Source organism: Rhodobacter sp. NSM (genome assembly GCF_052244495.1).
GTDB lineage: Bacteria > Pseudomonadota > Alphaproteobacteria > Rhodobacterales > Rhodobacteraceae > Cereibacter_A.
Genome location: NZ_JBQPXH010000001.1, coordinates 614,760 through 668,921, shown reverse-complemented (window position 1 = coordinate 668,921; position 54,162 = coordinate 614,760). Strand labels below are relative to the sequence as shown.

Genomic DNA, 54,162 nt, shown 5'->3' with positions numbered 1-54,162 from the left:
GGCGGCACAGAGTTCGACCGGATCCGCGAGGGCTACGAGGGCCCGCTCTATGCCGAGGTCTGCCCGAGAAGCTTCTCGGTCCTCGTCCGGCCGGGAATGCGCCTGAACCAGATCCGCTTCCGCGAAGGCGAGGCCACCTTGACGGATGCCGAGCTTGCCGCCCTTCATGACCGCGAGCCGCTGGTGAACGGCGAGCCGGTGATCTCGAATGGCCTGGGCTTTTCCGTCGATCTCCGTCCTGCGGACAGCGACCTCCTGGGCTATCGCGCGAAACCCCATACCGGCCTGATCGACCTCGACCGCATCGGGCATTATCCGGCCGCCGACTTCTGGGAGGAGATCCGCTCGCATGAAGGCCGGATCATCCTCGATCCGGGCGCCTTCTACATCCTCGTCAGTCGCGAGGCAGTCACCATCCCGCCGGACCACGCCGCCGAGATGGCCCCCTATCTCGCCATGGTGGGCGAGTTCCGTGTCCACTATGCGGGGTTCTTCGATCCGGGCTTCGGCCATGCACGCTCGGGCGGCGCGGGATCGCGCGGCGTGCTCGAGGTGCGGTGCCATGAGGCGCCCTTCGTGCTCGAACATGGTCAGGTCGTCGGCCGTCTGGTCTACGAGCGGATGGAGGAGCAGCCCGACATGCTCTACGGCGCGGGCATCGCCTCGAACTACCAGGGACAGGGCCTGAAGCTCGCCAAGCATTTCCGGGCAGGCTGAGTGCCAGCGGCGCCCACGGGCCGTCCAGCCGCCGCCGCGGGAGCCACGTCCGGGGCAGACGCCTGCCGCGACCTGCGGCAGGTGGCGGCCAGGGTCAGAGCCAGTTCTTCCACTTGAAGTAGGCCCAGGTTCCGGCCGCAGAAGCCAGCATGAGGCCCAGGGCGACAGGATAGCCGAACGGCCGCTCCAGTTCCGGCATATGCGCGAAGTTCATCCCGTAGATGCTGGCCACGAGCGTCGGCGGCAGGAAGAGGACCGCCACGACCGACACGATCTTCACCGTCGCGTTCTGCGACAGGTTGATCATCCCGAGCGTCGCATCCGTCGCCAGGGCGACCCGCTGCGAGATGAAGTCCGCATGGACCTCCATCGCCGTGATGTCGCGCTGCAGGCTCTTGATCGCGGGCTTCAAGCCCTCCTGCTCGATCCGGTCGGGCAAGGTCTGCGCAAAGAAGCCGATCGCGCGCTCGAGCGTGAGCAGCGCGAGCCGGATGTGGGCCAGACGCTCGCCCTCGCGGCCCACCTGTTCCAGAAGCTCCTGAAGGCGTTCGGGCGCCGGAGCGCCATGGGTGCGCGACTGCGCGGGCGGCTGGAAGATCGCGCGCGAGACGGTGTCGAGGCTGCGCCCGCTCGCCTCCATCAGGTCGGCGAGGCGGCCCACGATCTCCTCGATCAGACCGAGGAAGACCTGCTCGGATCGTGCGCAGCCGAGGCCCACCTTGTCTGCGCGCTCGGGATAGGTCTCGAAGGGGCGCGGCGCGTGGTGGCGCACGGTCACGAGGCGGCGCGGCGCAAGGATGAAGCAGACCGGAGACGAGATCTGCTCCTTCAACTCGTTCTGCCCCGGCAGGACCACGGTCATGTAGTCGAGCCCACCCTCGCGGTAGAGGCGGCTCGAGACCTCGATCTCCTCCATGTCCGCCAGCGTCGGCACATCGACCCCGAGCCGCCGGACGGCCTCGACCTGCCCCGGCAGCGGCTTGTAGAGGTCGATCCAGATCGCGGCCTCCAGCCTGTCGTCCGGCTCGCCGGGGGCGGGCGGCGGCAGGCGCTGCAGCTTCGCGCCGGATCTCTGATACGCGAAGAGCATGGTCCACCTCCTGCTGACAAAGGGTGAGTAGCGCAGCCGCAGTGTCGTGCAAGTGTCTTCCGCGCCTCAAGGCGGGAACCCGATGTTCCCGCCCCGCCTCTTCCGGACAGGGTTGCGCTTCGACGCATTGCACAACGGCACGGATCGTGAGACGTGGGTTCGGCCCCGCCGGGGCGCCGCTGAACGAGGCTCGCGGCGTCCGACCGGCCCAGAGGAGGACCCGGATGACCGAAGAGGCCGTCTTCGCCCCAGAGACCGACGCACGCGCCTTCCGCGATGCGCTCGGCCGCTTCGCGACCGGCGTCACCGTGGTGACGGTGCTTGACGGCGAGGGGCCGATGGGCATGACGGCCAACAGCTTCGCCTCGGTCTCGCTGGATCCCCCGCTGGTGCTCTGGTCGCCCGCGAGGTCGTCCAGCCGCTTCGACATCTTTGCGGGCGCAGATCATTTCGCGATCCATGTCCTCGACGACGAGCAGGGCGATCTCGCGCAGCGCTTCACGCGGGGCGGCGCGGGCTTCGACGGCCTCCAGTATCGGTCGAATTCCGATGGCGTGCCGCTTCTTCCCGCGCCGCTCGCGCGCTTCGACTGCCGGCGCATGGCCGTGCATGACGGCGGCGATCACGCGATCGTTGTGGGCGAAGTGCTGCGCGCCGCCATGCGGCCGGGCGCGCCGCTTCTCTTCTCGCAGGGGCGCTTCGGACGGTTCCTCCCGGCCTCCTGAGGGGCAACCTTGCGACATCTCGCCACGGACGGACCTTCGTGCTAGATGTGCTCCGATGAGGAGTTCCATGACCATGTCACTTGACTTGCCCGAAGCGCAACTCGACGCGGCCGCCGTGCCTCCCGACCGGATGGTGACCCAGGCCCAGGCCGCGGCCAGCTTCCTGAAGGCGCTTTCGCACGAGGGGCGGCTGATGATCCTCTGCCACCTCTCGAACGGCGAGCGGTCCGTGACCGAACTCGAGACCCTGCTCGCGACCCGGCAGGCGGCGGTGAGCCAGCAGCTCGCGCGGCTGCGGCAGGACGGGCTCGTCTCGGCCCGGCGGGAAGGCAAGACGATCTGGTACTCCATCGCCGACCCGAAGGTGAGCCGGGCGGTGGCCATGCTCTACGACATGTTCTGCCGGACCTGAGGCGCTCGCCATGTGCGGACGCATGGCCCACAAGGACCTCACCTGGGCGCAGCTTGCCGGCTGGATGCGGGGCCTCGCGCCCGCCGGGGACGAGATCGAGACGCGTTACAACGTGCCGCCCACCGCGAGGATCCCGATCGTGCGGGCCGCCCCGGGCGGGCTTGAGGGAGACCTCTCGCGCTGGGGGCTGATCCCGGCCTTCCACCGCTGTGGGCTGAAGGACTGGAAGGCCACCACGATCAACGCCCGCGCTGAAAGCGTGGCGTCGGCGCCAAGCTTCCGTGCCGCCTATCGCAACGGCCGCTGCCTCGTCCTTGCTTCGGGTTATTACGAGTGGCAGGTCAGGGGCGGCGTCAAGCACCCGCATTACATCGCGCCCGCCGGCAATGCGCCCGCCCTCCTGATGGCGGGTGTGGAGAGCCGCGTGCGCCTGCCCGACTACCAGGGATCCACCTGCGCCGTTCTGACCGAGCCGGTGCGCGGGGATCTGACCGGGGTGCACGACCGCATGCCGGTGATGATCGGGCTCGAGTCGGCGGACGACTGGCTGGGCGGCTGCCCGGTCGAGGAACTGCCCCGTCTTGCGGTCTCCGCGCTGCGTTGGCACGAGGTCGCGCGGACCGTCAGTTCGATCCGGAACGAGGGGCCCGAACTGATCGAGCCTGTCGAACCCGCCGAACGCGACCTCTTCTCGATCTGAGCCGGGCGATCGACGGCCAGCGATGACCGCCCGCGGCAGGCCGGACCGGCCCGCGCGACGACTGACCGGGGCGTCCGTTCTGCCATTCGGCCGAAGGCTGCGAGGCGTTAACGAAGGTTGCCCGCAGCCGACGAGGCGACCCGCCCCGGCGGCCGAAGCGCGGGCGCTGTTACACAACTGTCATGGAACTGCAATAAACCCGACTCGCAACGGGTCTAGGACGGCGCCGAGGCCGCCCGCAGCGGTCGTCCAACCGACAAGGAGAGTCCCATGTCCCTTCTCAAGCTCACGGTGTCGTCGCTGGCCGTGGTCGCCGCTTCCGCGGGCGTCGCCGCCGCGCGTGACAATATCCAGACCGCCGGCTCCTCGACCGTGCTGCCCTATGCCACCATCGTGGCCGAGGCCTTCGGCGAGAACTTCGACTTCCCGACGCCGGTCGTCGAATCGGGCGGGTCGGGTGCCGGTCGCAAGAAACTCTGCGAGGGCGTCGGCGAGAACACGATCGACATCGCCAACTCCTCCTCGCGCATCAAGCAGTCGGACATCGACCTCTGCGCGCAGAACGGCGTGGACGAGATCATGGAAGTCCGCATCGGCTATGACGGGATCGTCTTCGCTTCGGACATCGCGGGTCCGGACTATGCCTTCACGCCGGCCGACTGGTTCAAGGCGCTGGCCGCCCAGATCGTGGTCGATGGCGAGGTCGTGGCCAACCCGAACACCAGCTGGAACCAGGTCAATCCCGATCTGGCCGACCAGCCGATCCTCGCCTTCGTTCCCGGCACCAAGCACGGCACGCGTGAAGTGTTCGACGAGAAGGTGATCCTCGCCGGCTGCGAGGAGACCGGCGCCATGGAGGCCTTCGCGGCTGCCAACGGCGGCGACGAGGACAAGGCCGAGGAGATGTGCATGACGCTGCGCACCGACGGCGCCTCGGTCGACATCGACGGCGACTACACCGAGACCCTCTCGCGCATCGACGCGAACAAGAATGCCATCGGCGTCTTCGGCCTCTCGTTCTACCAGAACAACACCGACAAGCTGAAGGTTGCGACCATGTCTGGCGTGACCCCCTCGGTCGAGACCATCGCCGCCGGCGACTACCCGGTGTCGCGCCCGCTGTTCTTCTACGTCAAGATGGCGCACCTCGACGTGATCCCGGGCCTGCAGGAGTACATCGAGTTCTTCGTCTCCGACGACATGGCCGGCCCGGAGGGCCCGCTGGCCAACTACGGCCTCGTCTCGGACCCGGAACTGGCCAAGACGCAGGAAATGGTCGCGAACCGCGTGCCGATGGGCCCGCTCAGCAACTGACGATACCAGGCGGCGCGAGGATCCCTCGCGCCGCCCCTTCCCCTGATCCGGACATCCCATGAGCCTCGGCATCCTCGTTCTGGCCGTCCTGACACTCGCCGCCGCAGGCTTTCTGGCCGGCAGGCGGCGCGCGATTTCCACCGCCGGCGGCGATCCGCGGCGGCTGCATTCCCTGCCCGGTCACTATGGCCAGTATGTGGCGCTCCTGACCGCGGTCCCGGCTCTGGCCCTGCTGGCGCTCTGGCTCGTGCTGCAGCCTGCCTACGTCGATCACCGCGTTTCGGCCCTGCTGCCTGCCGATGCCACCGCGGATGCGAGCCTCGTCATGGCGGACGTGCGGCGCATCTCGATGGGTCTCGACCGGCTCGCGGTCGCCGAGAACCTCTCGGATCGGGACGTGGCGGCCCTGCCGGCCGACGGCCTCGCGGCCCGCCTCCGCTCGGTTGGCGCAGCGGTGACCAGCGTCACGCCCGAGACCTTCGCCGCCGCCCGCGCCCACCGCGACCTGCAGGCGACGCTCGGCCTGTGGATGTCCGTCCTCGTGATGGCGGCCGGCGCAGGAGGCTTCGGCCTCGCGCTGCTGCGGATCGGGCCGGACTACCGCGCCCGCAACGTGTCCGAGCGCTTCATCATGTGGATCCTGATTGCGGCCTCGCTGGTGGCGGTGGCGACGACGGTCGGGATCGTGCTGTCGCTCGTCTTCGAGACGATGCACTTCTTCCGCCTCTATCCGGCGCAGGACTTCTTCCTGAGCCTCACCTGGAACCCGCAGTTCCGCGGCGGCTCGGATCTCGGCATCTGGCCGCTGATCTGGGGCACGATGTACATCTCGTTCATCGCCCTGCTCGTCGCCGTGCCGATCGGGCTGCTGACGGCGGTCTACCTGTCGGAATATGCGGGTCCGAAAACCCGCGGCTGGGCCAAGCCCGCCATCGAGATCCTCGCGGGCATTCCCACCATCGTCTACGGCCTCTTCGCCCTCATCACCGTCGGCCCCGCGCTGCGCGACTGGTTCGCCCAGCCGCTCGGCCTCGGTTCCTCCTCTTCCTCGGTGATGACCGCGGGACTGGTGATGGGGATCATGCTCATCCCCTTCATCTCGTCCCTGTCCGACGACATCATGAATGCGGTGCCCCAGTCGCTGCGCGACGGCTCCTACGGGCTCGGCGCCACGCAGTCCGAAACCGTGAAGCAGGTGATCCTGCCCGCGGCCCTGCCGGGCATCGTCGGCGCGATCCTCCTCGGCGCAAGCCGCGCCATCGGCGAAACCATGATCGTGGTGCTCGGCGCGGGCGCCGCGGCGAAGCTCTCCATGAACCCCTTCGAGGCGATGACCACCGTCACCGTGAAGATCGTGAGCCAGTTGACCGGTGACACCGAATTCGCCTCGCCCGAAACCCTCGTGGCCTTCGCTCTCGGCCTGACGCTCTTCGTCATCACGCTGGTGCTGAACGTCATCGCCCTCTACATCGTGCGCAAATATCGGGAGCAATACGAATGACCGACGCCTCCGCACCCGCGGGCTCCGGCCGCGGCACGGGCACGCTCCTTGCGCCCGACGCCCGCACCCGCCGCCGCAACGCCGCCGAGCGCCGGTTCCGGGCCTACGGCATCGGTGCCGTGGCCATCTCGCTCCTCGCCCTCCTGATGCTGCTCACGTCGGTCCTCGGCAACGGCGCGGGCGCCTTCCGCCAGACCTTCGTCGAGATCCCGCTGACACTGGACGCCAAGATCGTGGACCCGAAGGGCAATCGCGACGTCGAGGAGATGAAGAAGGTCACGACCCTCGGCTACGGGCGTCAGCTCGAAGCCTCGATGGTGGCGGCTGTCGCGGCATCCGGCCTGAAGACCGAGGAGATCAGCGACAAGGACATCGCGGGCCTCCTGTCCAAGGAAGCCGCGGCGACGCTGCGGGACCGCGTGCTGGCCAACCCGGACCTCGTCGGCGAGACGATCACCTTCCGGGCGCTCGCCAACGGGCGGGTTGACGGCTTCTTCAAGGGCCGCGTGACGATGGGGAGCGCGGCTCTCGACAGCAACGTGACGCCGGAGCAGCTCGCCCTCGCCCAGCGGATGCGCGACGCGGGCCTCGTCACCGTCGCCTTCAACCCGCAGTTCCTGTTCGGAACCGACGCCTCCGAGGTCCGCCCCGAGGCCGCCGGGCTGGGCGTGGCCATCCTGGGGTCGGCCTACATGATGTTCATCGTGCTGGTTCTGGCGCTGCCCATCGGCGTCGCGGCCTCGATCTACCTCGAGGAATTCGCGCCGAAGAACCGGTTCACCGACCTGATCGAGGTCAACATCTCGAACCTCGCCGCCGTGCCCTCGATCGTCTTCGGTATCCTGGGCCTCGCCATCTTCATCAACTTCATGGGCCTGCCGCAGTCGGCGCCCATCGTCGGCGGCCTCGTGCTGACCCTGATGACCCTGCCCACGATCATCATCGCCACCCGCGCGAGCCTCAAGGCCGTGCCGCCCTCGATCCGCGACGCAGCACTCGGCATCGGCGCCTCGAAGATGCAGTCGATCTTCCACCACGTCCTGCCGCTGGCGATGCCCGGCATCCTCACCGGCACGATCATCGGCCTTGCGCAGGCGCTGGGCGAAACCGCCCCGCTGCTCCTGATCGGCATGGTGGCCTTCGTGCGCGAATACCCCTCAGCGCCGCCGGAGGGCTTCTTCGATCCCGCCTCGGCCCTGCCGGTGCAGGTCTACAACTTCACCCAGCGCGCCGACCCGGCCTTCGTCGAACGGGCCTCGGGCGCCATCATCGTGCTGCTCGTGTTCCTCGTGGTGATGAACACGGTTGCCATCATTCTTCGCCGCCGCTTCGAACGCCGCTGGTAAGGAGCCCCGACATGGACGACATCCGTTATGCAGAGCGCGTCGTGAGCGCCAGCGACGTCAAGATCGCCGCCCGCAAGGCGCAGGTGTTCTACGGCACCAACCACGCCCTGAAGGATGTGGACGTGGACATCCTGGGCCAGACCGTCACCGCCTTCATCGGCCCCTCGGGCTGCGGCAAGTCCACATTCCTGCGCTGCCTGAACCGCATGAACGACACGATCCCGGGCTGCCGGGTCGAAGGGCAGATCACGCTCGACGGCCAGAACATCTATGATGCGCGCGTCGATCCGGTGCAGCTGCGCGCCAAGGTCGGCATGGTGTTCCAGAAGCCGAACCCCTTCCCGAAGTCGATCTACGACAACGTGGCCTACGGTCCCCGCATCCACGGACTCGCCCGTTCCAAGGCCGAGATCGACGAGATCGTCGAGAGCTCGCTGCGCCGCGCGGCACTCTGGGACGAGGCAAAGGACCGCCTTGCCTCGCCCGGCACCGGCCTCTCGGGTGGCCAGCAGCAGCGGCTCTGCATCGCGCGGGCCATCGCCACCTCGCCCGAGGTTCTCCTGATGGACGAACCCTGCTCGGCGCTGGACCCCATCGCGACTGCCCAGATCGAGGAGCTGATCGACGAGCTTCGCACGCAGTTCTCCGTGGTGATTGTGACCCACTCGATGCAGCAGGCCGCGCGCGTCAGCCAGCGCACGGCCTTCTTCCACCTCGGCCGGCTTGTCGAATACGGCGAGACGGGCCAGATCTTCACCAACCCGCGTGACCCGCGGACGGAAAGCTACATCTCGGGCCGGATCGGCTGAGGAGGAGGACAGAATGATGACCGAACCCCATATCTTCCAGGCCTTCGACCGCGATCTCGAAGCCGTGCAGGCGCTCATCATGAAGATGGGCGGCATGGTCGAGGCGGCCATCCTCGACGCGGCCCAGGCGCTCGAGACCCGCGACGAGGAGCTGGCCGAGCAGGTCCGGCGCAACGACGCCGCCATCGATGCGCTCGAGGAGCGGATCCAGGCCGAGGCCGCGCGGCTCATTGCGCTGCGCTCGCCCACGGCGACGGATCTGCGGACCGTGCTGACGGTCATAAAGATCGCAGCCGCGCTCGAACGCTGCGGCGACTATGCCAAGAACCTCGCCAAGCGCTCGGTCGTCCTCGGCCAGCTCGCGCAGGTGGGGGATGCGGCGGGCTCGATCCGGCGCATGGCCAAGACGGTGGAGCTTCTTCTCAAGGACGCGCTCGACAGCTACATTCACCGCGATGCGGCGCTTGCCGCCGACGTGCGCCAGCGCGACCGCGAGGTGGACCAGATGTACAACGCCCTCTTCCGCGAGTTCCTCACCCACATGATGGAGGATCCGCGCAACATCACCGCCTGCATGCATCTCCACTTCATCGCCAAGAACATCGAACGGATGGGGGACCATGCCACCTCGATCGCCGAGCAGGTGATCTACCTCGTGACCGGTCAGCTTCCCGAGGAGCCGCGTCCGAAGGCCGATCTCACGGCCAGCAGCGCGGGCCTGCCCGCGGCGGAGGCCAATTGATGTCGCCTGCCGACCAGCCCGTCGTGCTCCTCGTCGAGGATGAGCCCGCACAGCGCGAAGTGCTCTCCTACAACCTTGAATCGGAAGGGTTCCGCGTCGTGCAGGCCGGCACCGGCGACGAGGCGCTGATGCTCGTCGAAGAGGCGGGACCGGACGTCATCGTCCTCGACTGGATGCTGCCCTCGGTCTCGGGGATCGAGGTCTGCCGCCAGCTGAAGACGCGCCCGTCCACCCGGTCCGTGCCGATCATCATGCTCTCGGCCCGCTCGGAGGAGGTCGACCGCGTGCGCGGCCTCGAGACCGGCGCCGATGACTACGTGGTCAAGCCCTACTCGGTGGTCGAACTCATGGCGCGCGTGCGCAGCCAGCTTCGCCGGGCGCGGCCCTCGAGCGTCGGCCTAGCCCTGGAATTCGAGGATATCCGCCTCGATCCCGAGACGCACAAGGTCCACCGCAGCGGCCAGCTCCTGAAGCTCGGGCCGACCGAGTTCCGGCTGCTCTCCACCTTCATGGAAAAGCCCGGACGGGTCTGGAGCCGCGAGCAGCTTCTCGACCGGGTCTGGGGCCGCGACATCTACGTGGACAGCCGCACCGTCGATGTTCACGTCGGACGCCTGCGCAAGGCGCTCTGCATCCACGGCGGCGAGGATCCGCTGCGCACCGTCCGCGGCGCCGGCTACGCCCTGGGCTGATGCGGCACCGCCGCGCGGGCAAGAGCGCGTCGCTCTTGCAGCGCTGGCACCCGCGCGCGAACCTGCGGGATGAGGACAGGCGCGTCGCGCCCGCCGACCCGTCGCATCGGCACGCGCCTTGCCCGTTCACGTGCAACGGAGATCAGCGGGTCGCCCCGGCCGCTTGGTCGCCCCGGCACCGGCACTGCCCTGAGGGTCAAAGCCGGGGGTTACCAGTCGCCTCCTCACCCTAAAGTGGGATTGCCGCCATTGGCCGATCCTGCAAGGCTCGCCGGACGGACGACCGGGGAGGGGTCGGATGTCGGGATGGAGAGAGACGAGCGGCCGGGGCCGGCGTCCGGCGGGTGCCGGAACGCTGATCCTCTTGCGGCTGGGCTTTCTCCTCTGCCTCATCCTGCTCTGGTGGATGGCCTCGGCCACCGTGCCGCGCGGGCTGATCCCCTCGCCCGCGGCCACTGCCGCATCCGCCCTGCGCCTCTGGTCCGAGGGCAGGCTGCAGGCCGCGGTGGGGCAGAGCCTCGTGACCTACGGCTCGGGTCTCGGCGCGGCCATCCTCGTGGGCATCCCGTTCGGGGCCCTCATGGGATCGGTCCGCCTCTTCGGCCGCACGGTGGACATCTTCGTCTTCGCCCTCGCGGCCACGCCCCGGGTGGCCTTCATCCCGCTCATCATCGTGCTGCTCGGCCTCGGCACGGAAGCCAAGGCCATGATCGTCTTCCTGGGCGCGGTGATGCCGATCATCCTGAACACCTATGCAGGCGTCCTCGCCCGCGACGAGGAACTGATCGAGATGGCGCGCTCCACCGGCGCGTCCGAGGCGCGGATCCAGCTTCACATCGTCCTGCCCGGCGCCCTGCCCTTCCTCGTCGTGGGCCTGCGCCTCGGCGCCACCATCGGCCTCATCAATACCGTGGTGGCCGAACTCTACACCGCCGTGACCGGCCTCGGAGGTTTGCTCGCCCTCTACGGCAACACCTTCCGCATGGCCGACTATTTCGTGATCGTGCTGGCCCTCGCCGCGATCGGCGTGATCGTGACCGAGAGCCTTCGCCTGCTGGAGGGCCGGCTCTCGCGCTGGCGCCTCACGGACAGGCCGTAACCTGTTGATGGAGATCCGATGAAACGCCTTCTCGTCCTGCTTCTGCTCGCCCTCGCCCCGCCCGCCGCGGCCGAGCCGTTCCGCCTCATCGTCAGCGACCTCGAGACCCCGCTGGTGCCGAACTCCGTCATGGATCTGGCGCTTGCCAACGGCTACTTCGAGCGCGCGGGCGTCGAGGTGGAACTGGTCCGGGTGCAGCAGACCCCGATGGCGATGGCCGCGCTTCAGGCCGGCGAAGGCGAGATGGCCAATGTCTCGACCGACGCGCTGTTGCAGATGGTGGCGCGGGGCGCGAGCGACCTGCGGGCGGTGATGTCGCCCAACAAGTCGCTGCCCTTCCTCATAGCCTCCAGACCCGAGATCGCTTCGCCCGAGGCGCTGCAGGGCCGAAGCTTCGGGATCGGCCGCGTCGGCTCTCTCGATCACTCGCTGAGCGCCAAGGTGCTTGCGACGAAGGGCGTGGACATCTCGGGGCTGAACCTCGTGCCGCTGGGGCAGCCGGCGGTTCGGGCGCAGGCGCTGCTCGCGGGGCAGGTCGATGCCACGACCATGTCGATCGGGACGTGGACGGCCATGCCGGACCGTGACAGCGTGAACATCCTGATCGGCATGGACGACTACTTCGCGGCGGCCCCGGTGACGACGAAGGTCAACGTGGTGACGACGGAAACGCTCGAGAGCCGCCGTCCGGAGGTGGAGGCCGTCATCGAGGCCCTGGTACTGGCCGCGCGGGACTTCCAGAATCCGGCGACCTGGGTCGAGCGCATGAGGGAGGCGCGGCCGGACGTGCCGGTGGCCGATCTCGAGACGCTGGCCGAAGCCTACCTCAACAGCTGGAGCGTCGACGGCGGCCTGACGCGCGAGGAACTGAAGGTGACCACGGAATGGATGTACGGCACGGAGGACTTCCAGGGGCTCCGCCCGGTCGGGCTCGAGGAATGGACCGATTTCGGCCCGCTGGAGACGGTGCTGCAGAAGCTCGGCCCGGCCCAGGGTTGAACGAGCCCCACGTCCGCCTCGACGGCGTCTCGCTCGCCTTCGGCCGGGGCGCATCTCGCATGCCCGCGCTGGACCGGATCTCGCTGACCCTCGGCCGGGACGAGGTCGTGGTGGTGCTGGGTCCGTCGGGCTGCGGAAAGACCACGCTGCTGCGGCTCGTGGCGGGACTGATCCCCCCCGATGCGGGATCGGTGACCATCGACGGCCGCCCGCCAATGCCCGGACGCGATACGGCGATGGTGTTCCAGTCCTTCCGCCTGATCCCGTGGAAGACCGCGCGCGAGAACATCGTCTTCGCCCTGCCCCGCCTGCCGCGCACCGAGGCGCTGGAGCGCGCCGACGATTACCTCGGGCTGGTCGGCCTTTCGCGCTTCGCGAAAAGCTGGCCGGCGCAGCTTTCCGGCGGCATGCGGCAGCGGCTGGCGCTGGCGCGTGCGCTGGCGGCCGAGCCCGCGATCCTGCTGATGGACGAGCCCTTCGCCAGCCTCGATGCGCAGTCGCGCGAACTCATGCAGGTCGAGCTCATGCGGCTGCTGGAGCGGCGGCCGGCAACGGTGCTCTTCGTGACCCATTCCGTCGACGAGGCGCTGATCCTTGCCGACCGGATCCTGCTGATGTCCCCCCGGCCGGGTCGGGTGGTCGAGGAGGTCGAGGTGACCTTTCCGCGCCCCCGCTGGGACGGCGATTCCCGTGCCCTGCCCCGCTACGCCGACCTCCGTCGCCACCTCTGGGACCGGCTGCGCGACATGGTGCTCAACGACCCGGGCTCGGATTTCCACGGCCGCAGCTGATCGCGGTGCCGGGCCGGGTCAGAAGCAGGTCATCTCCGCCTCGGCCTGCGCGCGGCGCAGGTCGGCCACGTCGGCCTGCGTGACCGGGATCCGGAAGAGGTTTGCCCGCTCGCCCGCGCCGAGACGCATCGAGAGGATCGTCTCGGCTTTCTCGTAGGACCCGTAGGGAAGGATCGAGGCGATGACGTCGATCGAACAGGCGCAGCGCCGCATCGTGTCCCTGTCCTGCCCGTTCGTCGCGAGGCAGGCGAAGATGTAGTCGGCCCGAGCGAGGGTGGGATAGTCGTTCAGGCTCTCGTCGAAGTGGATGTCGGGTGCAGCCCGCACGGCCCCCGCCTCCGGGCCCCGCGCAGCGCGGACCGCGCCGGCGGCCGGAGCGCCCGGCGAGACGGCTCCGGCCGCAGGGCCATCCGCCCCCGGACCGGCGGCCCCTTGAGCCGGTCCCGCGCCCTCGACCTGCCCTGCCGCCGGCGATGGCGGCGCATCGGGCGAAGGGGTGCCGGTCTGGGCCAGAAGAGGCAGCGGCGCGAGGATCAGCGCGAGCAGGAGGCGCATGGTCATCTCTTCTCCAGCGTCAGGGTTTCCCGGTAGGTCCCGCCCGCAGAGGTCGTGTCGGCCTCGAGCGCACGGAGCGGCACCGACTGCCCCGCGTCGAAGGTGATGCGCAGGACGAGATCCGCGAAGGGTCCCATCGCCTGACGCCGCGCATCCTGCGCGAAGGGATGCAGCTCCACCGTCACCGGCCCCTGAGCTTCGGCGAAGTCCGCCGCGGCGATCGCCTCGCGCATCCGGTTGCGGATGTAGAAGGGGCTGCCCTCGGTGATGATCGCCATGCTGCGCACCGTGTTCTCGAGGAACCAGAGCAGCACCGGATCACCGCCCGATGCCGGAAATTCGGCGATCGGAACGTCGCGCCCCGCCATATGGTGGACGAGGGACAGGCGCGTGGCCTCGCCCGCTCCCTCGGGCGTAACCACCAGTTCGCCATCCGGCACCAGCTGAAGCCCCGCGATCTCGGGGCCCTTGCGCTCATGGGCATAGCGCGTCACCTCGGTGGTCGCCGCAAAGGCGCCGGGCTGGAAGATGACCTCGGCCAGCCTTCCGGCCTCGGCGGCCGGGGCCGCCGACAGCGCCGCCAGCAGCAGCATCGCACGAATGGGTTTCATGGGCGGATCGTCCTTTCATTCCGCGGCGGCCGCGCTCCCGCGGCGGCCCTCAAGAAGCGCCGAAAGCGTGCTGCGCAGCTCGGTCTCGGAAACGGGCTTGCGCAGCAGCGCCGCCTCGAGCCGGTCGGCCTGCGCCTGCAGCCCGGGATCCGGTTCGGCCGTCACGATCAGCGCGGGGAGGCGTGACCCGAGCCTGCGGCGAAGCGCGCCTATCGCGCCGAGCCCCGTCTCGTCCCGGTCGAGGCGATAGTCCGTGACCAGCGCCTCGGGCCGGAAACGGCGGAGCTCGCCGAGCGCGGCCCGCGTTCCCTCGGCCGTCGCGACCACCACGCCCCAGCGGCGCAAGAGCAGCGCATAGGCGTCGCGCATGGCGGCGTCGTTCTCGATCACCAGCACCCGCCGGCCCGCAAGCGGGACCGGTGCCGGCCCGGTGACCGGATCCGCCATCAGGAGCGGATCGGCAGGGGTGCCCGCAAGACGCTGCACGGCCCCGGTTGTGGCGGCCGGGGCGGGCTCCGACGCCAGCGCGCCGGGCGCCTCGAGCGCGCGCGGCAGGCGGATGCGGAAGACCGAACCGCGGCCCGGCGCGCTCTCCAGCGCGATCTCGTGACCGAGACGCAGGCAGGCGCGCCGCACGATCGAGAGACCGAGACCGGTGCCCGGCTCCTCGCCCTCGGGCGCGAGCCTCTCGAACTCGTTGAAGATGCGCTCACGGTCCTCGGCGGCGATGCCCGGGCCCGTGTCATGCACCTCAAACCAGACGCCCGAGCCCTCGCGCCGCGCCCCGACCAGCACCCGCCCGGTCCGCGTGTACTTGATCGCGTTCGAGATGAGGTTCTGCGCGATCCGGCGCAGGAAGACCGGGTTCGACATCACCGTGGCCGAGGAGATGACGAAGCGCAGTTCCAGCCCGCGGGCCTCGGCGTCGCCCTGGAAATCCACCATCAGGCGCTGGAACAGCCGGCCGAGCGAGACGCGCTCGCTGGAAATGTCGAGGCGGACCGAATCGAGCCGCGAGATCTCGAGCAGCGCCCGGATCAGCTCCTCTGTCGAGTCGAAGGCCGTGCCGATCCGCGCCACGAGGCTGGCCTGCATCGGCTCGCTGACCGTCTCGGCCAGATGCGACAGGAACAGCTTCGCCGCGCTCAGCGGCTGCAGCAGGTCATGGCTCGCCGCACGGAGGAACCTGCTCTTCGAGCGGTTGGCCTCGTCCGCGGTCTCGCGCGCCAGCGCCAGTTCCCGGTTCACGGATTCCAGATGCGCCAGCGCCTGTTCGAGGTCGCGGTTGCGCGCCAGAAGCTCCTGTTCGAGCACGGCGGCGGTCTGGAACAGCATCCAGTGCGAGCCGCGCGAGGCATCGGCGCGGTCGAGGCGGTCGATCAGCGCCGCATTGATCCGCTTCAGCTTCTCGACCTGCCGCTCGAGGCTGTCGTCGTCACGCAGCATCCGCCGGCTCCATCAGCGCGAGGCCCACGAAGGTCTGGTTCACATGCACGCCGCCATGCTGCTCGCCATAGGTGTTGAAGCCCGCGATGCGCCACTCGGCGAAGAGCCGAGCCACGGCAGGCACTAGCCCGGCCTGCTCGAGCGCGAGACGGCGCAGGATGCAGTCGAAGGCGAGGATCAGCGCCGGCCGCCGCCCCAGCGCCTCGAGCCGGGCCTGAAGGCCGTGGGTGGGGTCGTCCGCGCGCCCGAGGGCCAGCAGGACGCCGCTCTCGATCGAGGACATGAGCGTGAGGCCGCCTTCGGGCGTGACCTCACGGATGGCGCGCACGTGATACTGCCCGCCCATCCGCACCAGCAGCGGATTTTCGGCGAACACCCGCGGGCTCAGGGCCTCGGGAGCGAGGCCGATCAGGCGCGCGTATTCCTCGGCCGCGGGTTCGGCGTTGATCTCGAGGATCAGCCGCTCCTCCGGCACCGCGGCCGTCACGACCATGCGACTGCCCGACGGGGTGAAGTGGTCGAAAATCACCTGCTCCAGCGAAAAATCGGTCTCGAACAGAGCGAACACCGCGCTGTCGCGGTGGCTCTCGCCGTCGAGGACCAGGCAGGTTTCCTCGAAGCGCAACCCGTCGCCGGCGGACCCGCCGAGCACCGGCAGCCGGTGGGCCACGGCGTCGACCGTGGCTGCGACCAGTTCCTCCTGCCGGCTCAGCCCGTCGATCAGCAGCAGGCCGAAGCGGTGCCGGCGCGGCTGACCGTCGAAGCGGGCGAAGAGAGCGCGCAGCTCGGACATCCAGTCGGACACCCCGAGACCCGAAAGGTTGCGCAGCCAGACGGCATCGGCCCGGAAATGCGCGGAGGGCAGTCCCACCGCCACCACATGCCCATTTTCGTAACCGCCGCAGGCAAACTCACCTGCCGAAGAGCAGCCGATCACGCGGGCTCCGGTGGTGTGCCCTACGTGCTGCGCAAGCGAGGGCAGGTCCGCTCCGGGCGACGAGAAGATCAGGACCACGACAGAGCCGGACTCAGCCAAGCCGGCGCAGAGGCGCTCGGCCAGGTCAGGCGCGTCGGCGGGTTCGGACAGCACGACAGGCGCACCCGGCCGCAGGCCCGCACGTCGTTCCTCGTCCAGAACCTCTGCGCTCAACAACGTTCCCCTTACCGCGCGAAGATCCGCGCCTTGCTTGCCAGCAGGGCCGCCTGCGTGCGGTTCCTCACGTTGATCTTCGACATGATGGCCGCGATATGGGTCTTCACGGTCGCCTCGGCGATCGAGAGCTCGTAGGAAATCAGCTTGTTCGGCCGCCCCTGACAGATGAGCCGCAGGATGTTCATCTGTTGCGGCGTGAGAGTGGCGAAGCTGCGGGCAAGTTCGCGCATCTGCTCGCCCCCGTCCTCGCCCGTGCCCTCCGCATCGTACTCCTCGGGCGTCACCGGCTCGCCGGCCCACATCCGGCCGAACGCCTCGACCATCTGCGGCCGGGGCAGGCTCTTCGAGACATAGCCCTGCGCACCGGCGGCCATGACCGCCGTCACCATCTCGGTATCGACCTCTGCCGAGATCACCGTCAGCGGCACCGCGCGGGCAAGCTTCTTCAGGCTCATTACCCCCTCGATCCCACGCACATCCGGCAGGTTCAGGTCGAGCACGATTGCATCGGGCAGCGCCCCCTCGCGCAGAAGCTTCTCGGCAGCCGACAGGCTCGCCGCGCTCCGGACGCGCTTCAGGCTGAAGGCATGCGTCAGCGTCATTGCAAGCGCGTCGCACATCAGCGGATGGTCATCGACGATCAGGACGTCGCCGATCATGCGGGAGGGCACAGGATGCGCTCCCGCGCATGCGATGCCTCCGCCAGTTACGTGACCCATGTCTTCCTCCCCTTTCCGCGCGGGCTTCCTCCTCCCTGCGCGGCTTCTTCAGGCCCGGAGCGTCTGCCCTCCCGGATCGCTCCGTGACGCATCCTGCCCGCAAGCGGTAACGTGCGGCAACCCGTTCCGGTTCCCACCTTCGCGATGCGAAAGTCTCACCCGGCCGGCACCGGGAAGGTGCCCCCGAACTCCACCCCCTCCGTATCCACCGCGCGGACGGTGATCGCACCCGAGCCATTGTCGCGATAGCGGAACGTGAACACCGGATCCTCCGAGATCGAGATCCCTCCGGTCATCGTGAAAAGCAGGTCCTCGCCCTGCCGCACCTCGAGCAGGTCGATGAAGCGCGCCGGGATCGTGAGCAGCGTGATCTGGTCGCGCTGCAGGCCCGAGTAGTTCGGATGCCGGATCATGAGCTTCGCTTCCCGCCGCAGATCGCCCCCGCTCGTCTCGGCAGCGACCGGCTGGAATCGGATCTGACCGAGATGGGCCAGCGCCGCTTCGGCATCCTTGCCCGCGGGCGCGGCGCAGCCTCCGGTGGCGCGCACGAAGCGGCCGGCCATCTGCCACTGTCCGTCCGCAGTCCGGGCCACCGCCCGGACGTTGGAATAGGCGTTGACCCGCACCCGAACTTCCATGTCCAGCGGATGCATCGCCTCGCCGAGGGTAAAGGTCGCCGCAACAGGCGAGGGATTCTCGTCAATCATGAGCGTCAGTTCCTCGAGCCGCGGCCCATCGGCGGGCTGCGTCACGCGGACCGGCACCAGCGCCGGGTCATGAGCCCGGAACGGCGCGTCAAGCGCGAGCGCGCCGGGTGTCTCCTGAATGGCATCGGTGCCGAAGACGTCGAACTGCAGGCTCTCCCACGCCTCGCCCGGCTGCATCGGGCTGGACTTTTCCTCGGCCCAGAGCGGTGTGGTCAGAAGAACTGCACAAATGATGGTCGGCCGGATGATACGCATGGCGATCTCCTGTGCTGTCGCCGAACATCAAATCACGTGGGGCCGCCCCCGCCTATGAGACTTTCGGCTGAGTGCGCGCCGGATCGGAAGCCGCTAGGCAGGGGCATGTTCCATCTGCTGCTCAGCGCCTGCCTCGCGGCCGAGCCCGCAACCTGTGCCGAACGGCTTCTTCCGGCACCCGAAGCACGGACGGAGGCGGCCTGCCGTGCGGACGCCGCGGCGAAAATCGACCGATGGCTCGCCGCGCATCCCGGGCTGGTCGGCGGCGCCAGCCGCTGCGCACGCACCGATGACCTGCCACGGCTGTCCCTGAAGGAGATCACCCCGGGCGTCTGGGTGCACGAGGGCCGGCCTGCCCTGCCCGACAGGCGGAACCGCGGAGAAATCGCGAACCTCGGCGTCGTCATCGGCGCCGCAGGCATCGCCGTCATCGATGCGGGCGCCAGCCGGGCCGAGGCCGAGGCGCTCTTCGCCGCCATCCGCACGCTCAGCGACCTGCCGATCCGGGCAGTGATCCTGACCCACATGCACCCCGACCACTCCTTCGGGGCCGAGCTTTTCCGCGAGGCCGGGGCAGAGATCCTTGGCTCTCCCAAGCTCTCGGCCGGCATCGAGGCGCGCGCTGCCGCCTGGATGGAGAGCTACCCGCCACAGGTCGGGCGCGAGGCGCTTCTCGGCACCCGCGTTGCGCTGCCCGATCGCGGCCTGCGCGACGAAACACTGGATCTCGGGGGGGCGACGCTGCATCTGCAGGCCGTCGCCACGGCGCATACCGACAATGACCTGACCGTCCTGCATGTGCAGTCCGGCACGCTCTTCACCGGGGACCTTGTGTTCAACGGCCTCCTGCCGACCCTCGACGGCTCGCTGAATGGCTGGCTCGATTGGCTGAGGGGCACCCGGCCCGAGGTGACGCGGATCGTTCCGGGCCATGGCCCGGCACCCTTGCCCTGGCCGGACGGGTCGGCCGCGACCCTGCGCTATCTCGAGCATCTGCGCACCACCATCCGCGCGGCCATCGCGGCGGGCGAACCCATGAGCAAGGCTATCCGCGAAAGCGATCCGGAGGAGGCGGCGCGGTGGCAAGGCTACGAGACCAGCCATCCGCGGAACGCCTCCGCCGCCTATGCGGAACTGGAATGGGAGTGAGCGCGCCGGGATGTGCCAAAGCCCCCGCGCGCTACTTCGAAAGCTGGTTCGCCACCGCCCGCCCCAGCGCGAAGGCGCGGCGCTCGAGGATCACCGGCGTCTCGCAGACATAGGTGAGCGACTGCTGGCGGTCGCGGAAGATCCGCGTGTCCCAGTCGAGCTGCTCCTCGAGCGCGTCGATCCGGTCGAAGTCCTTGTCCTCGGCCTCCATCAGCCGGCTCATCTCGGCGCGGGCCTCGTCGAGCCGGCGGTCGAGCGCCTCCTGGCTGTGGGCGTAGCGGGTAATGCCGGACATGACCCGGCTGCGAACCACCTCGATCCGCTCGAAGGTCGCGAGGTAAAGCGCCACCAGTTCCGCCGGCTCATGCTCCGCCGCAAACTCCGCGATCCGCTCTTCGGCCTGGTCCACCGGAAGCCGCCGCTGCTCCAGCTCCTGCGCGAGCCGCTGGATCTCGGGCTTGCGGGCGAGGCTCTCGGTCGTCTCGTCGGGCAACGGGCCGCTCCAGACCTGACCCAGCGACAGATGCGGCTGCTTGCGCTGGATGCAGGGCCAATCGGGATCCGAGAAATCCGCCGCGGCGGCCGTGCCGGCCGCCAGCATCGCCGGAATGAACCATTTCAGCATGGGCTTCTCCTTACCGCTTGCGCAGGGCCCAGAGGCCCTTGGACGGGTCGTACATGAAGACGGCCGCCCCGAAGAACAGGAGCGCGCAGCCCGCCACGACGCCGAGCGCCAGGGGCTCCACCTCGCGGTAAAGCGCGAAGCGGATCAGCTCGACGGCGTGGGTGAAGGGATTGGCCAGCGCGATGTCCGCCAGCAGCGGACTTGAATCGGTGAGCCGCCAGAGCGGATAGAGCGCGGTCGAGGCGAAGAACATCGGGAAGATCACGAAGTTCATGACACCCGCGAAATTCTCGAGCTGCCGGATCGCCGACGAGATGAAAAGCCCGAGCGCGCCGAGCATGAGCCCCGACAGGAACAGCGCGGGCAGCACCGCCAGATAGCCCAGCGGCGGCGGACGGATGCCCCAGGCAAAGGCGATCAGCAGGAAGGCATAGACCTGCAGGATCGAGACCAGCACCCCCGCCACCAGCTTCGAGCCGAGCAGGAACCAGCGCGGATAGGGGCTGACGAGCAGCGTCCGCATGGCCCCCGTCTCGCGGTCGTAGACCATCGAGAGCGAACTCTGCATCCCGTTGAAGAGCTGGATCATCGCGCAGAGGCCGGGCGTCACGTAGACCTCGTAGAGGACATAGGTCTGGTAGGGCGGCGTGATCGACAGTCCGAGCACCGCCCGGAAGCCCGCCGCAAAGATGAAGAGCCAGACGAGCGGGCGCACGAGAGCCGACAGGAACCGTTCGCGCTGGCGGGTGAAGCGCAGCACCTCACGGCCCGCGATGCCGCCGAAGGCGATGAGATGCCCGCGCATCGTCCGGCCGTGGCCCGGTCGCCTGCTTGCGGAAGTGACCGTCGGAGTGCGGTGCGGCGCAGTCATGCGGTCTCTTCCGTCAGCGCGAGGAACCCCTGCGCGAGGCTGCCGCCCAGATCGGCGGCCCGGCCCGCAAGCCGCACCTCGCCGCGGTGGAGCACCACCACCCGGTCCTCGGGGGCAATCTCCTCCATCATGTGCGTGGCCCAGAGCGCCGAGACTCCTTCGGCCGCGATCAGGTCGCGCACCACCGTCTGAACCTCGGCCCGCGAGCGCAGGTCGAGACCCGCCGTCGCCTCGTCGAGCAGCAGAAGCTCGGGCCGGTGCAGAAGCGCACGGGCAATCTCGGCCCGGCGCTGCTGGCCACCCGAAAGCGTCGCCACGCGGGCGCCGGCCTTCTCGCTCAGGCTGACCAGAGCCAGCACCTCGTCGATGCGGGGCGCGGCCTCGCGCCGCCCGATCCCGTGCAGCGCCGCGTGGTAGCGCAGGTTCTGGACGAGCGTCAGATCCGGGTCGAGCGCCCGGCTCTGGAACACGACGCCCAGCCGGGCCAGCGCCTCGCCCGGCTGGCGGCGGGCATCGAAGCCCGCCACGCGGATCGACCCGCTCGTGGAATCGTAAAGGCGGGTCACGAGCGAGAAGAGCGTGGTCTTGCCGGCCCCGTTCACGCCGAGCAGCGCCACGAAGGCGCCCCGCGGGACGGCGAAGCTCACCTCCCGGAGGGCCCGGACCGAACCGAAGCTGTGGCTCAGTCCGGCGACCTCGAGCGCGGGCGGGGCGGCTGGGGTCATTCCTTGCGCTTCTCCGTCACCGCGAGGTCGGCGTCGAGCTTGATGTCATACTGCCCGTCGGCGCAGAACACGTCGTCGAGTTCGTAGCCTCCGCCGTCCTCCACCTCGATGTTCACGGGGTCGACCTCGCACTGCATCTCGGTCAGCATTGCGTTGATCTTCCCGACGGTGGCCTCGTCGACCTCCTGTGCCGAGGCGGTGGTGGCGGCCAGCACGACGGCCAGCGTGGCAATTTTCTTCATCCTCGTCCTCCCTGTCAGCGGATGTTGAACGTGGCGCGCTGCGTCTCGCCGGACGAGCCGGGGATCGACAGCGTGAAGCTGCCGGGCACGATCGCCACGAAGGAGATCAGCGCCTCCCCAGCTTCGTCGAACTCGATCGAATGCACGCCCATCGGTCGGATCTCGATGCCGTTGATGACGACCTCGTTGATCCAGATGGCGCGGAAGAAGTCTCCACCCGAAAGCGCGAGTTCCGCCGAGCCGTCGGCCACGATCCTGATGCGGTAGAAGGTGCCCGACTTGAGCTCATAGGGTTCGGCCGCGACCGGCTTGCCCGAGGCGAGCGTCAGATCGGCCAGATCCTCGCGGTTGGAGGCCGACATGAGCCCGGCAAAGCCGAAGTCGTGGGCCGCGGCCGGCAGGGCCGGTGGCCCTGCGAGAAGGGCCGCGAGCCCGATGGCGCCGATGCGCTGGATCATGTTCATCCTCCCTGTCAGATCGACTTTCATTCCACCGCCACGACGCCCCAGGGCTGTTCGCCCACCTGAACCGACTTGATCACCTCGTCCGAGGCCACGTCGATGACCGAGATGTCGTTCGAGTTTCCGTTCGTCGTGTAGAGGACTTTCTCATCCGGCGAGAAGGCGAGCTGCCAGACGCGCTGGCCGACGAGCAGGTAGTTCTCGACTTCCCAGGTCTCGCCATTCACCACGGCCACCCGGTTGGCAGGTCCGAGCGCGACATAGGCCTTCGAGCCGTCCTTCGTGACCCGCACCCCGACCGGCTGCAGCGCCTCGGGCAGCACGCCCGGAACCTCGAAGGTGATCTTCTTCTCGATCTGCCCGGCGGCGGGGTCGATCACCGAGACCGTGCCGCCGATCTCGGCCGAGACGAGGAGATGTTGTCCGTCATCGGTGAACTGCGCGAAGCGCGGGCGCTGATCGACCAGCACGTTCGTCGTAATCTCGAAGGTCGAGGTGTCGATGAAATGGGCCATGTTGGTCGTCTCGGAGGTGTTGACGACGATCTTGCCGTCCGGCGAGACGCCCATGCCTTCCGGCTCCACCCCCACAGGCACCTCGGCCAGAACGGTGCGCGTCTCGACATCGACCACGGTCACGATGTTGTCGTCCTCGTTGGCGATGTAGAGCGGGTTGCCCGAGGGGTGCAGCACGAACAGCTCGGGGTCGGGGCCCGAGGGCAGCGACGGCTGCTCCTCGTAGGTATCGGTGCTGAAGACACGCACGAGGTTGTCGTCGGAGGCGCAGACATAGAGCCACTTGCCGTCAGGCGAAGCGGTGATGCCGCGCGGGCGCTGGCCGCCCGGGAAGGTCGCGATCACCTCGAGGCTTTCGCTGTCGAGAACGGTGATGTCGTTTCCCTTCTCGTTCGAGACGAAGATCTTGCCGGCAAGCACCGGGCTCGCCGTGCCGAGGCAGGCCATTGCGGCCAGAAGGCCGATCCGTCGCGTCATCCGGGTTCTCCCTGTCGTGTCAGCCAGAATGCGGTTGCCAGCCAGCCGGCGGCAGGCGGGCATCCCGGCGCTCCTCCCTGTCGTGTCGGACGGCCGGTAGCCGGCCGGCCGATGTGCGCGGTCGTGGCCCGGTTCCCCGGCGGCGGCGGGGCGAACCGTGACATGCGCCTGCCATCCACCGCAAGGCGCCGAACGGACAATCCCTTCCTGACCTGAGCCTCGGCGAGCTGCGCGAGAGCGGCCGCAATGGATGCGGCGGACAACGGTCGCATGTTTCCTCCCACTCCACCGGCGCGCAGGCGGGTCAGCGCGGCGCCGGCAAGACCTCCTCCAGATCTCCTCCCAGATCCTGCCATGCCTCCGTCCCGCCGGGAAACCATTGAATTCCGGAAAAGCCCCACCCGATCGCGCGCTTCGCAGCGTTCCACGACATCCAGCAGTCGCGCTTGCAGAAGATCACCGCCTCGGCGCCGGGATCGCCCTGCGTCGCACGCTCGAGTCCCGCACGCAGATAGGCCTCGTCGGCCTCGGGCAACGCCTCGTACCCCGTATTCGGAAGCCAGGTGCTGCCGGGAATGCTCTGATGCGGCTTGTCGCGCCAGACCGTGCCCTCGGGCAGGCCTTCGGGCCGGGCCGCGCGGGGCAGGACGTCGATGAAGGGGACGCCTCGTGCGTGAAGGGCCAGCGCGTCCTCGGCGGTCAGGCCGGGACGTCCCAAGACCGTGTCGGGCACGGCAGCCCTGTAGGGCTCTCCGCGATAGCCTTCCGGCTCCGGCACGCCGGCCGCGGCCGGCAGGGCCATCAGGCAGACCAGCACGGCCGCGATCTTCATCCGCCTTCCTTCAACCCCTTGCCATAGTCGTCGACGAGCGGCACGCCGGCATCGCGCAGGATCTTGTCGAGCGCGCCCTGCTCTCGACGGATCAGCGAGTTCAGCTCGCGCTTCCAGACATCCTCGCCCTGCCGAACGCCCATCGTGATGCGATAGTAGAGCTTCGGCGAGCCTTCCTCCTTCAGCAGCGGGATGGCCTTGAGATCCGCGTGTTCCTGCACCAGCGGTCCTCCGACCGGCCCCCAGAGCAGCGCCGCGTCCGTCACCCCGGCCTCGACATCGGCGAGCATGTCGCCGGCCGGGTTCTCGACCCGGCGGTCGACCATCAGGTTGTAGGGCTTCGCTGCAGCCATGAGCCCGCGCCGGGCAATATGCGTCGCCGGAGGCGACCCCACCACGACCCCGACCCGCTTTCCCTGCAGCGCAGGGTCCGAAAGGCTCTCGACCTCCGCGAGCGGCCCGTCCGTCCTGACCACCAGCACATGGGTCGACGTGTAGTAGTGGTTGGTGTTCAGCACCAGCTCATCGCCCTGCGCGTAGCCGATCACGACATCGCACTTGCCTGCGAAGAGCGTGTTGCGCGCGAAGCCCGTCACCATGGGAAACCAGGTGTATTCGAGGGGCTTGCCCATCACCTGACCCAGATGTTCGGCAATGCGGTTCTCGAAGCCGCTTCCGTCCCGGGCCGACATCGGAGAATTGGCAGGGTCCGCGCAGACGCGCAGCACATCGTCCGACACGAGATCCGCGACCTGTGCGGGCGCCGGCGCAGCCGCGAGCACGACCGCCGCGGCAATCGCTGCGCGGATCACTCCATGCACGACTTTTCCACCTCGGCATATGCGTCGGTCTTGTCGGCCCGCTTGGCCGGGCGGCCTCGGTCGAGGGCTCCGGATCCGCGGGCGCGCAGATAGGTCCAGATGTCGTCGACGTAGCACATGACGTTCGGGTTGGTGCCGAAGGCGGGCATGACGAGCGTCTTGGCCGCGCCGACCTCCTGCTTGCCGTTCGCGATCGTGGCAAGGAAGTCATAGTAGTCCATCCGCATCACGCTGTCCTTCAGCGCCGGGGCGTAGGTCGATCCCATGCCGTCCGGGCCGTGGCAGACGTGGCACTCCGACTGGTAGCGGCGGTAGCCCGAGAAGGTCGGCCAGTCCACCGTTCCGTCCTCGGCGATGTCGTAGGTGGGCACCTCCTCGGCGTTGAACGAGCGGATGCCGTCCGACGAGGCAACCGCGACGTCCACACCCTGGGCCGCCGCCTCAGCCGAGGCCAGCGACGAGGCGCCGGCCATCAGCGCAAGGCTTGCAATAGCGCCAAGGGACAGAGTGGTCTTCATTCAGTTATCTCCTCCCAGAAGAAAGCCGCCCCCGCGGTGCCCGCGAAGGGCGGCTCCGTTTTTTGTGCAGGACCTGCGTCCCGTCAGGTTCCCAAGGGGGACGGGAACCGCAGTTCGCCGCGTTCGGCGGCGGAGGTCACCGGAGCCCGGGGGCTCCGGTGAGGGTCAAGCTTCAGTCCGGCAGAGCGAAGACGGTCAGCTGGCCGCCAAGCTGGGTGTAGTCCGACAGGGCCGCATAGCCGCCGACCGCGCCCAGACCCTCGTTCGGGTTCGTGAGGCCCGCGGCGAGACCGATGCCCGCCCAGCCGCCGACGCCCGAGAGGATGCCGACATACTGCTTGCCGTTCTGCTCGTAGGTCATCACGTTGCCGATGATGCCCGAAGGGGTCTTGAACTTGTAAAGTTCCTCGCCCGTCTCGGCATCGACCGCCTTCAGATAGCCTTCGAGCGTGCCGTAGAACACGATATCACCCGCAGTGGCCAGCGCGCCGGACCAGACCGAGAACTGCTCGGGCAGCGACCACTTGATCTCGCCCTTCGTCGCGTCCCAGGCGATGAAGTTGCCCATGCCGCCATGGCTGTTCGGCGCGGGATACATCGAGAGAGTGGCGCCGACATAGGGCTGACCGGCCGAGTAGCTCACCCGGTAGGGCTCGTAGTCCATGCAGACGTGGTTCGTCGGCACGTAGAACAGGCCGGTCTTGGGCGAGAAGGAGCCAGGCTGCTGGTCCTTGGAGCCAAGCGCCGCCGGGCACACGCCCGTGGTGTTGGTGTCCTCGCCATTCTGCGCCGTCGAATACTGCGCGACGACCTGCGGACGCCCGTACTGGTCGGACTCCTTGTCCATCACGACTTCCGTCGCCCAGTTCACCGCCGGGTCGTATTTCTCGGCCACCAGCAGTTCGCCCGTCTCGCGGTCGAGCGTGTAGGCGAAGCCGTTCCGGTCGAAGTTGACCAGCAGCTTGCGCATCTGACCGTCGATCTCCTGATCGACGAGGATGTTCTCGTTCACGCCGTCATAGTCCCACTCGTCGTGCGGGGTCTTCTGGTACATCCACTTCGCCATGCCGGTGTCGGCATCGCGCGCCATGATGGTCATCGACCACTTGTTGTCACCCGGACGCTGCGACGGGTTCCAGGTCGAGGGGTTGCCGGTGCCATAATAGACGAGGTTCAGGTCCGGATCGTAGGCATACCAGCCCCAGGTCGTGCCACCGCCGATCTGCCACTGGTCGCCTTCCCAGCTGTCGATCGAGGAGTTCGCACCGACCGGCTTGCCAAGCACCATGGTCTTCTCGGGATCGACCATCATCTCTTCGTCGGGGCCGGTCGAGAAGGCACGCCAGACCTGCTCGCCCGTCTTCATGTCGTAGGCGGTCACGTGACCGCGCACGCCGAACTCGCCACCCGAGATGCCGACGAGCAGCTTGTCCTTCACCGGCAGCACGGTCGCCGTGTTGGTCTGCCCCGCGGCGGGATCGCCATTCTGGACGCTCCACTTCACCTCGCCGGTCTTCGAGTCGAGCGCCACCACGGTCGTATCGGCCTGATGGAGGAAGATCATGCCATCGGCATAGGCCACGCCGCGGTTCACCGTGTCGCAGCACATCACGCCGACGACATCGGGGTTCTGCTGCGGCTTGTAGCTCCACAGGATCTTGCCGTCGTTGGCGAGGTCCAGCGCGTAGACGTTGTTCGGGAACGGCGTGTGGACATACATGATGTTGTCGATCACGAGCGGCGAGCCCTCATGACCACGCAGTACACCGGTCGAGAAGGTCCAGGCCACCTGCAGGTCGCCCACGTTCTCGCGGTTGATCTGGTCGAGTTCCGAATACCGAGTGTTGGCGTAGTCGCCGGTCTGGATCGCCCACTGTTTCGGATCATCCGTCGCCTGGATGACCGAGTCGTTGGCAAAGACCGGCGCAGACGACAGCAACAGGGTCGCAAGCAGACCCGTCTTCAGCATCTTCATTGGCTCCTCCCGATGTTGATTTCTTGGATTTGGTTTTTGTGTCTCGGCGGTCACGGTTTCCTCCCCGAAACCTTCGACGCCATCTCCGGACTTCATGCTACGGCGCGTCGATTTGCAGCGTCAACTTTGCCCGTCCCGCTTTAAGCCCAAAGTATGACCGGGCGGAGCATCGCCGGATCGGCCGGCAAAAATGCCTGCCGACGCGCCATTTTCAGCCCTCCGCCGGCATCTGTGCGGGCGACTCTTCCGCCTCCATCACTTCTCCCTCCGAGAAGGTCCCGAGGTAGGCGATGATGTCGGCCAGTTCCTGCGGCTTCCGGATCCCGGGGAAGGCCATCTTGGTGCCCGGCATCGCCTTGCGCGGATTGGTCAGGAAGTTCTCGAGTTCGGCGTGATCCCATACGAGGCCGCTGGAGCCGGCCTCGGACAGCGCGTCGCTGTAGGAAAACCCGTCGATCGAGGCCGCGGGCCGGCCGATCACGCCCGTCAGAACCGGGCCGGTCTTGTTCTGGGCATCCGCACCGATCTGGTGGCAGGCGAGGCACTTGCGGAAGGCCTTCTCGCCGGCGGCCGGATCGCCCTCCGCCAGCACGGCGGATGCGGCGCCGAACGCGAGGGCGCCGGCGAGGAGTGCGGTCAGTCTCATGGATTTCTCCCTTTGCGGTTGGCTCGGGGACGACCTGCGACGCAGGCCGTCGCGGCCGGCAGCATCGCCGGCCGTCTCGGTGGCACCGTCACTGGGGAAAATCGTTACGGCTTCCGGGAAAGGACCCGTCAGTACACAACGACCGAGCGGATGGACTCGCCCGCATGCATGAGGTCGAAGCCCTTGTTGATGTCCTCGAGCTTCAGGATGTGGGTGATCATCGGGTCGATCTGGATCTTGCCCTCCATGTACCAGTCGACGATCTTCGGAACGTCGGTCCGGCCACGTGCGCCGCCGAAGGCCGAGCCCTTCCAGACCCGCCCCGTCACCAGCTGGAACGGCCGCGTCTGGATCTCGGCCCCGGCCGGCGCAACGCCGATCACGATCGACTGGCCCCAGCCACGATGGCATGCCTCGAGCGCCTGGCGCATCACTTTCACGTTGCCCGTGCAGTCGAAGGTGTAATCCGCCCCGCCGATCTGGTCGAACGGCGTCTTGGTCATGTTCACGAGATGGGCCACGATGTCGCCGTCGATCTCGGTCGGGTTGACGAAATGGGTCATGCCGAAGCGCTCCCCCCATTCCTTCTTGTCGTTGTTGAGGTCGACCCCGATGATCATGTCGGCGCCCGCGAGCTTCAGCCCCTGGATGACGTTGAGGCCGATGCCGCCCAGCCCGAACACCACCGCCTTCGCGCCGATCTCGACCTTGGCCGTATTGATCACCGCGCCGATGCCGGTGGTGACGCCGCAGCCGATGTAGCAGATCTTGTCGAAGGGCGCGTCCGGCCGGACCTTCGCCACCGCGATCTCGGGCAGGACCGTGTAGTTCGAGAAGGTCGAGCAGCCCATGTAGTGCAGGATCGGCGTGCCATCGAGCATCGAGAAGCGGCTGGTGCCGTCGGGCATCAGCCCCTGCCCCTGCGTGCCGCGGATCGCGGTGCAGAGGTTCGTCTTCTGGCTGAGGCAGGAGGGGCACTGCCGGCATTCCGGCGTGTAAAGCGGGATGACGTGGTCGCCCGGCTTCACGCTGGTCACGCCGGGACCCACCTCGACCACCACGCCTGCGCCCTCGTGGCCGAGGATTGCCGGGAACATGCCCTCGGGGTCGGCGCCTGAGAGGGTGAACTCGTCAGTGTGGCAGATGCCGGTGGCCTTGATCTCGACCATCACCTCGCCGGCTTTCGGGCCTTCGAGATTGACCTCCATGATCTCGAGCGGCTTGCCGGCCTCTACGGCTACGGCGGCACGGGTGCGCATGTAACTCTCCCTCTTCTGAGCCCGCAGCTGGATCGCGGGCCTGATACAGTTCCAACCTTAAGGGGTAATGCGGCCCGCGGCATTCGGAAAAAAGGATGAGGAAGCTGGACTTGCATCCTTCGAAAATGCTGGTGCGGGCGTGGGTTGCGTCGTGACGGCAGCCCACCCGGTCGGAGCGCGCACAGCGCTCCTGCAGGTGTGTTGGCGCACCTCCGGACGATGGCGGGCCCAACCGGTCTCCTGCAGCTTCGCGGCACGGGATTGCCCCACGCATGGCCCTCCGGCCCGGGACCGGAGGGCGCCTTGGTTCCGGCCTCAGCTATGTCAGGCGGCAAGCTTCCCGGAGCGTTTCGCGATATGCGTCGCGATCGCATCCATCAGGGGAGGCGACAGCGCGTCATAGGGCTCGAGTCCCAGTTCGCGGAGGCGCGCCCGGATGCCGTCCATTCGGTCCGGCGAGACGCCACTCTCGATCACCGAGGAGACGAAGGCTGCAAATCCCGGCGCCGCCCAGCCATCCTCGGACGACAGTTCGGTGTGGATGAAATCGAGGCCATAGAACGGATGGTCCTTGTTCTCGATCCGGCCATACATATGCGTGCCGCAGCCGGTGCAGGCGTAGCGTTGGATCGCCATGCTGGGGTCGACGACCTTCAGCTTGTCACCGTTCGCGACCACTTCCACCGCATCCCGGGGAACGACCGCCACCATGCTGAAGGTCGCCCCGTCGGGCTTCCAGCATTTCGTGCAACCGCAGACGTGGTTATGCGCCGACTGCGCGTTGATCCGCACCTCCACGGGCCGGTCGGTGCACTTGCACCTCAAGGTCCCGCCCTGGAAATCGTTGCTGGCTGGCGTGATCCCGCCATCGACCGACGGATGGATCCCAACGTCACTGTGAGTCATGTCACTCATCGCATCCTCCCTGACATGCAGCATCCCTGACATGCACGGCGATTGTCTCAGGGAGATCCGAGTCCAGCGAGTCAGCCATTCGGCGGAGATCACGGCGCACCTCTCCGCGCATGGACCGCATCCGGACGGACGCGCCTGACGTCTCGATCATCTGCGTCCGGCCGGCCGGATGACCGGCGGGCGGGGCGTCGCGGCCCTTCCCGGCGGCGTCGCCCTGCGACCGGTGTCGCAGCCGCGCAGGGCGCCGCCCATCCACCCTTCGTCCGGCTTGTCCGGAGGCCGTGCCGCTGCATCATGAGGGCATGAAGCAGCTTCTCCTGGCCCTCCTTGTTTCCGCCGGTCCGGCCTGTGCCGACGAGCCGTGGCAGGGTCGCAGCGTCGCCTTCTTCGGCGTCACCTTCCTCGACATGTCCACCGAAGGCGACCTGAACGGCGTCCGTCCCGACGAAATCGCGCGGATCGAGATGGTCGAGCGTCAGGCAGCCGAGGCGATGCGCGAGCACGGGCTGGAGATCCTCGACCTCGCCCCGGTCGCGGACGACCTCAGGCACATCCGGAACCCGGCACAGTGCAACGGCTGCGATGTCAGGATCGCCGGGAAGCTCGGCGCGGACTATGCCGTCGTGAGCGAGGTTCAGAAGACCTCGAACCTGATCCTGGCGATCAACCTCTACGTCAAGGATGTCGCGAGCGGGCGTCAGATCCGGGGCCAGGCGGTGGACATCCGCGGAAACACCGACGAGAGCTGGCAACGCGGCATGCGCTACATCCTGGAGCGCAACGTCTTCCGCTGAAACGGGATCATCTCGTCCAACCCACGGCCCGAACCGCGGCGGTCATTCGCGAAGCGCGAATTGCATGACCGCCAAAGCCGGCAACGCGCGGGTCGCGGGCCGGCAGGGACCCGCGACAACGGCGATCAGGCCCGCTGAGCCTGTGCGATTTCCAGAGGCGCCGGCATCATCCGGTCGATCGTCGCAAGCAACGGCAGATCGAGCGTCGAGAGGTCCTCGAGCAGCGCCAGCCGCGGCAGTTCCAGCACACCCTCCTCGTGGAGGGCCAGAAGCTCGCGCTGCACCAGATCGTCCCGCGCCTCGTCGAGTTGCGCCGCGCTCAGCGCGAGCAGCGTCGCGATGTCCTCGGGGCGGCACTGCAGCGTCATCCGCAGATTGCCCATCCGGTCACGTTCCGCCAGCCGATGCGCGCAGATCGAAAGGAAGGCGGCCAGCCGCTCGGCCGGAGCGAGCGTCGAGCGGATGCGCGTGAAGGTCCGGCGCTGCGCCGCCGCCTGCGCGGCCACCGCGGCCAGCGCGCCGTAGAGGCGGGCGTCGCGCAGAGCCGCCGCCTCGACCTCGTGCACGTCATACCAGCAGACCTCGGACGGGACGACCGCCGTCACCCGCATCTCGCGGTTGCCGCGGAACGCCTCGCCCAGCGGCTCGCCGATCGACACGACATCCATACCCATCTCGGCAGAGCAACGCAGCAGCAGCCCGGACCGCAGGATGCCGAACCGGCCGCCCTTGAGGCTGACGTCCGTCGGTGCCGCGCCGGGCATGAGGGTTTCGGTTTCAGGGTTCAGCGGCCAGACCGACGCGGCCCGCGCGCCAATCGCTGCGCAAAGGGCGTTGTTTCGCTGGCAGCAGGTCTGGCAATGCGAGGTCGATCGGCACGGCATGTCCTCAGTCCTCCCGAAGTCTCGCCCTTGGAGCGAGTGTTTGCATGTCGGCAACCGCTAACTGGTGAAAATCTCCGCCCGAGGCGGGACACGGGAACCTGAGTAGGCGATGCGGAATTTGCGCACTTTGACCTGCGTCAATTCGCCCTTTGGCTCAGGCCGGGGTGCCGCCTTCTGCGCGCAATCCCGCCAAGAGGGCCCCGGCGTCGAATTCCTCATTGTCCGACAGGGTGATAAGCGCCGGAAGGTCGATGATCTCGAACCGCAACGGGGTGAGAATCGAGATCAGGCCGTCCCGCGAGAAGGCCTGCACGGTGCGCGAGATCGATTCAACCGTGGTGCCCAGGTAGTGGGCAAGATCGTTGCGCGCGATCGGGACGTTCACGACGATTCGTTCCGCGTCGTGCGTGAGTTCGCTGGTCTGATGCGGCCAGCGGCGGCACAGCATCAGAAGGTAGGTGGCCAGCCGCGCCGCCACCGTCGCGCCAGCACGCAAGGTGATCCACTCCCGCGCCGCGTCCAGCTCGTCCAGAACGGCCAGCAGCACCGCATGCTCGAGATCAGGACAGCTGCGCACAAGATTCTCGAAGGCGTGACGCTCGAAACAGCAGAGCGTCACCTCCGTCGCGGCCTCGATCGAGTAGTCCGACCTCTCGGAGAAGACGCGGCCGAACATGTCCGTCGGGACGAGCAACCCCACGATCTGCGACCGGCCGTCCGAAAGAAGACGCTCCATCCGCAGCACGCCACGCACCACATTGCCCACATATTCGAGTGCGCCGCCCTGCGGCACCACCACCGCATCGCGAGGGAAGACCCGAAGGCGCGAGATGGCGTCCAGCTTGCGCATCGTGGACGGCGTCAGCCCACGACGGAGTCCGGCATGATGGAACTTGGCATCAGCGCCAAGCCGCGTGACCTCGTTGCGCGCCAGAGGACGCTCCATCGCTACCGCTCCGATACCGAAACCCGTTGACGGTCCAAGTCTTAACGCCAATGGCCTCAAGAGCAACCGAGGATAGCAGATCCGCGTCACTCCGGCCACCGGCGGGCCTGCGACTGTGGCAATCGGCAGCGCCGTGGCGCTTCATGCGGCCTCGCGGATCTCGCGCACGAGGGGGATCACGCGGCTTCCGTAGAGCTCGATCGAGCGCATCAGCCTGTCATGCGGCAGCGGCCCCATCGAATACTTCAGCTGGAAGCGCGAAAGCCCGAGCGTCGAGCAGGTCCCGGCTATGCGCCGCGCCACCGTCTCGGGCGAGCCGACATACATCGACCCGTGCTCGACCTCGCGCAGGAAATCCTCGCGGCTGAGGCTCGGCCATCCGCGCTCGGCCCCGAGGCGGTCATGGAGCGCCTTATAGGCGGGGAAGGCTTCCTCGCGCGCCTGCTCGTCGGTCTCGGCGACATGCCCCGGCGAGTGGACGCCGAGCGGCATGGGGTCGAGCCCCGCCTGTTCGGACGCGCGGCGGTAAAGGTCGACGAAGGGCAGGAAGCGCCGCACCGGGCCGCCGATGATGGCGAGGATCATCGGCATCCGGAACCTGACGGCCCGCACCACGGACTCGGGGCTGCCGCCGACGCCGATCCACGTCCGCACACCGGACCCGCCCAGCGGCGGCCAGACCCTCTGGCGTTCGAGCGGGCTGCGCGTGGAGCCCGCCCAGGTTACTTCCTCCTCGCGGATCAGGCGCGAGAAGAGGTCGAGCTTCTCCTCGAAGAGCGTGTGGTAGTCTGCCAGATCGAAGCCGAAGAGCGGGAAGCTCTCGGTGAAGGAGCCGCGCCCGAGTGTGACCTCCGCCCGTCCCCCGGTGATCGCGTCGAGGGTCGAGAACCGCTCGAAGAGCCGCACCGGGTCATCCGAGCCGAGCACGGTCACCGCAGTCCCGAGGCGTATGCGGCCGGTGCGGGCGCCGATGGCGGCGAGGAGGATCTCGGGGGCCGAGATGGCGAAGTCGTCGCGGTGATGCTCGCCAAGGCCGATGGCATCCACGCCCACCGCGTCGGCGAGCACCGCCTCTTCCACGACATTCCGCAGGACTTCCCTCTGCGGGAGAAGCTGCCTCTCCGTGTTCCAGGTGACATCGCCGAAAGTGTCGAGGCCGAATTCGAGGGTCATGTGCATCTGTCCATTGCCGGTCCCTCCTGATGTAGCACGCGCGGCCGCGGATTTCCCCGGCGCGGAAGCACAGGCGCCCTGCCGGCCTGCACAGAAGCCGGCGCGGCTCCGCACGGTTCCGGGAGCGGCGGGAACAGAGCGGCGCCCGAGCGGGTTGCGCGGCCGTCCATGGCCGGCGCCGGGCGGGGACCCTCCGGAGCGCCGGCCGAGAAATCCAGAAGGAGAGACACATGCAACTCGACGGCAAGACCATCGCCATCCTGATCGCCCCGCGCGGCACCGAGGATGTGGAGTTCGTCCGCCCCCGCGAGGCGCTGAAAGAGGCCGGCGCGACCGTCGTCGCGGTGGGCCTCGAGGCTGGCGAGGCCCGGACCGTGAACGGCGACCTCGACCCGGCCGGCCAGCACCAGGTGGACCGCACCTTCGCCGAGGTCTCCGCTGCGGAGTTCGACGGACTGGTCATCCCCGGCGGAACGGTCGGCGCCGACCGCCTCCGCGCCAGCGACGAGGCGATGGAGTTCGTGCGCGGCTTCTTCCGGCACGGCAAGCCGGTCGCCGCGATCTGCCACGGCCCCTGGGCGCTGGTCGAGGCCGACGTGGTCGACGGGCGCAAGCTCACCTCCTATCCCTCGCTCGCGACCGACATCCGCAATGCGGGCGGCACCTGGGTGGATCAGGAGGTCGTGGTCGATCAGGGTCTGGTGACCAGCCGCAAGCCCGACGATCTCGATGCCTTCTGCGCAAAGATCATCGAGGAATTTGCCGAAGGCGTGCACGAAGGACAGCGGCGGAGCGCCTGAGCGGCCGCCGCGCCCATCGGCATCAGCTTGCCGAGCGTCGTGAAAACTTCATTAGACCTGTGGACTTGGAGCCGATAGGCACCAGAATGGTCACGAGGACGTGTGCCGCCCGCAGGCGGCACACGCGGTTCACGAAGGAGGCTTCATGCGCATTGCGGTTCTGGGTGGGGACGGCTTCGTCGGCTGGCCGACGGCACTTCATCTCTCGGACCTCGGACACGAGATCCACATCGTCGACAACCTCTCGCGGCGATGGATCGACACCGAGCTTGGCGTGCAGTCCCTGACGCCGATGGACTCGATCCAGGAGCGCTGCCGGATCTGGCATCAGGAGACTGGGCACCGGCTGCACTTCCACCTGCTCGACCTGCGGGAGTACGACCGGATCCGCGCGTGGCTGGAAGAGTACCGGCCCGAGGCGATCATCCATTTCGCCGAGCAGCGCGCCGCGCCCTATTCGATGAAGTCGGACCGCCACAAGGTCTACACCGTCAACAACAACGTCAATGCGACGCACAACCTGCTGGCGGCCATGGTCGAGACGGGCATCGATGCGCATCTGGTCCATCTGGGCACGATGGGCGTCTACGGCTACTCGACCGTCGGCGCGCCGATCCCCGAGGGCTATCTCGACGTGACGGTAGAGACGCCCGCGGGCCCGAAGGATCTCGAGATCCTCTACCCGACGCGTCCGGGTTCGGTCTACCACATGACCAAGAGCCTCGATCAGATCCTCTTCCAGTATTACGCGCAGAACGACGGGCTCCGCATCACCGACCTGCACCAGGGCATCGTCTGGGGCACGCACACGAGCCAGACGCGCCGTCACCCGCAGCTCATCAACCGCTTCGACTACGACGGCGATTATGGAACCGTGCTGAACCGCTTCCTGATCCAGGCGGCCATCGGATATCCGCTGACCGTCCACGGCACGGGCGGGCAGACGCGCGCCTTCATCCACATCCAGGATTCGGTGCGCTGTGTCGAGCTGGCGCTGTCGGACGCGCCCAGGGCCGGAGACCGGGTGAAGATCTTCAACCAGATGACCGAGACCCACCGCGTGCGCGACCTGGCCGAGATGGTGGCCCGGATGACCGGCGCGAAGGTCTCCTACCTGCCCAACCCGCGCAAGGAAGCCGACGAGAACGAGCTGCTGGTGAAGAACGACCAGTTCCTCGCGCTCGGGCTGCAGCCGATCACGCTGGCCGAGGGCCTTCTGGCCGAGGTGGTGGACGTGGCCAAGAAGTTCGCCCACCGGATCGACCGCAGCCGCGTGCCCTGCGTCTCGGCCTGGACCAAGGACATCGCGCAACGGGTCGAGCATGACCCCGAGGGGCGGCGGCTGCGCTCGGTGTCCTGATTGGAACTGGAAGCCGAAGGTCCGGCCGGCTCGACGCGGGCCTATGTCACGCTGGTCACCAATGCGGACTATGCGCTGGGGGCGCGGGCGCTTTTGCGGTCGCTCGCCCTCAGCGGAACGACCGCGGACAGCGTGGTGATGCACACCGACGTGCCTGATGAGGCGCTGGCGCCTCTCAGGTCGCTGGGGGCCCGCCTCGTGCGGGTGGATCTGCTGCCGACCTCGGCGGAGTTCAACGCCGCGCACGCCCGCGATGCGCTGCACGCGCGGGCGGCCTTCACGAAGGGCGGCAAGCCGCCCTTCCACACGCCGCTCGACAACTTCGCCAAGCTTCGTCTCTGGCAACTCGTGGAGTACGAGTCCGTGGTCTTCATCGATGCGGATGCACTCGTGCTGCGCAACGTTGACCGGCTGTTCGACTACCCCGAGTTCTGCGCCGCCCCCAACGTCTACGAGAGCCTTTCCGACTTCCACCGGATGAACTCGGGCGTGTTCACCGCCCGGCCGTCCGACGAGACATTCCGCCGGATGCTCGCGCGGCTCGACGTGCCCGGCGCCTTCTGGCGGCGCACCGATCAGAGCTTCCTGCAGGAGTTCTTCCCCGAGTGGCAGGGACTGCCCGTGTTCTGCAACATGCTCCAGTATGTCTGGTTCGCCTTGCCGGAACTCTGGAACTGGGACCAGATCCGCATCCTGCATTTCCAGTACGAGAAGCCGTGGCAGGACCATGACAAGGCTGACCGGCTGCGCCCGCTGATCGAACTGTGGCGCGCCTATGCCGGGGATGGACCGGTGCCCCTGCTCGCGGACCTGCCGGCGCCATGCGCGTCGCGCTGACAGGCGCAGGCGGCCTCGTCGGCCGCTTCATTGCCGAAGCCGCGCGGGAGGCCGGCCACGATCTGGTGCTTCTCTCGCGCCAGCCCGCCGAAGCACCGGGCGAACACAGGCCCTACGACCTCCTCTTGCCACCGCCGCCGCTGGAGGATGTCGACGCGCTGATCCACTGCGCCTTCCAGCACGTGCCGGGCCGCTACCGCGGCGGCGAAGGCACGGATCCCGAGGGCTTCCGCCGCGCGAACCTCGAGGGCACGCTCCGGCTCTTCGAGGCGATGCGCGGCCGCCGCATCCTCTTCCTGTCTTCGCGCGCGGTCTTCGACGGCTACCCGCCCGGCACCCTCCTGACCGAGGGCATGCCGCCCTGCCCCGCAAGCCTCTACGGAGAGGTCAAGGCCGAGGCCGAGGAGGCGCTGTTCGGCGGCGGCGGCGGGGCCAGCCTCCGCGCGACCGGCGTCTACGGTCCCGGACCCGATCACAAGTGGCGCAGGCTGTTCGCCGACTTCCTTGCCGGCCGACAGGTGGAACCGCGCGTGGCGACCGAAGTCCATGGTGCCGATCTCGCAGCCGCAGCAATGCTGCTTCTCGACAGCGAGGCATCGGGCGCCTTCCACCTGTCCGACATCGTCCTCGACCATCACGACCTCCTGGCCGAGGTGGCTCGGGTCACGGGCGTCGAGCGCCCGCTGCCTCTCCGGGCCGACGCCACCCGGCTGAGTTTGCTCGATTGCCGCCGCCTTCCCGCGCTGGGCTGGCGTCCCGGTGGCCACGACCTTCTTCGCCGGTCGATTCCGCTCATGATTTGAGCAGCGGCTTTCCGCCCACCATCTCGACGACACGCTTGCACGGCCCGCAGCACCCTGCCGCCGAATCACGCGCAAGTTTCGGTCGATCGGACGCGACCGGGAGTTGCAAAACTGCGCGCCGAGGCCGAAACAGGACTGGTCTTCGCGAAATTGATGCTCCGATGGTCGGTAAACCGCCGATTCAGCCTTGGCCAATCGCGAGGCAACAGGCATTCTCCGGCGCATAGAACCGATGCCGATAGCCTGATTTTGCCTGTTGCCAGGCACAAGCCCCCCAGCGCCCTTTGCGGGTGCAGCATTATGTGAAACATTGAGCGGGTCACTCAGGGCCCACATATTCAGCAGATCGATTGCCAAGAGGTCGCGCATGTCTTCGAAGAAGGTCGCAACTGCCATCTTCCCCATCGCAGGAATGGGAACGCGGTTCCTGCCCGCGACGAAATCCATTCCGAAGGAGATCCTCACCCTCGTCGACAAGCCGCTGATCCAGTATGCGGTCGAAGAGGCTCGCGAGGCGGGGATCGAGGATTTCATCTTCGTGACCTCGCGCGGCAAAGGTGCGCTGGAGGACTTTTTCGACGTCAACCAGCCGCTGGAGCGCGCCCTGCGCGCCGCCGGCAAGACGGACCTCCTCGCCACGCTCGAAGCGACCAACATCGACAGCGGCCATGTGGCCTATGTCCGCCAGCACGAGGCGCTCGGCCTCGGTCACGCGGTCTGGTGCGCACGGCGGCTCGTGGGCGACCGCCCCTTCGCCGTGATCCTGCCCGATGACATGGTCGTGGCCGACCGGCCCTGCCTCGCCCAGATGATGGAGGCCCATGCCGAGGTCGGCGGAAGCATCATCGCCACGATGGAGGTGGCGCCGGAGAAGGCCTCCTCCTACGGGATCCTCGATGTCGAGGAGCGTCAGGGCGCCCTGATCCGCCCGCGGGGCATCGTCGAGAAGCCGAAGGCCGGCACGGCGCCGTCGAACTTCGCCGTCATCGGCCGCTACATCCTCGGGCCGCGCGTGATGCGCCACCTCGACCGGCGCACGGTCGGAGCGGGGGGCGAGATCCAGCTCACCGACGCGATCGCCCACGAACTCGCCACCCATCCCGGTTCGGTTCATGGCCTGCGCTTCAGCGGCGAGCGCTTCGACTGCGGCTCGAAGGCCGGCTTCCTGCAGGCGACGGTCGCCCTGGCGCTGCAACGCGCGGACCTGCGCGACGAATTCTCCGCCTTCCTGCAAGCGATCACCGCGCAGCATGGCATCGGCGCCCCCAATGTCTCGCCGCTGCGCAGCATCGCCGCCGCCAGCTGAACTCCGGAAAGTCTGCAGATTGCGCATCCTCTATCTCGCCCATGATCTGGACGACAGCGCCATCTGGCGGCGCGTCGCCATGCTGCGCGCCGGCGGGGCGACGATCGAGCTCGCCGGTTTCCGGCGTCGCGAAGGCCCGCTGCCCGAGGAGGCGACGCTTCTCGGGCGCACCGCCGATGCACGCATGGCGCAGCGGGCCGTCTCGGTCCTCAAGGCCGTCACCTCGTTGTCCCGCAGCCTCGGCGGAATCGCTCCGCCCGACGTGATCCTGGCCCGCAACCTCGAGATGCTGGCCCTTGCGGCGCGGGCAAAGGCGCTCTGGCCCGAGGCGCTGGTGGTCTACGAGGTGCTCGACATCCACCGCATGATGCTGGGCGATGGCCCGCGCCCCAAGGCGATGCGCGCGCTCGAGCGGCGGCTCCTGCGCCGCGTGGGGCTTGTGCTCACCTCGTCGCCGGGCTTCATCAACGAGTATTTCCAGCCCTACCGGCAGACCCGCGCTCCGATCCGGCTGGTCGAGAACAAGTGCTTCTACGCCGGCGCCGCCGTTCCGGCCGTCCCACCGCGGCGGCCGGTCGAGGGGCCGATTACCATCGGATGGTTCGGCATCCTTCGCTGCTCATGGTCGCTCGACTGTCTCGACCGTGTGACACGCGCGTCACCCGGACGCTTCAGGGTCCTGCTGCGCGGCAAGCCTGCCCTCGACCAGATGCCGCGGTTTCACGAGACGGTGGCCGCCAATCCGGACCTCGAGTTCGGCGGCGCCTACCGGAACCCGGAGGACCTCGCCGACATTTACGGACAGGTCCACCTTTCCTGGCTCGTCGACCGTTTCGACGCCGGGAAGAATTCGGACTGGCTGCTGCCGAACAGGCTCTACGAGGGCTGCCGCCACCACGCGGTGCCGGTCGGGCTGGCCGGCACGGAAGTGGCCAACTTCCTTGGCGACTGCGGCATCGGCCTGACGGTGCCCATGCCGCAGTCGGACGAGGTCTCGCGCCTGCTCGCGACGCTCACCCCGGAACGGGTCGAAGCGCTGCGAAAAAGGGTTTCGGAAATTCCGGCCGCGGTCTGGACGACCGGGCCGGAGGAATGTCAGGATATCACCGGCCTGATGGCCCAGGTCGCGGCAGCCCGCGGCCGGCGGCGTCAGGCGGCGATGCGTCGGAAAGGCTGGTTCACGACATGACGTCGCGTGTGCTCATCGTCATCCCCACGCTCAACGAGGCGCTGCACATCGACTGCGTGCTCGACGGGCTCATGCCCTTCGTGCGGCGGCATCCCGCGCGGATCGTCGTCGCGGACGGCGGCTCGACCGATGGCACGAGGGAACTGGTGGCCGCCCGTCCAGAGCCCGAGATCGTGCTGATCGACAATCCGCGCCGCCTGCAGAGCGCCGCGGTCAACCTCGCGGTCGAGCAGTTCGGCGACGAGGCGGAGATGCTGATCCGGATCGACGCGCACAGCGCCTATCCCGACGACTACTGCGACGTTCTGCTGGCCGAGGCGCAGGCGACCGGCGCGGAATCCGTGGTCGTGGGGATGAAGGCCGTGGGCTCGGGGTTCTGGCAGAGCCTTATTGCGGCGGCGCAGAACTCGCGCGTGGGCAATGGCGGCTCTGCCCATCGGGTGGCGCCGGTGGGACGCTTCGTCGATCACGGCCACCACGCACTGATGCGGATCGACGCCTTCCGCCGCGTCGGCGGCTACGACGAGAGCTTCAGCCACAACGAGGATGCCGAACTCGATCTCCGCCTGCGGCGCGAGGGCTTCCGCATCTGGCTCACGCCCCGCACGCGCGTCAACTACTTCCCGCGCCGCAGCATCCGGGCTCTGGTGAAGCAGTATTTTGCCTTCGGCATGGGACGCGCCCGCAACATCCTCAAGCACCGGTCGCGCCCGGGCCTGCGGCAGGCCGTTCTGGTGGCGCTGACTCCTGCCCTCGCCCTGTCGCTGCTCTTCCCGCTGCACTGGGCCTTCACCATTCCCCTGCTGCTCTGGACCGCGGGTTGCCTGATCGGCGGCGTGATGATCGCGCGCGAGATCGGCTCGCCGGGCGGCATCCTCTCGGGCTTCGCCGCCGGCGCCATGCATGTTGCCTGGTCCGCAGGCTTCTGGGTGCACCTCTTTCGCCACATCCTGGGTGAGCCGGGACAAACCGAGGAAGCCGCCGCATGAGTGAGACCCGGATCGCGATCGGGATCTGCACCTTCCGGCGACCCGGCATCGCGGCGACGCTCGCCTCGGTCGGTGCCCTGCGCTGGCCCGAGGGCTTCAACGGCACGGTGATCGTCGCGGACAACGACGAGACGCCCTCGGCGCGTGGCACGGTCGAGTCCGCGGCCAAGGGGCTGCCGTTGCCGGTGTGCTATCTGCATGCGCCTGCGCGCAACATCTCGGTGGCGCGGAACGCGATCCTCGAGGCGGCTCTCGTCCGCCAGATCGACCGGCTTGCCTTCATCGACGACGACGAGATGGTCGAGCCCGCGTGGATCGCCGAGATGATCGGTGCCCTGTCGAGAACCGGGGCGGATGCGGTGCTGGGCCCGGTGCGGGCGGAGCATGGCGCCGACGCACCCGCCTGGATGCGCGAGGGCGCCGTCCACGACACGCGCCCCACCTTCCTGCCCGACGGGTCAATCAAGTCGGGCTACACCTGCAACGTGCTGATGGACCTCTCGACGCCCGCGCTCGAGGGCCTGCGGTTCGATCCGGTGCGCGGACGCTCGGGCGGCGAGGACACTGCCTTCTTCGAGGCGATGCTCCGCCGCGGCGGACGCCTCGCCTTCGCGCCCGACGCTTTGGTGCGCGAAATGGTCCCCGCCGACCGGGCGCGGCTCGGCTGGCTCCTGCGGCGGCGCTACCGGATGGGCCAGACCCATGCGAGCCTGATTGCAGGGCGGACGGCCGCCACCCGTGCCCGCCAAGGGGCCGCTGCGCTCGCCAAAGCCGCGGCCTGTGCGGGCATGGCTGCCACAGCACTTCACATTCCGCTCAGACGCAACAATGCCTTGTTGCGGGGCGCGCTGCACGTGGGCACACTGTCGGCACTTTTCGGCGCACGCCCGATCGCGATCTACGGCGACACGACGCGTCTGCCTCCAGACCTTGATACAAACACAGATACTTATCTCGTTTCGAGGAGCAGAACTTGAAGCAGTTCGGATTCCGCATCGCCGACAGCGACCCGCGCATCGATACGCCTGTCGCAACGGTGGCTCCTGCGGACACCATCGATCTCTCCCGGCTCCTGAGCGCGGCGCGGCGACAGCGCCGCGTCATGATGATCTCCTGTGCCGTGGGCCTCTGCCTCGGCCTTGTCTATCTGGCCACCACCCCGAAGACCTTCGTGTCGGGCTCGACCGTGCTGATGGCCGGCAAGGTGAGCCGCTCGATCGAGGAAGTCTCCGCCATTGACACCTCCGCGTCCGAAAACGCGCTCGAGAGCGCGCAGGAGGTGATCCGGTCGCAGCCGGTCGCCCTTGCTGTGGTGGACATGCTGAAGCTCACCGAGAACGAGTCTTTCCTGAACAAGCCCGAACCGCTGCTGGCCACGGTCGTGGATGGCGCGAAGGAGATCGTGCGCGCCCCGATCCGCCTGATCTCGCCCTCTGCGCCGGCCTCACCGGACGGCCCGCCGCCGACACCCGAGCAGATCGCCGAGCGCAAGCGGCAGCTTATCGCCACCGCGCTTGCGGAGAAGATCGACGTGATGCGCGTCGGCCGGTCCAGCGTGTTCCAGATCTCCTATGCCTCGCACGATCCATCCCTTGCCGCCGCTGTGGCCAATGCCTATGCCGAGGCCTATGTCTCGGACCTGCTGAACGCCAATTACGATGCCACCGAGCGCACGACCGAGTGGCTGCGCGAGCGGCTCGAGGCGCTTCAGGCGCAGGCGCGCGAGGCCGCGGTCGAAGCCGAGATCTTCCGGTCGGAGAACGGGCTCGTCTCGACGCGGGGCGCGCTGATCACCGAGGAGAACGTCTCGAAGCTGAACGCCGACCTCGCCATCTCCACGACGGAGACTGCGCGTGCGCAGGCCCTGATGAACACCTACGAGGACATCCTCAACCGCGGACCCGAGGCTTTCCTGTCCGAGCGCAGCTCCGGCTTCTCGCTTCAGGGCAATGAGCGCCTGATCGACATGCAGGACCAGCTCTCTGCGCTCTCGGCGCGCCTCGACCGGATCGAGCGCGACTTCGGGCCCGAGCATCCGCAGGCGGTGCGCCTGCGCGAACAGGTCTCGGCGCAGACCAACGTGCTCTTCGGCGAGGTTCGCCGGCTGCACGAAGAGGCCCGCGGCCAGTTCAACGTGTCCAGCGCCCAGGTGCAGGCGCTGCGGGAAAGCCTCGGCCTCGCGGTCGATGTGAACTCCGAAGCCGGGCGCAAGCAGGTGCAACTCAAGTCGCTGGAACAGCGGGCAGAGACGCTCCAGACGCTCTACCAGACCTTCCTCACCCGCTTCCAGGAGATCGACCAGCAAAAGAGCTTCCCGATCTCCAATGTCCGCATCCTTTCACATGCAGAGATTCCGTTGAATCCATCGGGGCCGAGCACGATGCGCGTCCTGGCGCTGATGCTGGTGCTCGGCGGGATGGCCGGCGCGGGCATCGCCGTGCTGCGCGAATGGCGCGACCGCTTCGTCCGGACCGGCGAGGACATCCAGTTCGACGTCGGCCAGCGCTTCCTTGGCTACCTGCCCCATTTCGATGCCGCCAACGGCGCGCCGCAGCTGTCCCGGCAGGCCCGCAGTGCGCCCTTGAAGCTCAGCGAGCCGGTTCCGGGCATGCCCGTGGTCCGCAAGCCCATCCATGCCCTGCAGCATCCGCGCTCGCATTACGCCGAGACGCTTCGGAACATCCGCTTCTCCTCCGAGGTCAGCCTCGCCGGCAAGTCGCAGATCGTCATGGGGATCACCTCGATCCGCCCGGCCGAGGGCAAGTCCTCGGTGGCGCTGAACCTCGCGGCGGTCATGGCGGCTTCGGGCAATTCGGTGCTGCTGATCGACACCGACCCCCGCAACCCCGGCCTCAGCCGCCGGCTTGGGCTGACGCGGGGGGTGGGCCTCGTCGAGGCCGCCCTCGGGCGCGCCGACTGGACCAAGGCGCTTCGCGTGATCGGCGACAGTGGGGTGCATCTGCTGCCCTGCATCACACCCGGAATGATGACCCACTCCAGCGAGATGCTCGGCTCGAAGGGGATGCGGCAACTCCTCGCCGCCGCGCGCGCGCGCTACAGCCACGTCATCCTCGACCTCGCCCCTCTCGGCCCGGTGATCGATGCCCGTGTCGTCGTGCCGCTGGTCGATCAGGTCGTGATGGTGGCCGAATGGGGCAAGACGCCCAAGGCGCTTCTGCGCGAGACGCTGATGAACGAGCCGACGCTGATGGAGAAGACGCTCGGCATCGTGCTGAACAAGGTCGACATGGAGTCGCTGCGGGACTACGTGCCCCAGACCGGCGGCGAGCATTACTACGAAGAATACGGCGACTACTTCTCGGGCCGCAGCGGCACGAGCTGACGCCGCCTGCCGTCGGGCGCCCGACAAGGCGTCCGTGCAGGGCTCTGGCGCGTCCGGGCCAGCCGCACGGAGGCCGGGAACGCCCGGCACGAAGGGCAAGGCTCGCAGCATCGCGTGAGCGGCAGTTGGAGACGAAAACACGCCCTCTCGGCATCACTTTGCTGAGAGGGCTCCCTGTGCGCTCCTGTCCCTTTAAATTCGGCAACTTCCTGCCTATCTATAAGAGAGCATAGCAACTGCGAGTTGCGCCTTGAGGAGGGCCCAATGCGCTTGGCAGGCTTCTTGACGGGAATGTGCGGGGCAGCGGTTCTGGTTGCTGGCGCGACTTGGCGTGTCGGCTTCTCGGGATGGGCGATTGCAGGGTTTGTCGCGGCGACGCTGGTGACTTCCCAATTGCTCTATCTTGGCCTCATCCTTTTGATGGTGCACGAAGAATCCTACAGCCGTGAAGAGCGAAAGCCCTCCGACAGCACGGCCGATGCACTGCTTCCGATTCGGGATTCGCAGCAGTCGGGCTACTGACCCTTCCGGCTCGAGACGGCCGTTGCGGCGCGCGGTCGTGGGGCAATTCTTCGGCCTGACCTCAGCCCCGGCGCCCTGGACAAAACGGCGAATCATCCCTTCTAGTCCTGAGCCATGACATGGGCGCGACGCTCGCTGAGCCGCGCGCCACAGGACCACAACCTTGCTTATTCGCCGGGAGCCAGCCTGCGGCGGCGCGACCCCGATGCTTCATGGGCGAACATGCGCGCAAGATGACCGTCCGACATGCGCATGAGATCCGCCATCGTCCCCTCCTCGATCACCCGGCCGGACGCGAGAGTGTAGACCCGGTCGGCGAAGGCCACCATCGAGGGCCGGTGCGCAATGGTGAGCACCGTCATCTCGCCGGCCCGACGGGCCAGCGTCTCGGCGACCCTGCTCTGGCTCTCCCAGTCGAGCGCGCTCGTCGCCTCGTCGAGGATGAGCACCGCCGGGCGCTTCAGGAAGGCGCGGGCCAGCGCGATGCGCTGCCGCTCGCCCCCGGAGAGCAGGGTTCCGCGGTCGCCGACGCGGGTGTCGAGCCCCTCCGGAAGGGCCGCGACGAATCGGTCGGCGGCCGCATCGGCCAGGGCCTCGCGCATCTCCTGCTCGGTCGCCTCTGGCGCGACGACGGCGAGGTTCGCCCGGATCGTGTCGTGCAGCAGGAAGGTCTCCTGCGGCACATAGGCCAGATGTTCGCGCCAGCCGCGGCGCTCGGCCTCGGTCAGGGCGCGGCCATCGACGAGGAAACGTCCCGACTCCGGGCGGATCAAGCCCATCACGATATCGGCGACCGTGCTCTTGCCAGCGCCCGAGGCGCCGATCAGCGCCGTCGCCTGCCCCACGGGCAAGCGGATCGTGCAGTCGCTGAGCGCGGCTTCCTCCGATCCCTCCTTGTGCCGGTAGGTCACATGATCCAGCAGGATCTCGCGTCGCGGCGCGGGCACCGGGGCCGAGACGAAACCGGCACCGCCCTCGCGGTTGGCTTCGAGCCGGTTCTGCAGATCGACCACGCGCCGCCAGGCCGGAAGGTCCACCAGAAGCGCCTGCACCTGCGCCTGAAGCCCCTGAAAGCGCGGCGTGACCCGCATCAGGATCACGAGAAGCACCAGCATCTGCGACATGGCGAGCCCCGCCACACGCAGCGAGAGGAGCACGAAGGCGGCCGCTCCGACCGCCAGCGCCACCTGGAAGAGCCCGTTCCCCAGCGCGTTCCGGCGGGCATAGTCATGCGCATCCGCCTTGGTCGCATCGAGCGTCCGCTCGAACTGGGCGACATGATGCGGCTCCTGGTTCATCGATCGGGCGGTCTTCAGACCCGAGATGAATTCGGACACCAGACGGGCCTGCACGGTGCGCGCCGACTGGATCTTCTGTCCGAAGATCTCGGCAAGCTTCCGGTAGGGTTTCAGAAGCAGGAGCGCCGCAAAGCCGAAGCCGAAGGCGAAGATCGTCATCGGCACCGACACCGCGAGGCAGAGCCCGAAATAGATCACGAGACCGACGAGGATCTGCATCAGGTTCAGCGAGACAAAGCCGGAGAAGGTGATCCGGTCGATCTCGCCCGTCAGCGCGTGTTCGAGGTCGGCGCGGCGCATGCGCACGACCGTCTCCCACCTTGCCGAGGCCACGGCCGAGAACAGGCCCGCACGGGTGGCGTTGGCGAAATCCTGAAGCAGGTCGGAAAGATAGACTGCCTTGACCCGGTTGAAGGCCGCCTGAAGCGCCACCAGCGCCACGATGGCGCAAAGCAGCACCTCGAGCCCGAGGCTCACGTCCGGCAGGGGATGGCCCAGCAGATGCCGCCCGCCGAGGTCGATGGCGTAGTCCGGCGCACCCTTTCCGGCGAGGGTGAGGATCGGAAGCAGGAGCAGGATCGAGATCCCCTCGGTCACGTTGCCCAGCACGAGGAAGGTCAGCGCCACGGCAAGCCGCTTGCGACCGAAGCGCGCCATGGCCCGGACGAGCGCCGTGGCGCTGCGCAGGCCCTCGAGCGGGCCGACGGGCGTGTCGTCGTCGCTCACTCCCCGCCCCCCGCATCCTCTTCTATCAGCGCCACCACTTCGGGCAGCCGCCCGATTGCATGGGGCACGATCAGCCGGTGCAGCACGCCACTCGCGGCCAGGCACGCAGCCTGCCGCAGATGGCGCGCCCCCGCGGCTCCGTTCAGCGCCTCAGCGCCAAAGCGGGACACATAGGCAAAGCGCAGGGCGAGCGGCAGCGCCTCGACCGGCCGAACCGGGATGATGGCGGGATCGGCATCGGCCGGACCGCGCTCGAGCAGGTAGATCCGGCCGAGCGGCGCCGTCTCGCGGGCGAACCGCCCCGGCAGGAGGACGCGGCATTTCTCGGGCACTTCGGGCACGACCGGACGGCGCACCGCGCCCGCCGCATCGAGAGACGCCGCGGCCGGGGGGGAGAGCTTCACCTGCGGAAAGCCGGGACGGAGCAGAAGCCCCTCGTCCACCGCAACGATGTCGTCGGCGATCAGCCGGTGGCCGGCACGGATCATGGCCGTGGCGGTGGTCGACTTGCCCGCGCCCTTGTCGCCCATCATGGCGACGCCCCGCCCGCCGACCGAGACGGCGCTGGCATGCAACGTGAACAGGCCCAGCTGCTCGAGCGCCAGCGCGAGGACCGAGCCAAGCAAGGGATAGGCTACCAGATCCTCCGAGATACCCGGATGAGGACTAGCCGTGACGAGACCCGGCTCGACGCGGAACGCGCCGACCGTCTGCCACCAGAGGTCCGCCCGGTCGGCCTCGAAGCGGCTGCGAAAGGCGCCCCTTCCCGGCAATTCCGGCAGCACCTCCCGCCTCACCCTGAGATCCGCCGGCCCCTCGTCCGGGAAAGGCTCGAGCTCGGGCAGATCGAAGTCCGATTGCAGCGCGAGCCCGTAGGCCGTGCGCAGCGCCGGACGGAGGGACAAAAGGGCACGCGGTTCGATGTTCATGCGGGGGTCCTTCGGTCGAGGCGGCCGAGAGCCGGCGGGGCTCTCTCCCGCAGCCATTCGTCAAGCACCACGGTGCGCAGGATCTGGAGCAGCGCCGAGGGGTCTTCATCGCCGGATCTCAGGCGCCGGATGCCTTCGCGGATCGCCGCCAGATCGGCAAAGTCCGCCACCTGGCCCGGATCGCCACCGGACAGGCGGTCCAGCTCATGGCTCCAGTCCGACAGCACGCGCGCGCGCACGTCGGGCGTGAAATCGGTCTTGCGGACGCGCAGACGCACCTCCTCCGGCAGCACACCGCGCGTCGCATCGCGCAGAAGCGCGCGCGTCAGACCGTCGTGGAACTTGGCCGACGCAGGCTGCGCCACGCAATGTTCGACCAGGCGCCACTCGAGGAAGGGATAGCGCGGCTCGACACAACAGATCGCGGCCGCCCGGTCCAGCACCTCGAGCGACGTGCCAAAGTGCGGCGCGGTCAGGGCGTGGACATGCTGCCGGATGTCGTCTGTCGCGCCGCGCCTCGGCGCGCCTGCGGCCTCCCGCAGGCGCTGCACAAGCCCCGTTCGGGCGACGAGGGCCGGATTCAGCGCCCGCCGCCAGGCCTTCGGGTCGCGTCTGCTTCCTGCGTTCAGCCGCCGCGCCAACCCGCGCAGCCAGCGCGAGCGCGCGCCCTGGGCCACGGAGGTCAGGAAGAACGCGCCGCGAGACCCGCCGAAGAGACCCGCAACCGGCGCAGTCGATCGCCAGAGAGTGCGCCACTCGGCATCCCCGGCGAGTTCCGCCAGACGCGAGACGCCGAAGGAAATCACCTCGTCGCCTCCGTGCCCGTCAAGCAGGATCTCCAGCCCGGCGTCCGCCGCCCGGCGGTAGAGCCAGCGCGAGGTGGGCAGGTTCGGCGCGAAGAAGGGGGCGCCCTGCTCCTCCAGAAGCTCCGCGATACCACCGCCCGCGGCCTCGCGGCCATCGACCCATGTCTGACGGAAGTTCCCGGCCTGCCCAATCCGCGCGATCCAGGCGCGCTCGTCGATCTCGGGGCATTCGTCGAAGGTCATCGAGATCACCGGCAGCGGCCCGGCAAGGCGGCGCCCGGCCAGCATGGCGATGGTGCCGGAATCGAGCCCGCCGCTCAGCATCGAGCCGACGGCGCCGCCGCTCATCCGTGCCGCCACCGACCGTTCGAGCAGTTCCAGCAGAGCCTCCGGCGGATCGGCCCGGGGCCGAGGCTCCACCTCGAGATGCCAGTAGCGACGGACCTCGGTCCGCCCCTTCTCGACCACCAGCATGTGGGCGGGCTCGAGCCGGCTGATCCCGCGGAGGACGGTGCGGCGGGCACAGGTCGGCTGGCCTGCAAGGAATTCGGCAATCCAGACCTCGTCGAGCGCCGGCGACGAGGCGGGAAAGGCCGCGACAAGTGCCTCGATGTCTGAGGCCACGGCCACCGCCTGCGGCGTTGCCCGGTAGAGGAAGGGACACACGCCGAAGCGGTCACGCAGCCCGACCAGCCGTCCGGCCGCCGGATCCCACAGGACCAGCGCGAAGTCACCGTCGAGATGCCGCGGCAGGTCGAGACCCCAGCGCTCGTAGGCCGCGAGCACGATCCCGGCATCCGTGGCCTCCGGAAGGCCCAGCCGCGCGCGAAGATCGTCGCCGTTGTCGAGGCGGACCGTGCCGGCAAGGACCGGCCCGCCGGGCCGCAGCCGCCACGGGCCGGGGTCTCCGCGCAGGATCCGCTCTCCCTGCCCGAGCACGACGCCGCCCGGCAGCGCCAGCACCTGCACCTCCGGGCCGCGCCTCCGCATGCCGGCGAGCATGGCGAGCACCCGCCCCTCGGCCTCGGCCGGGTCTCCGCCGAGCGTGACGACGGCGGCAAGGGCGCTCATGCCTCGGCCTCGGCCACCGGATCGGCCCGGCCGGAGCTTTCGTAATCGAGCAACGCGCGATGATGCCTATAGTCGCTCGCGCTGCCGCCGAGCGTGATGACATTGCCCGAGATGAGCCAGGCATGGGGTCGGAAGTCGCTGCCGCGCCCCCCCGGCAGGGACAGGCGCACCGTCGAGGCATAGCCCTTCCGGGCGAGGATCCTCTGTCCGGCAAGCGCCTGGGTGAGGCAGGTGGCGCCCGGCACCAGCCGGGCCGCGGCCCGCACGCTCCACGCCGTGACCCGGAGTTCCCAGGCCGGCGCCGCGCCCGCCGCGCCGAGCATCGCGGTCGCGGCCCTCACTTCGTCCGTCCGCCGTCGGGCGATGGCCAGGCGGATGCGCAGAACGGTCGTAAAGGCCCGCCAGAGGGCGCGCGCCTCGGCAGGGGTCAGGCTCAGGATGCGCCGAAGCCGCTGCATGGGATCTCCCTCAGCACAGGGTGACGAGCCGGTTCGCCGCCAGATCGTCGACGAGGCGACGGATGTCGCCCTCGCATCGCTCCGGACCGATGCGGTAACGATCGGCCACGCGTCCCACCAGATCGTCGAGCGCTATCGGCTGGTCGAGTTGCGACCACACGAATTCGCCCACCGCATTCATGCTGAAGTAGGAATTGCTGTTGGTGTCGAAGATGGCGATCCCGTCGCCGAATGCGCAGGGGATGCAGCCCGGCGCCGCCTTGATGCTCACGGTCGTTAATCCCTGGTATCAAATCACTTCAAAAGCCGAGGCAGCCATCTGCCGCCTCGAACCCTTCCCAAGCAGAATCAGGAGAAGGCGAGATCTCCGCACGGCGTGCCGGCCGGGAGGGATGCGTCGAGCGCCCAGCCGTCGGATGCACCTTGCGTCATGGCTTCCAGCGTGCCGTGATGCGCAGCACCGGAGCCTCGCAGGCAAGGTGTTGGTTGTTGTTTGCCACGTCGAATGTCCTCAACATAAGGTAGGAATGGCCTGACGGTCAGGATCGAGCCTGTGTGCAGAGGGCCGGCAAGTCAACGTGAGCCACAACCGGACGTTTAGCATAACCGACTGATACGAAAATATTTCTCAACAGATGTCCGATATGCAATTCACAGTTGAACACGCAGAACGACACAAACCTTTCGAGGAAAAACCGCTGCTCAAGCTTTCGGCATTTCCGGCAACTCCCGGCTGTTCGCCCGCAACCATCCGGCGAAATCCTGCGCATTTCGAGGTAGGCCGGCCCCGGTCGGAGCTACGTCGATTCGACAGGTGCCGCATGCCTCGCGCAGGAGAAGCCGAATGACTTTCGCGCCGCAGCAGTTCGCCATCGTGCGCCGCCACGACTGTATTGCGGAGACCGAGGCGCTGAGGGCGTTGCTCGCGCGGGCTTTCGGAGATGGCGCGGACCTGCCGCCGGACGTGCGTCCGGAGGTGCTGTTCGAGATGTCACGGCTGAACAAGGTGGGCCTCTTCCTCGCGCCGAGGCCGCAGGACCTGCCGCAGGACTGGGCAGCCATCGCGCCGCAGATCGAGACGATGCGCCTTCACACGGTCGCCCGGAACGGGCACAGCCTGCGCACGAGCCTCGAGGTCGCCCGGCTGATGCGGGCTGCGGGTGTCGCCCATGTCCAGTTCAAGGGGCCGCTGCAGCAGGTGGCGCTCTTTGGCGGACCCTGCTGGAAACCCACCGGCGACGTGGACCTGCTCGTGTCCCGGTCCGACCTCGACAGCGCCGGAGCGGTCCTCCGTGCGGCCGGCTTCCACCCGCAGGAGGCCGAACTGGCAGGCTGGTGGACGCGGCATCTTGGCGAACAGCACTTCCGCCGCCCGGCCGGGGGGCCGGTCGTGGACCTGCACCACCGCCTCCAGCAGCCGGGCTCGCCCCGGCCGCGACGGACGCAGGATTTCCTCGCGCGGGCCGTGCCGTTCCTTTTCGAGGGCGAGGCGGTGCCGATGATGTCCGCGCCCGACCGGTGCCTCATCGCCGCCATCGGTGTGGTGAAGGCCTTCGTTGCGCGGGAGCCCTGCGTCGGCCACCTCTGCGATCTGCGCGCGAGCCTCGACCGCCTCGCGCCGGACGAGGCCCGGGCCCTGCCCGGCATCGCCCGCGAGCAGGGCCTGACCGAGACACTGGCGCTCGCCAGCCACGGGGCCGATGCACTCTTCGACAGTCTTGCGCCGCGCCGCTACGCCTCGGAGGCGCACCCGCTTCCGACCCTGCCGCCCGCGGTGTTCCGGCGGATGCTCGTGGCGCCGTGGGATCCTGCCCTTGACTGGCCGCGGCGCAGCAGCATCCTCTGGGCGCTCTCCGGCCATCGGCCCCGGCGCTTCCTTCGCGAGGCGCTGGCGGTCAGGGCCTCCGACCTCCACAGAGTCTGGCTGACGGGACTGATCCGCTCCGGCCTGCTTCACCGCCGCGAAGGAAAAGCCGCATGACCGACATCTGCGTGATCATCGCCGCCCACAATGCCGCCTCGACCATCGCTCAGGCCGTGCGGTCTGCCCTTGCGGAACCGGAGGTGGCCGAAGTGGTCGTGGTGGACGATGCCTCGACCGACACGACCGCCGAGGCCGCCCGCGGATCGGATGACGGAAGCGGACGCCTCCTCGTGGAGCGACAGGCGCAAAACGGCGGACCGTCGGCCGCACGAAACCGGGCCATCGCCCTCTCGCGCGCGCCACGGATCGCGATCCTCGACGCCGACGACTTCCTGCTGCCGGGGCGCTTCGCGCGGCTGGATCCCGCGCTCGATCTCGCGGCCGACAACATCGTCTTCGTGACACCGGACCATGCGGCGCATCTGGCCCCCGCGGATCTGCCCGACGCCCCGACGGGCATAGAGATGCTGGATGCGGAGCGCTTCGCCCTCGGCAATCTCGCCCAAGGCGTCCGCCGTGGCGAACTGGGCTTCCTCAAGCCGGTCGTCTCCCGCGCCTTCCTCGACCGCCACGACCTGCGCTATGACGAGCGAATGTGGCTTGGCGAGGACTTCGACCTCTACATGCGCATGATGCTGCTCGGTGCGCGCTTCGGGCTGACGCGGGCGGTGGGCTATGTGGCGGTGGAGCGTGGATCCTCGCTCTCCGGTCGGCACCGGACGGCCGACCTCGCCGCGCTCGAGGCCGCATGCCGCGAACATCTCGACCTTCCCGCGTCGAGCGCCACCAGATCCGCGATGCGGCGCCACCTGCGGCAGGTTCAGGCCAAGCTGCTGCTGCGGCAGTTCCTCGACCGCAAGGCGCAGGCCGGCCTCGGCGCGGCCCTCGCCTTCTCGCTGAGCCCGCCGGCCCGCTTCCTGCCAATCGCCCGCGGTGTCGCGCGCGACAAGCTGGCCGCGCTTCGCCCGCCCCGGCCTCCGCAGCCCGAACGTCTCCTGCTGCCGGTCTGAGCCGGCGGGTCGGACGGAAAACGCATCACAGGACGCCCGCATGTCGCGCACTGAGCCTGGCATCCAGTGGCCCGTGGCAGTGCCTGCGGCGCCCTGACGGCGCGGCTCTTCACTCCCGCAGAGGCATGCGCCGGCGAGGATCGTGCGCCTCCGCGGCTTCTTCAGCGTCCTCAGCCTCAACCTCGTCCGCCTCGTCGATCTCGTCCTCGCCATCATCGACGAAATCGCCGCCCTCCGCCTCTTCGCCATCCGGATCGACGAAGTCGCCCTCCTCCTCCTCGTCCTCGCCGTCGTCCTCCGCAAGGTCGTCGCCGAGACCGCTTTCGAACTCCGGACCGAAGAGGTCCTCCTCCTCCTCCTCCAAGGCCTCCTCCTCCAGCGCCCAGGCCGCCAGCTCCGCCCCGGGCGGCAGTTCGGCCTCGAAGCCATCGGGCAGCACCACCTGCGCCCGGCTCCAGCGCGGCACGAGCCAGAGCCAGAACAGCCCTTCCTCGCCCTCGGCGCAGATGTCCAGTTCGTGGCGGGCCGCGAGCTCCGACAGAAGGGCTGCCTGTTGCGCCGGGGGCCAGGGATGCGGCAG

Annotated in this window: 56 protein-coding genes (2 of these 56 running past the window's edge); 27 read left to right on the top strand and 29 right to left on the bottom strand. The window is 68.4% G+C overall.

The annotated features are described in order from the left end of the window. Window positions 1-717, top strand: the 3' portion of a protein-coding gene (locus tag ACTVZP_RS03170; RefSeq protein WP_443210634.1) for a 2'-deoxycytidine 5'-triphosphate deaminase. The gene continues 360 nt to the left of window position 1, outside the view; the window shows 717 of its 1,077 coding nt (coding positions 361-1,077); its start codon lies off the left edge, out of view; its stop codon occupies window positions 715-717. Window positions 718-811: 94 nt separating this feature from the next. Here ACTVZP_RS03170 and ACTVZP_RS03165 read toward each other — a convergent pair whose 3' ends face one another. Beyond that, window positions 812-1,807: a magnesium transporter CorA family protein gene (locus tag ACTVZP_RS03165; protein WP_443210633.1), complete on the bottom strand. Its 996-nt coding sequence runs from the start codon at window positions 1,805-1,807 to the stop codon at window positions 812-814. Window positions 1,808-2,031: 224 nt separating this feature from the next. Between ACTVZP_RS03165 and ACTVZP_RS03160 the strand changes: the two genes are divergently transcribed. The 12 genes from ACTVZP_RS03160 (at window position 2,032) to ACTVZP_RS03105 (ending at window position 12,937) form a co-directional block, all read left to right on the top strand. Next, entirely contained in the window at window positions 2,032-2,532 is a 501-nt protein-coding gene (locus tag ACTVZP_RS03160) for a flavin reductase family protein (protein ID WP_443210632.1), read from the top strand. Between the two features lie 67 nt (window positions 2,533-2,599). After that, window positions 2,600-2,944 carry an ArsR/SmtB family transcription factor gene (locus tag ACTVZP_RS03155; RefSeq protein WP_443210631.1) on the top strand — a complete coding sequence of 115 codons (345 nt, stop codon included), beginning with the start codon at window positions 2,600-2,602 and terminating at the stop codon, window positions 2,942-2,944. 22 nt (window positions 2,945-2,966) lie between these two features. Next, the gene (locus ACTVZP_RS03150; protein WP_443210630.1) at window positions 2,967-3,644 is read left to right on the top strand and encodes an SOS response-associated peptidase; all 678 of its coding nucleotides are present in this window, start codon (window positions 2,967-2,969) and stop codon (window positions 3,642-3,644) included. A gap of 270 nt (window positions 3,645-3,914) precedes the next feature. Beyond that, complete coding sequence (locus ACTVZP_RS03145) at window positions 3,915-4,958, top strand: PstS family phosphate ABC transporter substrate-binding protein (protein ID WP_443210629.1); 1,044 nt, start codon at window positions 3,915-3,917, stop codon at window positions 4,956-4,958. A gap of 58 nt (window positions 4,959-5,016) precedes the next feature. Next, window positions 5,017-6,459, top strand: a complete 1,443-nt coding sequence (pstC, locus tag ACTVZP_RS03140) for a phosphate ABC transporter permease subunit PstC (protein WP_443210628.1) — start codon at window positions 5,017-5,019, stop codon at window positions 6,457-6,459. Then, the gene (pstA, locus tag ACTVZP_RS03135) at window positions 6,456-7,805 is read left to right on the top strand and encodes a phosphate ABC transporter permease PstA (RefSeq protein WP_443210627.1); all 1,350 of its coding nucleotides are present in this window, start codon (window positions 6,456-6,458) and stop codon (window positions 7,803-7,805) included. The genes pstC and pstA overlap by 4 nt, the downstream gene beginning before the upstream one ends. 11 nt (window positions 7,806-7,816) lie before the next feature. After that, window positions 7,817-8,614, top strand: coding sequence for a phosphate ABC transporter ATP-binding protein PstB (gene pstB / locus ACTVZP_RS03130; protein WP_443210626.1), 798 nt, complete (start codon window positions 7,817-7,819; stop codon window positions 8,612-8,614). Between the two features lie 13 nt (window positions 8,615-8,627). Continuing rightward, the gene (phoU, locus tag ACTVZP_RS03125) at window positions 8,628-9,356 is read left to right on the top strand and encodes a phosphate signaling complex protein PhoU (RefSeq protein WP_443210625.1); all 729 of its coding nucleotides are present in this window, start codon (window positions 8,628-8,630) and stop codon (window positions 9,354-9,356) included. After that, window positions 9,356-10,048 carry a phosphate regulon transcriptional regulator PhoB gene (gene phoB / locus ACTVZP_RS03120; RefSeq protein WP_443210624.1) on the top strand — a complete coding sequence of 231 codons (693 nt, stop codon included), beginning with the start codon at window positions 9,356-9,358 and terminating at the stop codon, window positions 10,046-10,048. The genes phoU and phoB overlap by 1 nt, the downstream gene beginning before the upstream one ends. Before the next feature lie 298 nt (window positions 10,049-10,346). After that, window positions 10,347-11,147, top strand: a complete 801-nt coding sequence (locus tag ACTVZP_RS03115; RefSeq protein WP_443210623.1) for an ABC transporter permease — start codon at window positions 10,347-10,349, stop codon at window positions 11,145-11,147. Window positions 11,148-11,165: 18 nt separating this feature from the next. After that, the gene (locus ACTVZP_RS03110; protein WP_443210622.1) at window positions 11,166-12,146 is read left to right on the top strand and encodes an ABC transporter substrate-binding protein; all 981 of its coding nucleotides are present in this window, start codon (window positions 11,166-11,168) and stop codon (window positions 12,144-12,146) included. After that, window positions 12,143-12,937 (top strand): ABC transporter ATP-binding protein, encoded by a 795-nt coding sequence (locus tag ACTVZP_RS03105; protein WP_443210621.1) that lies wholly within the window; start codon window positions 12,143-12,145, stop codon window positions 12,935-12,937. The genes ACTVZP_RS03110 and ACTVZP_RS03105 overlap by 4 nt, the downstream gene beginning before the upstream one ends. An 18-nt stretch (window positions 12,938-12,955) precedes the next feature. Here ACTVZP_RS03105 and ACTVZP_RS03100 read toward each other — a convergent pair whose 3' ends face one another. The 6 genes from ACTVZP_RS03100 to ACTVZP_RS03075 form a co-directional block, all read right to left on the bottom strand. Further along, a complete protein-coding gene (locus ACTVZP_RS03100) occupies window positions 12,956-13,498 on the bottom strand; it encodes a hypothetical protein (protein ID WP_443210620.1) in 543 nt (180 codons plus the stop codon). Beyond that, window positions 13,495-14,103 (bottom strand): hypothetical protein, encoded by a 609-nt coding sequence (locus ACTVZP_RS03095; RefSeq protein ID WP_443210619.1) that lies wholly within the window; start codon window positions 14,101-14,103, stop codon window positions 13,495-13,497. Before ACTVZP_RS03095 ends, ACTVZP_RS03100 begins: the two co-directional genes overlap by 4 nt. Before the next feature lie 15 nt (window positions 14,104-14,118). Then, window positions 14,119-15,549, bottom strand: coding sequence for an ATP-binding response regulator (locus ACTVZP_RS03090; protein WP_443210618.1), 1,431 nt, complete (start codon window positions 15,547-15,549; stop codon window positions 14,119-14,121). After that, complete coding sequence (locus tag ACTVZP_RS03085) at window positions 15,539-16,699, bottom strand: FIST N-terminal domain-containing protein (RefSeq protein ID WP_443210617.1); 1,161 nt, start codon at window positions 16,697-16,699, stop codon at window positions 15,539-15,541. The genes ACTVZP_RS03090 and ACTVZP_RS03085 overlap by 11 nt, the downstream gene beginning before the upstream one ends. Window positions 16,700-16,710: 11 nt before the next feature. After that, complete coding sequence (locus ACTVZP_RS03080; RefSeq protein WP_443210616.1) at window positions 16,711-17,421, bottom strand: response regulator; 711 nt, start codon at window positions 17,419-17,421, stop codon at window positions 16,711-16,713. Between the two features lie 155 nt (window positions 17,422-17,576). Then, window positions 17,577-18,383, bottom strand: coding sequence for a quinoprotein dehydrogenase-associated SoxYZ-like carrier (locus ACTVZP_RS03075; RefSeq protein ID WP_443210615.1), 807 nt, complete (start codon window positions 18,381-18,383; stop codon window positions 17,577-17,579). A gap of 105 nt (window positions 18,384-18,488) precedes the next feature. Between ACTVZP_RS03075 and ACTVZP_RS03070 the strand changes: the two genes are divergently transcribed. Then, window positions 18,489-19,532: a quinoprotein relay system zinc metallohydrolase 2 gene (locus ACTVZP_RS03070; RefSeq protein WP_443210614.1), complete on the top strand. Its 1,044-nt coding sequence runs from the start codon at window positions 18,489-18,491 to the stop codon at window positions 19,530-19,532. Between the two features lie 31 nt (window positions 19,533-19,563). On the opposite strand, the gene ACTVZP_RS03065 is transcribed toward ACTVZP_RS03070, so the two are convergent. The 13 genes from ACTVZP_RS03065 to gfa all read right to left on the bottom strand — a co-directional run bounded on the left by ACTVZP_RS03065 (window position 19,564) and on the right by gfa (window position 30,414). After that, window positions 19,564-20,157 (bottom strand): hypothetical protein, encoded by a 594-nt coding sequence (locus ACTVZP_RS03065; protein ID WP_443210613.1) that lies wholly within the window; start codon window positions 20,155-20,157, stop codon window positions 19,564-19,566. 10 nt (window positions 20,158-20,167) lie between these two features. Continuing rightward, window positions 20,168-21,028 carry an ABC transporter permease gene (locus tag ACTVZP_RS03060; RefSeq protein WP_443210612.1) on the bottom strand — a complete coding sequence of 287 codons (861 nt, stop codon included), beginning with the start codon at window positions 21,026-21,028 and terminating at the stop codon, window positions 20,168-20,170. Continuing rightward, window positions 21,025-21,753: an ATP-binding cassette domain-containing protein gene (locus ACTVZP_RS03055; RefSeq protein WP_443210611.1), complete on the bottom strand. Its 729-nt coding sequence runs from the start codon at window positions 21,751-21,753 to the stop codon at window positions 21,025-21,027. The genes ACTVZP_RS03060 and ACTVZP_RS03055 overlap by 4 nt, the downstream gene beginning before the upstream one ends. Beyond that, window positions 21,750-21,995, bottom strand: coding sequence for a PepSY domain-containing protein (locus tag ACTVZP_RS03050; RefSeq protein WP_443210610.1), 246 nt, complete (start codon window positions 21,993-21,995; stop codon window positions 21,750-21,752). The genes ACTVZP_RS03055 and ACTVZP_RS03050 overlap by 4 nt, the downstream gene beginning before the upstream one ends. 14 nt (window positions 21,996-22,009) lie before the next feature. Further along, window positions 22,010-22,453 carry a hypothetical protein gene (locus tag ACTVZP_RS03045; RefSeq protein WP_443210609.1) on the bottom strand — a complete coding sequence of 148 codons (444 nt, stop codon included), beginning with the start codon at window positions 22,451-22,453 and terminating at the stop codon, window positions 22,010-22,012. 26 nt (window positions 22,454-22,479) lie between these two features. After that, window positions 22,480-23,448: a YVTN family beta-propeller repeat protein gene (locus ACTVZP_RS03040; RefSeq protein WP_443210608.1), complete on the bottom strand. Its 969-nt coding sequence runs from the start codon at window positions 23,446-23,448 to the stop codon at window positions 22,480-22,482. Window positions 23,449-23,752: 304 nt separating this feature from the next. Further along, window positions 23,753-24,280 carry a PQQ-dependent catabolism-associated CXXCW motif protein gene (locus tag ACTVZP_RS03035; protein ID WP_443210607.1) on the bottom strand — a complete coding sequence of 176 codons (528 nt, stop codon included), beginning with the start codon at window positions 24,278-24,280 and terminating at the stop codon, window positions 23,753-23,755. Further along, on the bottom strand, window positions 24,277-25,101 hold the full coding sequence (locus tag ACTVZP_RS03030; RefSeq protein WP_443210606.1) for a substrate-binding domain-containing protein: 825 nt from the start codon (window positions 25,099-25,101) through the stop codon (window positions 24,277-24,279). The genes ACTVZP_RS03035 and ACTVZP_RS03030 overlap by 4 nt, the downstream gene beginning before the upstream one ends. Continuing rightward, the gene (locus ACTVZP_RS03025) at window positions 25,089-25,619 is read right to left on the bottom strand and encodes a c-type cytochrome, methanol metabolism-related (protein ID WP_443210605.1); all 531 of its coding nucleotides are present in this window, start codon (window positions 25,617-25,619) and stop codon (window positions 25,089-25,091) included. Before ACTVZP_RS03025 ends, ACTVZP_RS03030 begins: the two co-directional genes overlap by 13 nt. 172 nt (window positions 25,620-25,791) lie before the next feature. Further along, the gene (locus ACTVZP_RS03020; RefSeq protein ID WP_443210604.1) at window positions 25,792-27,594 is read right to left on the bottom strand and encodes a methanol/ethanol family PQQ-dependent dehydrogenase; all 1,803 of its coding nucleotides are present in this window, start codon (window positions 27,592-27,594) and stop codon (window positions 25,792-25,794) included. Window positions 27,595-27,805: 211 nt separating this feature from the next. Continuing rightward, entirely contained in the window at window positions 27,806-28,240 is a 435-nt protein-coding gene (locus ACTVZP_RS03015) for a c-type cytochrome (protein WP_443210603.1), read from the bottom strand. A 128-nt stretch (window positions 28,241-28,368) separates the two neighbouring features. Then, window positions 28,369-29,499, bottom strand: coding sequence for an S-(hydroxymethyl)glutathione dehydrogenase/class III alcohol dehydrogenase (locus ACTVZP_RS03010; RefSeq protein ID WP_443210602.1), 1,131 nt, complete (start codon window positions 29,497-29,499; stop codon window positions 28,369-28,371). Between the two features lie 324 nt (window positions 29,500-29,823). Next, window positions 29,824-30,414 (bottom strand): S-(hydroxymethyl)glutathione synthase, encoded by a 591-nt coding sequence (gene gfa / locus ACTVZP_RS03005; protein WP_443210601.1) that lies wholly within the window; start codon window positions 30,412-30,414, stop codon window positions 29,824-29,826. Window positions 30,415-30,716: 302 nt separating this feature from the next. On the opposite strand from gfa, the gene ACTVZP_RS03000 reads away from it, so the two are divergent. Continuing rightward, window positions 30,717-31,208 (top strand): DUF3280 domain-containing protein, encoded by a 492-nt coding sequence (locus ACTVZP_RS03000; protein ID WP_443210600.1) that lies wholly within the window; start codon window positions 30,717-30,719, stop codon window positions 31,206-31,208. A 125-nt stretch (window positions 31,209-31,333) separates the two neighbouring features. Here the strand turns inward: ACTVZP_RS03000 and ACTVZP_RS02995 are convergent, their stop codons facing one another. The 3 genes from ACTVZP_RS02995 to ACTVZP_RS02985 all read right to left on the bottom strand — a co-directional run bounded on the left by ACTVZP_RS02995 (window position 31,334) and on the right by ACTVZP_RS02985 (window position 34,211). Continuing rightward, window positions 31,334-31,972: a Crp/Fnr family transcriptional regulator gene (locus ACTVZP_RS02995; RefSeq protein WP_443210599.1), complete on the bottom strand. Its 639-nt coding sequence runs from the start codon at window positions 31,970-31,972 to the stop codon at window positions 31,334-31,336. Between the two features lie 274 nt (window positions 31,973-32,246). Beyond that, window positions 32,247-33,038, bottom strand: a complete 792-nt coding sequence (locus ACTVZP_RS02990) for a Crp/Fnr family transcriptional regulator (RefSeq protein ID WP_443210598.1) — start codon at window positions 33,036-33,038, stop codon at window positions 32,247-32,249. 141 nt (window positions 33,039-33,179) lie between these two features. After that, window positions 33,180-34,211 (bottom strand): LLM class flavin-dependent oxidoreductase, encoded by a 1,032-nt coding sequence (locus ACTVZP_RS02985; RefSeq protein WP_443210597.1) that lies wholly within the window; start codon window positions 34,209-34,211, stop codon window positions 33,180-33,182. Window positions 34,212-34,441: 230 nt separating this feature from the next. Here ACTVZP_RS02985 and ACTVZP_RS02980 point away from each other — a divergent pair, with 230 nt between their 5' ends. The 10 genes from ACTVZP_RS02980 to ACTVZP_RS02935 all read left to right on the top strand — a co-directional run bounded on the left by ACTVZP_RS02980 (window position 34,442) and on the right by ACTVZP_RS02935 (window position 45,360). After that, window positions 34,442-35,011 carry a type 1 glutamine amidotransferase domain-containing protein gene (locus ACTVZP_RS02980; protein WP_443210596.1) on the top strand — a complete coding sequence of 190 codons (570 nt, stop codon included), beginning with the start codon at window positions 34,442-34,444 and terminating at the stop codon, window positions 35,009-35,011. A gap of 145 nt (window positions 35,012-35,156) precedes the next feature. Next, window positions 35,157-36,371, top strand: a complete 1,215-nt coding sequence (locus ACTVZP_RS02975) for an NAD-dependent epimerase/dehydratase family protein (protein ID WP_443210595.1) — start codon at window positions 35,157-35,159, stop codon at window positions 36,369-36,371. Beyond that, on the top strand, window positions 36,372-37,208 hold the full coding sequence (locus tag ACTVZP_RS02970; protein WP_443210594.1) for a glycosyltransferase: 837 nt from the start codon (window positions 36,372-36,374) through the stop codon (window positions 37,206-37,208). After that, window positions 37,193-38,011, top strand: a complete 819-nt coding sequence (locus ACTVZP_RS02965; protein ID WP_443210593.1) for an NAD-dependent epimerase/dehydratase family protein — start codon at window positions 37,193-37,195, stop codon at window positions 38,009-38,011. The genes ACTVZP_RS02970 and ACTVZP_RS02965 overlap by 16 nt, the downstream gene beginning before the upstream one ends. Before the next feature lie 367 nt (window positions 38,012-38,378). Then, window positions 38,379-39,317, top strand: a complete 939-nt coding sequence (locus ACTVZP_RS02960) for a UTP--glucose-1-phosphate uridylyltransferase (protein WP_443210592.1) — start codon at window positions 38,379-38,381, stop codon at window positions 39,315-39,317. A 19-nt stretch (window positions 39,318-39,336) separates the two neighbouring features. Next, the gene (locus ACTVZP_RS02955) at window positions 39,337-40,506 is read left to right on the top strand and encodes a glycosyltransferase (RefSeq protein WP_443210591.1); all 1,170 of its coding nucleotides are present in this window, start codon (window positions 39,337-39,339) and stop codon (window positions 40,504-40,506) included. After that, window positions 40,503-41,495: a glycosyltransferase family 2 protein gene (locus ACTVZP_RS02950; RefSeq protein WP_443210590.1), complete on the top strand. Its 993-nt coding sequence runs from the start codon at window positions 40,503-40,505 to the stop codon at window positions 41,493-41,495. Before ACTVZP_RS02955 ends, ACTVZP_RS02950 begins: the two co-directional genes overlap by 4 nt. Further along, complete coding sequence (locus tag ACTVZP_RS02945; protein ID WP_443210589.1) at window positions 41,492-42,472, top strand: glycosyltransferase; 981 nt, start codon at window positions 41,492-41,494, stop codon at window positions 42,470-42,472. The genes ACTVZP_RS02950 and ACTVZP_RS02945 overlap by 4 nt, the downstream gene beginning before the upstream one ends. After that, window positions 42,469-44,838 carry a GNVR domain-containing protein gene (locus ACTVZP_RS02940; RefSeq protein ID WP_443210588.1) on the top strand — a complete coding sequence of 790 codons (2,370 nt, stop codon included), beginning with the start codon at window positions 42,469-42,471 and terminating at the stop codon, window positions 44,836-44,838. The genes ACTVZP_RS02945 and ACTVZP_RS02940 overlap by 4 nt, the downstream gene beginning before the upstream one ends. Before the next feature lie 264 nt (window positions 44,839-45,102). Beyond that, complete coding sequence (locus ACTVZP_RS02935; protein WP_443210587.1) at window positions 45,103-45,360, top strand: hypothetical protein; 258 nt, start codon at window positions 45,103-45,105, stop codon at window positions 45,358-45,360. 167 nt (window positions 45,361-45,527) lie between these two features. On the opposite strand, the gene ACTVZP_RS02930 is transcribed toward ACTVZP_RS02935, so the two are convergent. The 5 genes from ACTVZP_RS02930 to ACTVZP_RS02910 are packed head-to-tail and all read right to left on the bottom strand — an operon-like array spanning window position 45,528 to window position 50,919. Next, window positions 45,528-47,384: an ABC transporter ATP-binding protein gene (locus ACTVZP_RS02930; RefSeq protein ID WP_443210586.1), complete on the bottom strand. Its 1,857-nt coding sequence runs from the start codon at window positions 47,382-47,384 to the stop codon at window positions 45,528-45,530. Further along, the gene (locus ACTVZP_RS02925; protein WP_443210585.1) at window positions 47,381-48,313 is read right to left on the bottom strand and encodes a serine kinase; all 933 of its coding nucleotides are present in this window, start codon (window positions 48,311-48,313) and stop codon (window positions 47,381-47,383) included. The genes ACTVZP_RS02930 and ACTVZP_RS02925 overlap by 4 nt, the downstream gene beginning before the upstream one ends. Continuing rightward, window positions 48,310-50,190: an asparagine synthase-related protein gene (locus tag ACTVZP_RS02920; protein WP_443210584.1), complete on the bottom strand. Its 1,881-nt coding sequence runs from the start codon at window positions 50,188-50,190 to the stop codon at window positions 48,310-48,312. Before ACTVZP_RS02920 ends, ACTVZP_RS02925 begins: the two co-directional genes overlap by 4 nt. Next, window positions 50,187-50,648: a lasso peptide biosynthesis B2 protein gene (locus ACTVZP_RS02915; protein ID WP_443210583.1), complete on the bottom strand. Its 462-nt coding sequence runs from the start codon at window positions 50,646-50,648 to the stop codon at window positions 50,187-50,189. Before ACTVZP_RS02915 ends, ACTVZP_RS02920 begins: the two co-directional genes overlap by 4 nt. Before the next feature lie 10 nt (window positions 50,649-50,658). Beyond that, window positions 50,659-50,919 (bottom strand): PqqD family protein, encoded by a 261-nt coding sequence (locus tag ACTVZP_RS02910; RefSeq protein ID WP_443210582.1) that lies wholly within the window; start codon window positions 50,917-50,919, stop codon window positions 50,659-50,661. A 573-nt stretch (window positions 50,920-51,492) separates the two neighbouring features. On the opposite strand from ACTVZP_RS02910, the gene ACTVZP_RS02905 reads away from it, so the two are divergent. Both ACTVZP_RS02905 and ACTVZP_RS02900 read left to right on the top strand, forming a co-directional pair. After that, window positions 51,493-52,629, top strand: a complete 1,137-nt coding sequence (locus ACTVZP_RS02905; RefSeq protein WP_443210581.1) for a nucleotidyltransferase family protein — start codon at window positions 51,493-51,495, stop codon at window positions 52,627-52,629. Then, on the top strand, window positions 52,626-53,582 hold the full coding sequence (locus ACTVZP_RS02900; RefSeq protein ID WP_443210580.1) for a glycosyltransferase family 2 protein: 957 nt from the start codon (window positions 52,626-52,628) through the stop codon (window positions 53,580-53,582). Before ACTVZP_RS02905 ends, ACTVZP_RS02900 begins: the two co-directional genes overlap by 4 nt. A gap of 109 nt (window positions 53,583-53,691) precedes the next feature. On the opposite strand, the gene ACTVZP_RS02895 is transcribed toward ACTVZP_RS02900, so the two are convergent. Then, window positions 53,692-54,162: the end of a glycosyltransferase family 2 protein gene (locus tag ACTVZP_RS02895; RefSeq protein WP_443210579.1), read on the bottom strand. It continues 1,023 nt past the right edge of the window; 471 of the gene's 1,494 nt are visible here — the last part of the coding sequence; its start codon lies off the right edge, out of view; the stop codon is at window positions 53,692-53,694.

What these genes read in the sequence shown, in the direction of transcription:
- ACTVZP_RS03165 (WP_443210633.1), bottom strand. Translation starts at nt 1,807, where the DNA reads ATGCTCTTCGCGTATCAGAGATCCGGCGCGAAGCTGCAGCGCCTGCCG.
- ACTVZP_RS03160 (WP_443210632.1), top strand. Translation starts at nt 2,032, where the DNA reads ATGACCGAAGAGGCCGTCTTCGCCCCAGAGACCGACGCACGCGCCTTC.
- ACTVZP_RS03155 (WP_443210631.1), top strand. Translation starts at nt 2,600, where the DNA reads ATGACCATGTCACTTGACTTGCCCGAAGCGCAACTCGACGCGGCCGCC.
- ACTVZP_RS03150 (WP_443210630.1), top strand. Translation starts at nt 2,967, where the DNA reads ATGGCCCACAAGGACCTCACCTGGGCGCAGCTTGCCGGCTGGATGCGG.
- ACTVZP_RS03145 (WP_443210629.1), top strand. Translation starts at nt 3,915, where the DNA reads ATGTCCCTTCTCAAGCTCACGGTGTCGTCGCTGGCCGTGGTCGCCGCT.
- pstC (WP_443210628.1), top strand. Translation starts at nt 5,017, where the DNA reads ATGAGCCTCGGCATCCTCGTTCTGGCCGTCCTGACACTCGCCGCCGCA.
- pstA (WP_443210627.1), top strand. Translation starts at nt 6,456, where the DNA reads ATGACCGACGCCTCCGCACCCGCGGGCTCCGGCCGCGGCACGGGCACG.
- pstB (WP_443210626.1), top strand. Translation starts at nt 7,817, where the DNA reads ATGGACGACATCCGTTATGCAGAGCGCGTCGTGAGCGCCAGCGACGTC.
- phoU (WP_443210625.1), top strand. Translation starts at nt 8,628, where the DNA reads ATGATGACCGAACCCCATATCTTCCAGGCCTTCGACCGCGATCTCGAA.
- phoB (WP_443210624.1), top strand. Translation starts at nt 9,356, where the DNA reads ATGTCGCCTGCCGACCAGCCCGTCGTGCTCCTCGTCGAGGATGAGCCC.
- ACTVZP_RS03115 (WP_443210623.1), top strand. Translation starts at nt 10,347, where the DNA reads ATGTCGGGATGGAGAGAGACGAGCGGCCGGGGCCGGCGTCCGGCGGGT.
- ACTVZP_RS03110 (WP_443210622.1), top strand. Translation starts at nt 11,166, where the DNA reads ATGAAACGCCTTCTCGTCCTGCTTCTGCTCGCCCTCGCCCCGCCCGCC.
- ACTVZP_RS03100 (WP_443210620.1), bottom strand. Translation starts at nt 13,498, where the DNA reads ATGACCATGCGCCTCCTGCTCGCGCTGATCCTCGCGCCGCTGCCTCTT.
- ACTVZP_RS03095 (WP_443210619.1), bottom strand. Translation starts at nt 14,103, where the DNA reads ATGAAACCCATTCGTGCGATGCTGCTGCTGGCGGCGCTGTCGGCGGCC.
- ACTVZP_RS03090 (WP_443210618.1), bottom strand. Translation starts at nt 15,549, where the DNA reads ATGCTGCGTGACGACGACAGCCTCGAGCGGCAGGTCGAGAAGCTGAAG.
- ACTVZP_RS03080 (WP_443210616.1), bottom strand. Translation starts at nt 17,421, where the DNA reads ATGGGTCACGTAACTGGCGGAGGCATCGCATGCGCGGGAGCGCATCCT.
- ACTVZP_RS03075 (WP_443210615.1), bottom strand. Translation starts at nt 18,383, where the DNA reads ATGCGTATCATCCGGCCGACCATCATTTGTGCAGTTCTTCTGACCACA.
- ACTVZP_RS03070 (WP_443210614.1), top strand. Translation starts at nt 18,489, where the DNA reads ATGTTCCATCTGCTGCTCAGCGCCTGCCTCGCGGCCGAGCCCGCAACC.
- ACTVZP_RS03065 (WP_443210613.1), bottom strand. Translation starts at nt 20,157, where the DNA reads ATGCTGAAATGGTTCATTCCGGCGATGCTGGCGGCCGGCACGGCCGCC.
- ACTVZP_RS03060 (WP_443210612.1), bottom strand. Translation starts at nt 21,028, where the DNA reads ATGACTGCGCCGCACCGCACTCCGACGGTCACTTCCGCAAGCAGGCGA.
- ACTVZP_RS03055 (WP_443210611.1), bottom strand. Translation starts at nt 21,753, where the DNA reads ATGACCCCAGCCGCCCCGCCCGCGCTCGAGGTCGCCGGACTGAGCCAC.
- ACTVZP_RS03050 (WP_443210610.1), bottom strand. Translation starts at nt 21,995, where the DNA reads ATGAAGAAAATTGCCACGCTGGCCGTCGTGCTGGCCGCCACCACCGCC.
- ACTVZP_RS03045 (WP_443210609.1), bottom strand. Translation starts at nt 22,453, where the DNA reads ATGATCCAGCGCATCGGCGCCATCGGGCTCGCGGCCCTTCTCGCAGGG.
- ACTVZP_RS03040 (WP_443210608.1), bottom strand. Translation starts at nt 23,448, where the DNA reads ATGACGCGACGGATCGGCCTTCTGGCCGCAATGGCCTGCCTCGGCACG.
- ACTVZP_RS03035 (WP_443210607.1), bottom strand. Translation starts at nt 24,280, where the DNA reads ATGAAGATCGCGGCCGTGCTGGTCTGCCTGATGGCCCTGCCGGCCGCG.
- ACTVZP_RS03025 (WP_443210605.1), bottom strand. Translation starts at nt 25,619, where the DNA reads ATGAAGACCACTCTGTCCCTTGGCGCTATTGCAAGCCTTGCGCTGATG.
- ACTVZP_RS03020 (WP_443210604.1), bottom strand. Translation starts at nt 27,594, where the DNA reads ATGAAGATGCTGAAGACGGGTCTGCTTGCGACCCTGTTGCTGTCGTCT.
- ACTVZP_RS03015 (WP_443210603.1), bottom strand. Translation starts at nt 28,240, where the DNA reads ATGAGACTGACCGCACTCCTCGCCGGCGCCCTCGCGTTCGGCGCCGCA.
- ACTVZP_RS03010 (WP_443210602.1), bottom strand. Translation starts at nt 29,499, where the DNA reads ATGCGCACCCGTGCCGCCGTAGCCGTAGAGGCCGGCAAGCCGCTCGAG.
- gfa (WP_443210601.1), bottom strand. Translation starts at nt 30,414, where the DNA reads ATGAGTGACATGACTCACAGTGACGTTGGGATCCATCCGTCGGTCGAT.
- ACTVZP_RS03000 (WP_443210600.1), top strand. Translation starts at nt 30,717, where the DNA reads ATGAAGCAGCTTCTCCTGGCCCTCCTTGTTTCCGCCGGTCCGGCCTGT.
- ACTVZP_RS02995 (WP_443210599.1), bottom strand. Translation starts at nt 31,972, where the DNA reads ATGCCCGGCGCGGCACCGACGGACGTCAGCCTCAAGGGCGGCCGGTTC.
- ACTVZP_RS02990 (WP_443210598.1), bottom strand. Translation starts at nt 33,038, where the DNA reads ATGGAGCGTCCTCTGGCGCGCAACGAGGTCACGCGGCTTGGCGCTGAT.
- ACTVZP_RS02985 (WP_443210597.1), bottom strand. Translation starts at nt 34,211, where the DNA reads ATGACCCTCGAATTCGGCCTCGACACTTTCGGCGATGTCACCTGGAAC.
- ACTVZP_RS02980 (WP_443210596.1), top strand. Translation starts at nt 34,442, where the DNA reads ATGCAACTCGACGGCAAGACCATCGCCATCCTGATCGCCCCGCGCGGC.
- ACTVZP_RS02975 (WP_443210595.1), top strand. Translation starts at nt 35,157, where the DNA reads ATGCGCATTGCGGTTCTGGGTGGGGACGGCTTCGTCGGCTGGCCGACG.
- ACTVZP_RS02965 (WP_443210593.1), top strand. Translation starts at nt 37,193, where the DNA reads ATGCGCGTCGCGCTGACAGGCGCAGGCGGCCTCGTCGGCCGCTTCATT.
- ACTVZP_RS02960 (WP_443210592.1), top strand. Translation starts at nt 38,379, where the DNA reads ATGTCTTCGAAGAAGGTCGCAACTGCCATCTTCCCCATCGCAGGAATG.
- ACTVZP_RS02950 (WP_443210590.1), top strand. Translation starts at nt 40,503, where the DNA reads ATGACGTCGCGTGTGCTCATCGTCATCCCCACGCTCAACGAGGCGCTG.
- ACTVZP_RS02945 (WP_443210589.1), top strand. Translation starts at nt 41,492, where the DNA reads ATGAGTGAGACCCGGATCGCGATCGGGATCTGCACCTTCCGGCGACCC.
- ACTVZP_RS02935 (WP_443210587.1), top strand. Translation starts at nt 45,103, where the DNA reads ATGCGCTTGGCAGGCTTCTTGACGGGAATGTGCGGGGCAGCGGTTCTG.
- ACTVZP_RS02925 (WP_443210585.1), bottom strand. Translation starts at nt 48,313, where the DNA reads ATGAACATCGAACCGCGTGCCCTTTTGTCCCTCCGTCCGGCGCTGCGC.
- ACTVZP_RS02920 (WP_443210584.1), bottom strand. Translation starts at nt 50,190, where the DNA reads ATGAGCGCCCTTGCCGCCGTCGTCACGCTCGGCGGAGACCCGGCCGAG.
- ACTVZP_RS02915 (WP_443210583.1), bottom strand. Translation starts at nt 50,648, where the DNA reads ATGCAGCGGCTTCGGCGCATCCTGAGCCTGACCCCTGCCGAGGCGCGC.
- ACTVZP_RS02905 (WP_443210581.1), top strand. Translation starts at nt 51,493, where the DNA reads ATGACTTTCGCGCCGCAGCAGTTCGCCATCGTGCGCCGCCACGACTGT.
- ACTVZP_RS02900 (WP_443210580.1), top strand. Translation starts at nt 52,626, where the DNA reads ATGACCGACATCTGCGTGATCATCGCCGCCCACAATGCCGCCTCGACC.